Here is a 41,824-nt window from a genome sequence, read left to right on the forward strand (position 1 = left end):
GCAACAGATGCGGATGGCGATGGTATTTGTGATACGATAGATCCCGATCCAAATAATCCATGTAATCCAGATAGTGCAGATGAAGATGGTGATGGTTATTGCGATGCAATAGATCCAAACCCAACAGATCCATGTATTCCAGATGCAACAGATGCCGATGGTGATGGTATTTGTGATACGATAGATCCTGATCCAAATAGTCCATGTGATCCAAATGCATTAGACACCGATGGCGATGGCGTATGCGATACAGTAGATCCTGACCCAACAGATCCGTGTAGTCCAAATGGAGCAGATACCGATGGTGATGGCGTATGTGATGCGATCGATCCAAATCCAACGGATCCATGTATACCAAATGGAACAGATGTAGATGGAGATGGTATTTGTGATACGGTAGATCCAGATATAACAGATCCATGTCCAATAGGAGCACCAGATGCGGATGGCGATGGTATTTGCGATGCCGTAGATCCCGATCCAGCAGATCCATGTGTTCCAAATGGAACGGATAGTGATGGCGATGGTGTTTGTGATAGTGTTGATCCTGATCCAAATGATCCATGTAGCCCAGATAATACAGATGCAGATGGCGATGGCGTATGTGATACTATAGATCCCGATCCAGCGGATCCATGTAACCCAAATAGTAGTGATGAAGATAATGATGGTGTTTGTGATACGGTAGATCCAGATCCAACAGACCCATGTAATCCAGATAGTGCAGATGCAGATGGCGATGGTATTTGTGATACAGTAGATCCCGATCCAGCGGATCCATGTAATCCAAATAGTAATGACGAGGATAATGATGGCGTTTGTGATACTGTTGATCCCGATCCAACGGATCCATGTGTACCAAACAATACAGATGCAGATGGCGATGGTATTTGTGATACGGTAGACCCTGATCCAGCAGACCCATGTAATCCAAATAGTAATGATGAGGATAACGATGGTGTATGTGATACCGTAGATCCCGATCCAACAGATCCATGTATACCAAATAACACAGATGCAGATGGCGATGGCGTTTGTGATACAGTAGACCCCGATCCAGCAGATCCATGTAATCCAAATAGTAATGATGAGGATGGTGATGGTGTATGTGATACAGTCGATCCAGATGTAACAGATCCATGTAGCCCAGATAGCGCTGATGCAGATGGTGATGGAATCTGTGATACGATAGACCCCGATCCAGCAGACCCATGTAATCCAAATAGTAATGATGAAGACGGTGATGGCGTTTGTGATACCATAGACCCAGCACCAAGTGATCCATGTATACCGGATAACACGGATGCAGATGGCGATGGTGTATGTGATACGGTAGACCCCGATCCAACGGATCCATGTATACCTAATGCAACAGATATAGATAATGATGGCGTTTGTGATACAATAGATCCCGATCCAACCGACCCATGTAATCCAAATGTAACGGATAGTGATGGTGATGGCGTATGTGATGTGATTGATCCAAATCCAGCAGATCCATGTATCCCAAATCCATTTGCAATAGCCACAGGGGATTGTGATGGTGATGGAATAAGCAATGGTTCAGAATACGATGCAGACGGAGATGGAAACGGACCAGACGACTCAGATGGAGATGGTATTCCAGATGTCTTAGATACTGATGATGATGGCGATGGAATTCCAACCAGCGAAGAGGTTGGTACTGATCCAACGAGTCCAACCGATACCGATGGAGATGGAACACCAGATTATTTAGATACCGATAGTGATAATGACGGAGTATCCGACCTTATAGAAGGCGGAGGCGATCCTAGTCTAGATGCTGATAATGACGGTGTGATTGATGATCAAACTGATACCGATGGTGATGGACTGGCAGATTCAGTAGATCCAGATAATGGAGGAACTTCATCAACAGGACCAGATAGTGACGGCGATGGACTTCCAGATTACCAAGACTTAGATAGTGATGGCGATGGTATCAATGATGTAGATGAAGCAGGAGGAACAGATACCGACGGAGATGGTCAAATAGACACAGGAGACTTGGTAGATGGAAACAATCTACCAGACACTGATGGCGATGGAACCCCAGATGTTGAAGAGCCAAACAATCCAGATTTGCCAGGTAACTTAGATTTAGATGGCGATGGCGTAATTGATGATCAAACAGATAGTGACGGTGATGGTATTGCAGATTCAGTAGATGGCTTAGTTGGCTTTGGAGATGCAGAACAAACCGATACAGATGGCGATGGTATTGCAGATATCCATGATTTAGATTCTGATAATGATGGAATCTTAGATAGCGTGGAGCAAGATGGTGATCCAAATAGAGATACCGATGGCGATGGTATTCCAGATCATTTAGATTTAGATAGTGATGGCGACGGAATCTTAGACATTGTAGAAAGTGGCCAAGATGCAGCGACACTTGATGCAGATGGAGATGGAATGTTAGATAGCACAGTAGATGCTGATAACGATGGTATTGTAGATACGGCTGATAATGATGATAATGACATCAATGCAGGTGGAAGTACTACACCAACGGATAGTGACGGCGATGGAATGCCAGACTTCCAAGATACCGATAGTGATAATGACGGCGTATCCGACCTTATAGAAGGCGGAGGCGATCCTAGTTTAGATACTGATAATGATGGTGTGATTGATGATCAAACCGATACCGATGGCGATGGACTGGCTGATTCAGTAGATCCAGATAATGGAGGAACTGCATCAACAGGATCAGATAGTGACGGCGATGGACTTCCAGATTATCAAGACTTAGATAGTGATGGCGATGGTATCAATGATGTAGATGAAGCAGGAGGAACAGATACCGACGGAGATGGTCAAATAGACACAGGAGATTTGGTAGATGGAAACAATTTACCAGACACTGATGGAGATGGAACCTCAGATGTTGAAGAGCCAAACAATCCAGACTTGCCAGGTAACTTGGATTTAGATGGCGATGGCGTAATTGATGATCAAACAGATAGTGATGGTGATGGTATTGCAGATTCAGTAGATGGTTTAGATGGTTTTGGAGATGCAGAGCAAACCGATACAGATGGCGATGGTATTGCAGATATTCATGATTTAGATTCTGATAATGATGGAATCTTAGATAGCGTGGAGCAAGATGGTGATCCAAATAGAGATACCGATGGCGATGGTATTCCAGATCATTTAGATTTAGATAGTGATGGCGACGGAATCTTAGACATTGTAGAAAGTGGACAAGATGCAGCGACACTTGATGCCGATGGAGATGGAATGTTAGATAGCACAGTAGATGCTGATAACGATGGTATTGTAGATACAGCTGATAATGATGATAATGACATCAATGCAGGCGGAAGTACTACACCAACGGATAGTGACGGCGATGGAATGCCAGACTTCCAAGATACCGATAGTGACAATGACGGAGTATCCGATCTTATAGAAGGCGGAGGCGATCCTAGTCTAGATGCTGATAATGACGGTGTGATTGATGATCAGACCGATACCGATGGCGATGGACTGGCAGACTCAGTAGATCCAGATAATGGAGGAACTGCATCAACAGGACCAGATACTGATGGAGATGGACTTCCAGATTACCAAGACTTAGATAGTGATGGCGATGGTATCAATGATGTAGATGAAGCAGGAGGAACAGATACGGACGGAGATGGTCAAATAGATACAGGAGATTTAGTAGATGGAAACAATCTACCAGACACAGATGGAGATGGAACTCCAGATGTAGAAGAACCAAACAATCCAGACTTGCCAGGTAACTTAGATTTAGATGGCGATGGCGTAATTGATGATCAAACAGATAGTGACGGTGATGGTATTGCAGATTCAGTAGATGGCTTAGTTGGCTTTGGAGATACAGAACAAACCGATACTGATGGCGATGGTATTGCAGATATCCATGACTTAGATTCTGATAATGATGGAATCTTAGATAGCGTGGAGCAAGATGGCGATCCAAATAGAGATACCGATGGCGATGGTATTCCAGATCATTTGGATTTAGATAGTGATGGCGATGGAATCTTAGACATTGTAGAAAGTGGCCAAGATGCAGCAACACTTGATGCCGATGGTGATGGAATGTTAGATAGCACAGTAGATGCCGATAACGATGGTATTGTAGATACGGCTGATAATGATGATAATGACATCAATGCAGGCGGAAGTACTACGCCAACGGATAGTGACGGCGATGGAATGCCAGACTTCCAAGATACCGATAGTGATAATGACGGAGTATCCGACCTTATAGAAGGCGGAGGCGATCCTAGTTTAGATACTGATAATGATGGTGTGATTGATGATCAGACCGATACCGATGGCGATGGACTGGCTGATTCAGTAGATCCAGATAATGGAGGAACTGCATCAACAGGACCAGATACCGATGGCGACGGACTTCCAGATTACCAAGACTTAGATAGTGATGGCGATGGTATCAATGATGTAGATGAAGCAGGAGGAACAGATACCGACGGAGATGGTCAAATAGACACAGGAGATTTAGTAGATGGAAATAATCTGCCAGATGAAGATGGCGATGGAACTCCAGATGTAATAGAACCAAATAATGATGCCTTACCAGGAAGTTTAGATGCCGATGGCGATGGCGTTATTGATGATCAAACGGATAGTGACGGTGATGGTATTGCAGATTCTGTTGATGGTTTAGAAGGTTTCGGAGATGCCTTGACTACCGATACCGATGGAGATGGTATCGAAGATTTATATGATCTAGATTCTGATAATGATGGAATCTTAGATAGTGTAGAACAAGCGGGAGATCCAAATAGAGATACCGATGGCGATGGTATTCCAGATCATTTAGATTTAGATAGTGATGGCGATGGTATTTCTGATCTAATAGAGAGTGGCCAAGATGCAGCGACACTTGATGCCGACGGCGATGGAGTACTTGATAGCACAATAGATGCCGATAACGATGGTATTGTAGATACAGCTGATAATGATGATAATGATGTAGCTGCAGGCGGAAGCACTGATCCAGTAGATACCGATGGCGATAGTAATCCAGATTTCCAAGATTTGGATAGTGATAATGATGGTATTTCGGATTTAGTAGAAAGCGGTTCAGATCCTAATTTAGATATTGATAATGATGGTAAAATAGATAGTACCACGGATAGTGACGGTGACGGTATGGTAGATTCAGTAGATCCAGATGATGGAGGAAGTTCTCCTGATGTCACAGATACTGATGGCGATGGTACTCCAGATTATCAAGATTTAGATAGTGATAACGATGGTATTAGCGATCTTCAAGAAGGAGGAAGTGATACGTCATTAGATAGCGATGGTGATGGTATGATTGATGATGTTACCGATACCGATGGCGATGGTATGGTAGATTCAGTGGACCCAGATAATGGAGGCGATGTACCTGATACGCCAGATTTAGATGGTGATGGAACAGCAGATTACCAAGATATAGATGATGATGGCGATGGTATCTTAACCTTAGAAGAGGATGTTGATGGCGATGGAGATCCAAATAATGATGATACCGATGAAGATGGTATTCCAGATTATTTAGATACCGATGATGATGGTGATGGTATTGATACGGTTGACGAAAATGCAGACAATAATGGCGATGGTACTCCTGATGATGCCTTAGATACCGATGAGGATGGAACCCCAGATTATTTAGATCCAGATACATTGCCATGTTTAACTGTTTACAATGAGTTTACACCAAATGGAGATGGTCAGAATGATACGTTTGTCATTTCATGTATTGGAGAAGAGATGTATAAGAACAACCGCTTAGAAGTTTATAACCGTTGGGGGAATCTAGTATATAGTAAAAATAGGTATGACAATAGCTGGACAGGAGAATCTAATGGACGTTTAAATGTTCAGGTAGATGAGCAGTTACCATCAGGAACTTATTATTATGTAATAGATTTAGGCAATGGTGCTAAACCAAGAACAGGTTGGATTTATATTAATAGAAACTAATCCCGTTTTGTATCAAAGAAAGATGTTTAAAAAAGAAATAAAAACAAATTATTAACTTATATGCTCAAAAGTGATTTTAGAAATGTTCGGTTTCTAGGGTGCTTTTGAGCTTAAGAGTATAGAAAAAGAAATAAAGGAAGGTAGTGAAAGAGTGCTCTATTAGACGAAGCAACAAGTTGTTTTATCGAAGGATATTTGGATATTACCGCCTTTGATAAGAATTATACTAGGTAAAAAATTACTTTAGTCCATAAGGGAACTATCGATTTTAAAGAGAATTTTTAGGAATGAAGTATTGAAAAAGAGATGTTTAGTATGATGTTTAGACAACGATTAAGATAAGATCAAAAGTATAAAAAGATGAATAAGATAGTACAGAATCTGTTAATACTAAGTTTAGTAATAAGTAGTATTACCCTTTACGGTCAACAAGATCCTCATTTTACACAGTACATGTTTAATACGATGAGTGTGAATCCTGCATATGTTGGATCTAAGGGGCATGGAGTAATTAATTTATTAGGTCGCGCACAATGGGTAGGAGTTGAAGGAGCACCTCAAACGCAAACCTTGAGTTATGATACACCAATAGGTTATAGTGGTGTTGGATTAGGAATTAATTTAGTAAATGATGTCATAGGACCATCACGAGAGACTTACTTAGATGCTAATGTATCTTATACGGTTCGTACTACCGATGAAGCTAATTTAGCCTTTGGGATGAAATTAGGAGGACGTTTTTTCAATATTGATTGGACTAAGGGAATCTATCGCGATAAAGATGATTTACAATTGGCCTCACCGATTAATAGGTTTTTACCGACCATAGGAGCAGGAGTTTATTATTACACCAACAATTGGTATGTAGGATTGGCTGTACCCAATATTTTACGTACCGAGCATTATGATGATGTAAGTGGAGGCGGAAGTGTTGCAGTAGAACGTATGCACTACTTTTTTATAGCAGGATATGTATTTGATTTAAGTGAAAGTATAAAGTTTAAGCCAGCTTTACTAACTAAAGTTGTAAGTGGCGCACCATTATCCTTAGATGTTTCGGCAAACTTTTTATTTAATGAGAAGTTTCGAGCAGGAGTTGCTTGGCGTTGGGATGATTCTATTAGTGCTTTGTTAGGATTTCAGGTAAGTAGATCATTACAAATCGGCTATGCATATGATTTAACAACATCGAATTATAGCAATTACAATTCAGGGACACACGAGGTTTTATTACGATATGAAATGTTTAGACCTCAAACAGTGAAATCACCAAGATTTTTTTAATAGAAGATAAGGAAACAAAAACAGGAGAATATGAAACGCATCATTGTTATACTGTTATTATTAGGAGTTTGTTTTACCAGTTATGGTCAACGTCGTTATGCGGCTGATCGTTACTTTAAAGAATTTGCCTATAGTAAATCAGCAGAGTTATACCAGCAGCTATATGATAAAGGAGATCAGTCTTACCAGGTTATCAGTAGGTTGGCAGACTCTTATTATTTTACATCCACTTATACAAAGGCCGAAGATTCATATAAGAAACTTATGGAGCAGTATGAAGGAGTAGCTTCACCAGAACATTTCTTTCGATATGCTCAGGTATTAAAGAGTAATGGGAATGTACCAGAGTCAGACAAATGGCTACTTAAATTAAAGAGTTTAAAAGGAGATGATAGCAGGGTGTTGGCTTTAGAGGCCAATAAGCAATACTTTTCAGAATATACTAACAGACCCAAAACCTATGTAAATATTCATAATTTGGCAATCAACACAAAATATTCAGATTTTGGAAGTTTTGTTGATGGAGGCTACTTATATTTTTCATCAACCAGAGCAGATTCAGAGAATAAGAAATTATACAAATGGAATAATCAACCATATTTAAATATCTATAAATCTGAAGAACAACGGTTACAAGAAGGAGGGAGTTTGGATGTAGGCGCTTCGGAAAAAATAGAATCGTTAAGTAGCAAGTTCCATGAATCGAATGCTATTATTAGCAAGGATGGAACTACATTGTACTTTACTCGAGATAATGCTTCAGGAAATATAGAGAAGACAGCTAAATTAAAGATTTATCGAGCCAAAAAGCAATATGATGATACTTGGGGAGCAATAGAAGAGTTACCTTTTAATAGTGATGATTATTCATCAGGTCACCCTTCATTGAGTGCTGATGAGGGAGCACTTTATTTTGTATCAGACATGCCTGGTGGTTATGGAGCAACGGATTTATACCAAGTATCGATATCAGAAGATGGAACTTTTGGAGAACCGGAGAATTTAGGAAAAACCATTAATACAGAAGGAAGAGAGATGTTTCCATATATTGGATCGAACAATCGCTTATATTTTGCCTCTGATGGACATTTAGGATTAGGAGCTTTAGACATTTTTGAAAGTAAGTTGGAAGGATTAGGTTATGGAGAACCTGTAAATTTAGGAGCACCGATCAATGGTCCTTTAGATGATTTTAGTTTTATTATAGACAAAGACCGAAAGGCGGGCTATTTTTCATCGAATAGAGAAGGAGGAAAGGGAGATGATGATATTTATAGTTTTAGAATTTACCAATGTAAAGAGGCTATTAGCGGAGTTGTTAGTGAAAACAAAACAGGCACTCCAATCTCAGGAGTATCAGTACGATTAATCGATGATAAAGGAGAACCGATTTCGGAACAAATTACAAGTTCAGATGGAGGATATAGCTTTACAGAAATAGATTGTGAGCGCAAGTATATTGTGGTAGCATCCAAACCTGAATATCTTCAGAATCAGTTAGAACAAACTACTTTAGATATTGATAAGAAACAATTACAAGCAAACATTGCTTTAGAATCATTAATAGTGGAAGATCAAATCGTAATCAATCCCATATATTTTGATTTCAATTTAGAGAGTATAAGAGCAGATGCGGAATATGAATTAGAACATATTGTAAGTGTAATGAAATCCTATCCAGAAATGATCATTCGAATAGAATCACATACAGATAGCAGAGGAACTTCAGCATATAATAAAAGTTTATCACAAAGAAGAGCAAATTCAACAAGAGACTATATTGTATCAAGAGGAATTTCCTTAAATAGAATAGAAAGCGCTGTTGGCTATGGAGAACGTCAGTTATTAAACAACTGCGGGGAAGATTGCACAGAAGAAGAGCATGAACAAAACAGGCGATCTTACTTTTTTATAGTCAAGGGAGCTGATAACGTTAAATCGAGTAATTAATAGAACTCGTAATTAGTCTTATCTTAATTCGTAGAGTCATATTAGAAATAATATGGCTTTTTTGTTGCAATCTTTTGATTTATAGAGGAATATATTGTTTTTTAATTGTGAGGTTATATTGAAATTTACTATATTAGTGGTTATATAATTAAAGGTGAAATGAAAGAATCATATTATCCTTAATTAGTTAACCGAATACCTACTACATAATTTAAGATAAAACGATATCCCATACCCCAATGGGAGTGATTAATCAGGACAACTATCAAATAATGAAACGTAAAAATTACCCCCAAAACTACGCAAATTATTCATCCATTTATCGACATTTATTCACTACGGAAACATAGATAAATACAAACATTTATTTCTCAAATAACTAGAAGAACTAGAGATAGTCTATTGGCTTAATGTGGCCTTTTTTGAAGTGTTGTTTTTATGTTAAACTGTATGTATTCAGCAGTTTATCGTTACATTTTGTTCTTTCAACTAAGAAAGCTACGATTTACCGCATTATTATCTAGTTTAATGAACTGGTAGTCCCTACCAAGAATGAAAAAATCATAATTAAAAATTACAATATGCTATTATTCCCCCAAAAGATACTAGCTCAAAGAAGTGGTGTTATCTTCTTTACTATATTACTTATATCAACTATTACAAGTTTTAAGGTTTACCCTCATGAAACTGAGATGTATGACCAAAACAATTCACTATGTAAACAGGATCTCTGTCAGTATAATTTTAATACTGAGTCTTTTCCAAAATCTGTAGTATTTATTGAACCTAAATTAGAAGGTAAATTGGAGATCGAGAAATCGATTATGGAAATCGATGCCCTTTATTCTCTCAAAAAAACGTCAACTCCAGAAGAGTTGCAAGTATTTACACATGCCAAAGAAGGTGAGATTTATGTTAATGGAAAATGGCTCGGTCAAAAAGAAATCGTTGACTGGATTAATCAGTTGAATATAAATAGGTCAAGGTTGAAATCTATTAGCTTTTATGGTTGCAATTTTGCCAAAGGAGAAAGAGGAGAGGAAACAGTTGCATTTTTAGAGAAGCATTTGGGAGTTTCTATTGCGGCGTCAACCAATATTACAGGGAGAAATGGTGATTGGAACTTAGAAATAGGAAAAGGATTATATCCTCGAGAAATAAGAAATTATAAATATTCATTGCAAACCGATACTGACGGAGATGGGGTTAATGATTTAACTGATATTGACGATGATAATGACGGAGTTCTTGATACAATGGAAAGAGATTGTTCTTTATCTTTTGCAACGAGAACTTTGGTAGATTTATCTTTGGTAGCTTCAGGTTCGGAATTAAGTAATCAATTGGAAGGTTCATACGGAATGACTTTCTATTCATTAAGTGGTTATCCTGCAGTTATTAGAACAACTCATGGAGGTTTTGTTAATAGCCTTGCTATTGGAGGGACAAATACTTCAGGAAGTTTGAACTGGTCAGGAGTTGGAATGACATTCGCGAATAATGTCAACTATGTGGAAATGCATGGAGATCCATCAGGAAATGGAGGAACTCTTTATTTTAATGTATATGACAGCGACGATAATCTTTTGTACTCAAATACTGCTCCTGATGGAGGAACTGTATTTAGTTATCAATCAGGAAGTGACAATATTGCAAAAGTAGAAATGTATGAGAATAGTCCTGCTTCTGCACAAGATGTTGCTTTTGGAGATATTTATGTAAAAAGAAATTATTGTATTGATCAAGATACCGACGGAGATACGATTCCAGATCATTTAGATTTAGATAGTGATGCTGATGGTTGTTCTGATAGTGTTGAATCTGGGAATACCGCAAATACAAGCAATGATATTGTTAATTATAATACAGGTGCCGATGCTAATTCAAATGGATTATTAGATCAGTTTGAAGACGGTACTACAGGAAACATTAATTATAATTCAACGTTTAATCAATATGCGCTTAGCAATCATTTAAATTTATGTGCTGATACTGATGGAGATGGTGTTAATGATTTAACAGATATCGATGATGATAATGATGGGATTCTTGATGCAACTGAATCGCCTAACTGTTATTATACAGAATCAGAAGCAGAAATACCTTCTGATGTAACAACAGAATTAACTACAAGATCAGGAGAAGGTATTGAAAGGAGCTTCGATAATGATACAGCGACCTATTCTTCATTCGACCCAACACAAAATATTGTTAACGTTACTCTTTTCGAAATAACTCCAGTAGCACCTATTGCAATTAATGCTATTAATTTTGAAATGGTGAACTGGTATATGACAACTAACGTAAGCTCTACAGTGAAGCTCCAGGGATACGACGGTAGTAGCTGGGTCGATTTATCAATCCCAGTGGCTCATAATACTGTGGCTAATGGAATTGATACTTTTTTGAATACTATTAACCCAACTGTTGTTTACGAAAAATATAGAATTTATGGCGTTGCAGGAACGAATTACTATAGTGGTGTTAAAGAGATAATATTCGATATCAATAATTTTATTCCAGAGTTATTGCCTAGATCAAGTTGTACTGCTGATAAAGATGGTGATACAGTTTACAATCATTTAGATTTAGATAGTGATGCCGATGGGTGCTCTGATAGCATTGAAGCTGGTAATACTGCCCCTTCAAGTAATGATATTGTAAATTATAACACAGGAACAGATGCGAATAATAATGGATTACTAGATCAATTTGAAGATGGAACAACAGGTAATATCAATTATACTTCAACATATGCTCAATATGCTTTATTGGATTATCTCAATGCATGTGCTGATACGGATGGAGATGGTGTATATGATTTAGTTGATCTCGATGATGATAATGACGGGGCACTTGATACTACTGAGTTAGGGTGCGGAAGTGGTGAAGCTGCTGTAACAAATTCTGTGTTAACCGCAGGGAGTCAGCAAATAGAAGGAAGCTTTACCAATGAAGCTGGAGTAGCGAATTATGATGTACAATTTGCCAATTTGAGTGCAGCGATGGTTGCAGCCAATATTGTACCTTATACAGAAGGATTACATTATGTGGTTGATGATACCAATTTAGGAGACTATGAAACTACAATTACAGTAACTCCGCAAACAGATGCTTTATTAGAAAGTGTTGAATGGGGCCCTTCTTTATTAGGAAACCTAGATACCGAAAACAACAATGATGAACAAACCATTACCTTAACCTGGAGTCCAGCTGTTACGGCTACGGTTGTCGATCCAGATAATCAATTAGATATTACTGATGGTACAATAATAAATTCAGGTCAGGCTATTGTTCAAGGAGCAGAATATGAATATACAAGTCAGCCAACTTGGAAAATAATTTTCAATACAAATCTATTACCATCTCAATTTGAATTCAATGCTTCACATGTTGCTTTGGCAGGCGTAGCTGATTTAAGAGATGAAGGTTATAGTTTGATAGCAAACGTGTGTAATTCGGTAAATACAGATGGAGATTCTTTAGTGAATAGCATCGACTTAGATAGTGATGGGGATGGTTGTGCTGATGGAGTGGAAGCTGCCAATACCAACATTGCCAATAATGATATTGTAAATTATAATACAGGAGCTGATTCAAATAATAATGGATTGTTGGATCAGTTTGAGGATGGAACTACAGGGAATATAAATTATACTTCTGCCTATGATAACTATGCAATAGTAAATGCAATTAGTGCATGTGCCGATACTGATGGTGATGGCATCGGAGATGTGATTGATATTGATGATGACAATGATGGTATTTTAGATTTTGTAGAAAGAGAATGTTCCACAACACCAAATTATGATAGCGCGTGGGATATTAATGTATATCAAGGAGGAAGTGGGCCAAACTGTGGCGATAATTTAGGGATTGCAGCCGCAACTTTAATTGCTTCAGGAACTATGAATGAATTTCCAGGACAGTTAAAAATAGATTGGTACAATGGAGGAGCATCTACGTTGTTATCAACTTTAAATTCAAATGGAGGGTCTGTAACGGGTAGTAACCCAACGGGTTCTTATTGGATTGTTGAGCATATCCATACGTTTACAGATTCTGAACAAGGATTCTACGATATTTTACCTTCCTCAGGAACACACGATAGTAAAATGGCTATCAAAGAAGATAAAAATGGTATTGAAACTGTTTTGTTTTGTGAACCAGATTGGACGGTTGCTAGCCCAGGAATGAATAATGTTTTCTTTGAAGAAGGCGATAAGTTAAAATTATATGTAAATGAATATGCAGGAGCTAATCAGGGATTAACTATTGATATAGGTGCAGCGAATTCTCAATTATTCTGTTCAGACCTTGATACAGACAACGATACTATCCCAAATCATTTAGATTTGGATTCAGATGGAGATGGATGTAGTGATAGTGTTGAATCAGGAAACACACTTATAGGAAATAATGATATAACGAATTATAATACAGGTGCAGATGTAAATCAAAATGGATTATTGGATCAGTTTGAAAACGGTACCTCGGGAACGATAAATTATCCGTCTTACTATGGTTTGTATGCAAATTCAGCAGCACTGAATAGTTGCACTGATACTGACGGAGACGGTATTAGTGATTTGGTAGATTTAGATGATGATAATGATGGAGTTTTAGATGAGTCCGAATCTCCAGATTGCTTCTATACAGAAGAAGAAATTCAAGTGATTTCGAAAGTTACTTCTGCTTTAACAAGTCCTGATGATAATCAACTTGATGGAGATCTTGAATTGCTTCATGATGAAGCGACAACATATACCTTCAATTTTGATGCAGGACAAGCAATTGCAGGGGCAGAGTTATTCTTAATCGAATACCCTTCTTTAGTCCAATTGTTACAAGTAACCCTTGTGAATAATACTACTTGGGGAACTGGAGTGACAGCCAAATTACAAGGATCGATTGATGCAATTACTTGGATAGACGCGAGTGCTGATATCGATATGGCGACAACAGTAAATAAAGTATTTACAAATTCAAACTCGAATGAATATAAGTATTATAGAGTTTTAGGTGTAAATGGGGGTAATACAGTGGCCTCAACTACCATAGGAGAAATAACATCAACAATAGCTAATGGTTATGTTGCTAGTTTGCATCCAAAAAGCTTATGTAACACAGATACCGATACTGATACTACCTATAATCATCAAGATTTAGATTCTGATGGAGACGGTTGTAGTGATAGCGTTGAAGCTGGAAATACTTTAGCAGCGAATAATGATATTGTAAATTTCAATACAGGAGCAGATGCTAATACGAATGGATTATTAGATGTGTTTGAAGATGGAACTACAGGAAATATTAACTATACTTCTACCTATTATTATGCACTGAGCACCATTACAAATGCTTGTGCTGATACCGACGGAGATGGAGTAAATGATTTAATAGATATTGATGATGATAACGATGGAGCCTTAGATATAGTAGAATTGGATTGTGGTGTTGGAGAAGCTAGTGTGAGTAATACAGTTTTAACAGTAGGTAGTCAGCAAGTGCAAGGAGAGTTCACAAATGGGACTTCGGTTGCTGATTTTGATATTCAGTTTACAAACTTAAGTGCAGCATTGGTTGCAGCCAATATTGTTCCAGTAGTTGGTGGAATTCATTATGTAGTGGATGATACGAATTTAGGAGACTATGAGGCAACCCTTACGGTAACTCCTCAAACAGGTGGATTATTAGGGAGTGTTGAATGGGGCCCAAATTTACTTGGAAATACAGATGCAGAAAATGATAATGATGAACAAACAATAACCTTAACTTGGAGTCCAGCTGTTACTGCTATTGTTATAGATCCAGATAATCAGTTGGATATTGCAGATGGTACAATTATTAGTCCCGGTCAGGCAATTTTCCAAGGAGCTGAATATGAAAATGCCGCTCCACCTACATGGAAAATTATTTTCAATACGAATTTATTGTCATCAACTTTCCAGCTTAATACGTCTCATGTAGCATTAGCAGGTATAGCCGATTTAAGAGACGAAGGGTTTTCATTGGTGGCAAATATTTGTTATTCAGAAAACATAGATGGAGATGCTACCGTCAATAGTTTAGATTTAGATAGTGATGGAGATGGTTGTAGTGACGGTGTAGAAGCAGGAAATACATTGGTAGCTAATAATGATATTATTACCTATAATACGGGTACTGACGCCAATTCAAACGGATTATTAGATCAATTTGAAAATGGAACTAGCGGAGAAATTAATTACGCAGATACTTATAAAATTTATGCCAATTCAAATAATTTAAGCTTTTGTGCCGATACTGATGGAGACGGAGTTGGAGATTTAACCGATTTAGATGATGATAATGATGGTATTTTAGATGAAGATGAATCACCAGATTGTTTTTATACAGAAACTGAAATTGGAGAAATTGTTAAAATAACTTCGGGATTAATAAGTCCTGATGACGATCAATCTGATGGGGATATTCAAATATTACATGATGAAGCTACAACGTATACCTTTAATTTTAATGCAGGGCAAAATATTGTTGGAGCTGAATTTTTTAGAATAGAATACCCTTCATTGGTTCAATTAGCAGATATAACATTAATAAGTAACACTACTTGGGGAGCGGGAGCTACCACAAAGCTTCAAGGTTCTTTAGATGGAGTAAATTGGATAGATGTTAGCGCAGCTACGGACATGGCAACCACAGTCAATAAGGTGTTTACTGTTACAGATACTAATAAGTACAAGTATTACAGAGTTGTTGGAGAAACAGGAACAACCACAGTAACTTCGGCAACTATTGGTGAGATTACATCCAATGTTGCTGCAGGTTATGTTAAAGGATTGCATCCAAAAGAAGAATGTACTACAGATAGCGATGGCGATGGAAGTTATAACCATATTGACTTAGATAGTGATGGAGATGGCTGTAGCGATGGTGTGGAATCTGGAAATACGTTGATTTCAGATAATGATACTACTAATTTCAATACAGGAACTGATGCAAATTCAAATGGATTATTAGATGATTTTGAGGATGGTACTACTGGAAATATAAATTATACTTCAACATACAGATACGCTATTAACAGTGAAAGAACGAACTGCGTGGATACGGATGGAGATAATATTGGAGACTTAACTGATATAGATGACGATAATGATGGTATTTTGGATGTAGATGAGTCTATAGCGGGTCCCTCTGGTTGTACACCTATAGTTTCTTCATATTCTGATTTTACTCTTACAGGAAATAAGTTTGCTGGAAGGTTAAATGTGGATGGTACATATGTTGCTGATGTAGAGTTTGATATACCTTTAGGACAAAACCCCTCGAATGCTGTGCAAGCGAGCACGACCCAAATGCAAAATTCAAGCAAGGTAACTTACTCAACTTCACAATCAACAGCAAATGACTCATTACAGGTTTCAATAACTTTAAAGCCGTTGCCAGGGCAAAGTATTAAAGCTATTTTTAGAATTTTTATCCCAGGAACTTCAGGTTGGACTAATCATCCTGGAGCTCATAGAATGTGGTTGCCAGCACTTCCAAATGGGGATCCAAATGTTGCATCATTTACTGAGTTGAACGAGTTTGTTACTGAGTTTGATGGTACTTCCGATTATCATAGTGGAGATTTAATGACTAATCCGTCTAATGCACCTGCAAATGCAGGGTATTTAGATATTTATGTGGAAGCAGATGAAAATAATCCATATACCTTCTACTATACACAATATGATATTTATGCGACTACATATGCTAATGAGTCTATCGATATTGATTTACCAGTATGTAGTCCAGTTCAAATACCTCCAACAGATATAGATACAGATGGAGATACGATACCAGATAGAGTTGATTTGGATAGTGACGGAGATGGATGTGCCGACAGCGTAGAAGCAGGAAACATAGCCTTAGGAAGTAATGATGTCATTAATTATCCAACAGGAACTGATGCAAATAACAACGGTTTATTGGATATATATGAAAATGGAACATCTGGAAGTATTAACTATGAGTCTACATATGATTTGTATGCAATGACTGAAAATATTGATGCTTGTGAAGATACAGATGGTGATGGAATAGTGAACTTAGTAGATTTAGATGATGATAATGATGGGGTATTAGATGAAATGGAATCTTCAGATTGTTTTTATACCATTACTGAAATAAATCAAATCGACAAAATAACTTCAAGTTTGGTGAGTCCTGACGATGATCAATCGGATGGAGATATTCAACTGTTGCATGATGATGCCACAACATATACCTTTAACTTTAATGCTGGACAGAATATTTCAGGAGAAGAGCTTTTCAAAATTGAATATCCATCATTAGTTCAATTGGCAGATGTTACTTTAGTGAATAACACAACTTGGGGAGCTGGTGTTACTGCAAAACTTCAGGGGTCAATTGATGGAAATACATGGGTTGATGCGAGTGCAGTTGTAGATTTAGCTACGACCACAGACAAAATTTTTACGAGTACAAATACGAACGAATATAGATATTATAGAATTTTAGGGGAAACAGGAACATTAACTGTGGCTTCAACAACAATAGGAGAAATTACCTCAACTGTAGCTTTAGGATATGTAAGAGGTTTGCATCCAAAACCAACATGTACCTCTGATACGGATGGTGATACGATATTAAATCATTTAGACTTAGATAGTGATAGCGATGGTTGTAGTGATGGGGTTGAAGTGGGTAATACAGCGGTAGCTAATAATGATACTACAAATTATAACACTGGAACTGATGTGAATTCGAACGGATTGTTAGATCAATTCGAAGATGGTACTACAGGAACATTAAATTATGTAGCACCATATTTTTATGCAACTTCTTCAGTTTTAAATGCGTGTTTAGATACTGATAGTGATGGAGTAAATGACTTAGTAGATATTGATGATGATAACGATGGAGCTTTAGATACTGTAGAGTTAGCATGCGGAGTAGGAGCGGTTTCGGTAAGTAATACAGTGTTAACAGCAGGTAGTCAACAAGTTCAAGGAACTTTTACAAGCGGATCAGGTATTGCCGATTTCGATATTCAGTTTACAAATTTAAGTGCAGCATTGGTTGCAGCCAATATTGTTCCTGGTTCTAGTGGAATTCATTATGTAGTAGACGATACGAATTTAGGAGATTACGAAACAACGCTTCTAATAACTCCTCAAACAGGAGGTTTATTAGGAAGTGTAGAATGGGGACCAAACCTTTTAGGAAATACTGATGCTGAAAACAATAATGATGAACAAACGATAACACTGACTTGGGAACCTGCAGTAACTGCAAGAGTTATTGATCCAGATAATCAATTAGATATTGCGGATGGAGCTATTATTAGTCCTGGACAGGCAATTTTTCAAGGAGCAGAATACGAAAATGGAGCTCAACCTACCTGGAAAATAGTTTTTGATACAAATTTATTACCGATTGCTTTCCAAATTAATACATCTCATGTTGCACTAGCAGGTGTAGCGGATTTAAGAGATGAAGGATTCTCATTGGTAGCAAATGTGTGTTATTTAGAAAATACAGATGGAGATGCTACGATTAATAGTTTGGATTTAGATAGTGATGGAGATGGTTGTGGCGATGGTGTTGAAGTTGGAAATACCTTAGTGCCAAATGATGATATTGTAAACTATAATACAGGAAGTGATTTAAACAATAATGGTTTATTAGATCAGTTTGAAGATGGAACGACAGGAAATATAAATTATAATTCAACGTATGAATATGTTACAAATAACTTGTTAAATGTTTGCGCGGATACTGATGGAGATGGTGTAGGTGATTTAATTGATATTGATGATGATAATGATGGAGTTTTAGATACTGACGAAGGTTCAAATTGTAATACAGCCGTCGATTTAGGTGTTGATGGAACTTTTGAAGATTTAGCAGGTGTTGCAAGTACAGATGCTTACAACAGTAATGTTACAGCGGGTGGATGGAATAATGGAAGCGGAAGCGCCGATTCATGGCAATCTCCAATGCCAACAACAGGCTCAGGAACTTGGGGAGGAATGTGTGATGGTATGCCATCGTCACCAGATGGAGGTGTATTTGTTGGTGGTTATACAAATGATGCCTCGAGAGCAGAGTCTTTTTATACCGATGTAACTGACTTATCGATTGGGCAAGAATATACAATTGTATTTTATCAAGCTCATGGTGGAGTTGAAGGGACTACACAACTCAATGATAATGCACGTTACGAAGTAGTTTTCGGTAGTGAAATCAAATTTAGTAATGAGCAGCCCTATTTAGGTGAAGGAAATCAGGTTTGGGAAGAACAACGAATATTATTTACAGCCACGGCAACAACTCAAAGATTAGAATTCTTTACAAATTCAGGAACAGATAACCATACCGGAGGATCTACGGCATATAACTATCCAGTAATTGATGGAGTAAGAATTCTTGAAGGAGACCAAGTGGTGCCTGTTGTCGGAGGATGTATTAGTATTGATACTGATGGTGATACAGTTCCTGATCACTTAGATTTAGATAGTGATGGTGATGGTTGTGCTGATAGTGTTGAAGCAGGAAATACAGCAATAGCTAGTAACGATATAACAAATTACAATACTGGAGCTGATGCTAACCAAAATGGGTTGTTAGATCAGTTTGAAGATGGAACTACAGGAAATATCAATTATACATCTACTTATGCACAATACGGATTAAGTGATTTCTTAAGTGTGTGTGCTGATACAGATGGTGATGGAATTAATGATCTAACAGATTTAGATGACGATAATGATGGAGTATTAGATGCTGTTGAATCTCCATCGTGTTATTATTTAGAAAATGAAGTAGCCTTTAATAATGCAACAACAACACTAACAAACTATAGCACAAATGCAGCTTATCAGTTTTCTGAGTTATATGACGGGGTAACCAATGATATGGCTGCCTATGGAGCCTTAAATACTGATATAACAGGAGAAACCGTATATGAATTAGATTTAGAGTTTCCTGTTGAGCTTTCTGAAATTGATGTTATATTTAATTATAGTATTTTCAGAACAACAGCTACTTTTAAATGGCAAGGTTATAACGGAAGTAATTGGGTTGATGTAACTGGAGTTTTAAGTGAAACAGAAACAACTAACAATACATATACTTATACATTAACACCAACAGGGCAGGTATATACGAAATATCGTGTGCTTGGAATTTCGGGTACCACTTATTACAACCGTATATATGAAATTGTTCCAAAAGTTGATGATAGTACATATAAACCGTCATTATACCCTAAGTACAATTGCTCTGTCGATACGGATACCGATTCTACTTACAACCATTTAGATTTAGATAGTGATGGTGACGGGTGTTCTGATAGTGTTGAAGCAGGAAATACACTAGTTCCAAATAATAATACTTCAACATTTAATACAGGAACTGATACAAATAATAATGGATTATTAGATCAGTTTGAAGACGGTACCACAGGAAATATCAATTTCACATCAACCTATGCGCAATACGCTCTTAGCGATTTCTTAAACTTTTGTGCTGATACTGATGGTGATGGTATTAATGATCTTACTGATATTGATGATGACAACGATGGAGTGCTAGATGCTACCGAGTCACCAGAATGTTATTATAATGAGTCGGAATTAGTAATACCTTCTGATGTTACTACAGAATTAACAACAAGATCGAATGAAGGAATTGAAAGAAGTTTTGATAACGATTCAGCTACGTATTCTTCATTCAATCCAACACAAAATATTGTCAATATTACTCTTTTTGAAATAACGCCAGCAGCACCTGTCGCAATCAATGCAGTCAATTTTGAAATGGTAAACTGGTACATGACAACCAATGCTAGTTCTACGGTAAAACTTCAAGGATATGATGGAAGCGCATGGGTGGATTTATCCGTGGCAGTAGCACATAACACAGTAGCAAATGGTAACGATACCTTTATAAATACTATTAATCCTAATACTGTTTATCAGAAATATAGAATTTATGGAGTTGCAGGAACAAATTATTATAGTGGTGTTAGAGAAATAACATTTGATATAAATAATTTCGTTTCAGAATTATTCCCAAAACCAAGTTGTTCAGTTGATAATGATGGAGATACAATTTACAATCATCTAGATCTCGATAGTGATGGCGACGGATGTAGTGATAGCGTCGAAGCAGGAAATACAGCAATAGCGAGTAACGATATTGTAAACTTTAACACTGGAACAGATGCGAATAACAACGGTTTATTAGATCAGTTTGAAGATGGAACTACAGGAAATATTAACTATACATCAACCTATCATTATGCAACAACCGATTTGTCGAATGCTTGTGCCGATACTGACGGAGACGGTATCAATGACTTAGCCGATATTGATGACGATAATGATGGAGTGTTGGATACTGAAGAATTAGCTTGTGGTATAGGTGCAGCAGCAGTAACGAATACTGTTTTAACAGCGGGAAGTCAACAAATTGAAGGAACGTTTACCAAAGGTTCTGGAATTGCAGATTTTAATATCCAATTTAACAATCTAAGTGCAGCTTTGGTGGCCGCAAATATAGTTCCAGTAACTGGAGGAATCCATTATGTTATTGATGATACGAACTTAGGAGATTATGAAGTAACCATGACAATCAATCCGCAGACAGGAGGAATTCTAGAGTCTGTTGAATGGGGACCAAACCTGTTAGGAAATGCTGATGCAGAAAATGACAATGATGAGCAGACAATAACACTTACATGGACACCAACGATAACAGCTACTGTTGTCGATCCAGATAACCAATTAGATATTGCTGATGGTACTATTATCAATTCAGGACAAGCAATATTCCAAGCAGCAGAGTATGAAAATGCAACACCGCCAACATGGAAAATTATATTCAATACAAACTTATTACCAACTGAATTTAGTTTAACTACTTCTCATGTAGCTCTGGCAGGAGTAGCCGATCTTCGTGATGAAGGATTTAGTCTTGTTACGAATGTATGTTATTCACAAAATACAGATGGAGATAGTTTAATTAATAGTTTAGATCTTGACTCTGATGGAGATGGTTGTAGCGATGGTGTTGAAGCAGGAAATACCTTAGTGCCTAACAACGATATTGTAACCTTTAATACTGGAGCCGATGCGAACAATAACGGATTATTAGATCAGTTTGAAGATGGAAGCACAGGAAACATTAATTATAGCTCAACTTATCAATTTGCAGTTAACAATTCACTAAGTGTTTGTATTGATACCGACGGTGATGGTATTGGTGATTTAAGAGATATTGATGACGATAATGACGGAGTGCTTGATGTTGTAGAATGCCCAACACTACAAGGAACGAATATCTACGGTTCCTTTGATGAGTTCTCTGAACAGACATGGGCTTCTTTAGTCCCTTCTGATGGCTCAGCAACTTGGGAAAATCATTCGACTTCAGCCACCACTACTTTTGAAATAATTGAAGGAATAGATGGTTATTCGAATAATTATGCAATGAATTTATTGTCTCCTCAAGGAGGTAATTATGCTGGATTTGCACATACAGAAGCAATTCAAACAACCATGAGTAATCTGGTTGCAGGAGATACATATCAGGTTACTTTTTATTGGGCAAATGCAGGAAGAGCTGCCAGTGAAAGAAACGATACAGCGGTAACAGTATATCTTCCAGATGGAGATCAAGTCACTGCAGTTCAAACGTATGATCAAGATACATGGCATACGGAAACATTTACTTTTGTTGCAACACAAACAACTGAAATTATAGGGTTTAAACTTACAGCCCCAACTGCTGCGGGGATAGGTATTGATGGGATTTCAGTAACTGCCACAGGGAATAATTCTGGAGGAACTTATTGTGATAATGATAGTAATGGAACTTCGAATCATTTAGATTTAGATTCTGATGGTGACGGATGTAGTGATAGTGTTGAAGCAGGAAATACCCTACTTGCAAATAATGATACTACAAATTACAATACTGGAGTTGATGCCAATTTAAATGGATTATTAGACCAATTTGAAACGGGAACAACAGGAACAATAAATTATACCTCGACATATACACAATATGGATTAAGTGATTTCTTAAGTGTTTGTACTGATACCGATGGTGATGGAATTAACGATTTATCAGATTTAGATGATGACAACGATGGAATTCTAGATGCAGAGGAATCTCCTTCTTGCTATTATACTTCTGATGAGGTAGTCATTACAAATGTTAGCACAACACTTACAAATTATAGCACAAATGCCGCTTATCAATTCTCTGAATTATACGATGGAGTAATGAACAATGTTGCTTCATATGGAGCCTTAAATACAAATATTGCAGGTGAAACTGTATATGAGTTGGAAATGGCATTTCCAGTAGAATTAACTGAAATAGATGTTGTTTTCAATTATAGTGTTTTCAGAACATCGGCAACATTCAAGTGGCAAGGTTATGATGGAAGTACTTGGACAGATGTTACGGGAGTATTGAATGAAACTGAAACGACCAATAATACTTATACATATAACTTAACTCAAACAGGTCAAAAGTATACAAGGTATAGAGTGCTAGGAGTTTCTGGAACAACGTATTACAACCGTATTTATGAAATCGTTCCAAAAGTAGGAACTACGTTCAAACCAAGTTTACATCCTAAAACCAATTGTTCTGTTGACAATGATTTAGATACAGTTTACAATCACTTAGATTTAGATTCTGATGGTGATGGATGTAGTGATAGTGTTGAATCAGGAAATACCTTAGTGGCAAATAACGATACCACTAACTATAACACGGGTGCCGACGCAAATAATAATGGTTTATTAGATCAGTTTGAAGATGGAACTACAGGAAATATAAATTATACTTCTACCTATAGTCAATATAGTCTTGACAATGCACAGAATTTATGTACAGATACAGATGGTGATGGAGTTGGAGATATAGTTGATGTAGATGATGATAATGATGGTATTTATGATATAGATGAGCAAAATTGTAATGTAATTGAAATCACAAATCCAGGTGATATGACCTGGCATGGAACGGCAACTGCAAATGTATCGGCTCCAATTACAACAACATTACAAGTAACTGGTGCGGCTTGGTCTACAGCATACTCAGATCAAACATTTACATTACCACTTGTGATGGAAGGAACGGTGACAAGTGTTGGTAATGGAATGATAGGATTCTTCCCTGTAAGTGGAACTGAAATAACAGGAGCGACTTGGAATGATGGTGGATATAAATTCCAGTTCAATAATGCTAATGGAATGTATGTTCGTCATGGAGCGACCAACAGCGGATGGCATGCACCTTCAATTGTAGGAACTACCTTTAGACTGGAAGTAGACGCCGCTGGAAATATGAATTACATCCATAATGGATCAACGGTCTATACGGGTACAGTCCCAGTGGAAGATTACAAAATAACGCTATCAACAGGTGCATTTACCATCACAAACTTTACAGTATCTGGAAAAGGTGGTGCTTGTTTAGATATCGATAGCGATGGTGATACCATTCCTGATCATTTAGAATTAGATAGTGATGATGACGGGTGTTCTGATGCAAATGAGGCCTATGGAAGTTATGATACCGATGGAGGTGATGGAGGACAATATGGAACAGGAGATCCTCTTACGGTGTCTGGAGGTGAGATAAATCCAGATGGATCTGTAATTGCCGCCGCCTATGACACGGGTGTCGTTGCAGCGGTTACAGATGATACGATTTCTACTGTTTGTCCGGATGATACAGATAGGGATGGAATTCCTGACACAGTCGATTTAGATGATGATAATGATGGTATTTTAGATGATAATGAATGTGGATTGGTTACGTTAAACATAAATTGGGCAGATTTAGGGTTAACAGATGCAGGGATAAGTCAAGCATCAGGGCAAACAATACCTGATATGGGCGCGGTTTTAGGGATACCAGAATTGAATGGAATAGGAGTAACGGTAAAGTTTAGTTCTACTGGTTCTTCGACTCCAACATCAAATTTAATTGGATCCGCAGGAAGCCCTTGGCTTACCGTTGCTAATGCTATTGGAGGTACGAGGAAAGTTGAAGTGTCTTTCACCCAATCATTTGAAGCAATTTCATTAATGTATGATGGTCAATTTAATGATGGAGAGTATGTTAGCTTTAATCCATCAGGTGGTGCTTTATTGCAGCCAACTCCACCTGTTACTGGTTTAGATATAGTTTCTCAAGGTGTAACTAACCCTGCAGGAGGTGCGGGAAATACAACTACTGATTTTCCAAGATATGAAATTTTAGGAGGAGATAATATTGAATTGACCTCCGGTATATTATCAGGAGGTGCAGCTACTAGTTCTCAAAATGGAGTATTATTACGAATTAAATATAGAATTTGTGATAGTGATAATGATGGAATCTATGATCATTTAGATGTAGATTCTGATAGTGATGGATGTTACGATGCGTTAGAAGCTTCAGGTACATTTGATCATACACAATTAACTGATGGAGCGTTTACAGGTGGTGTCGATGCGAATGGAGTACCAACAGTTACTTCTGGAGGACAAGCAACAGCAGCTGCCGTAACTGATAGTTCTGATAATACAGTTTGCTGTGATCCTTCAGTTTCTGGATTTACAGATACAGATGCTGATGGAATTATTGATACATGTGATTTAGATGATGATAACGATGGAATTTTAGATAGCACTGAGTGTGCATGGGTGAGATTATCACCATCAGATTTAGCATCTCCTCCAGGATCAAATGCTTCGAATTATAGTGTTACGAATGAAGATGTAAGTAGTCTTTTTGGTTTGCCAACTGGAAGCCTTTTCGTAACTATTACTAATGGAGCGACAAATGCAGCAGGATTAGCATGGAAAACAAACGCAACTGAAGGAAATGCGATTTTTGAATTTACAGGACCTTATGCTGATTTAGCATATGTGACTTTTGCACATGATGGTTCCTTAGCTCAAGGAATTCAAGAAGGTTTTATATCTCTAGAAGGAATTGGATTCAATTTTAACTCATCATTAGCAGATGATTTTGTAGTCGTTCAATCTGGAAATTCTTATTATGTAGAGAATCCTGTTGGAGGAACAGATACAGCAAATGGAATTAGATTTGAGTGGGAAGCAAGAGAAGTAGGGGCGAAGAGAATTGAAGTTTTTGCTTCTGGAGCAACAGGAAATAATCAATACTTTATAGAATTAAGAATTTGTGATACGGACGGAGATCATATTCTTAATCATTTAGATTTAGATAGTGATAATGATGGTTGTAATGACGTAACTGAATCGGGAGGAACTGATGGAGATAGTAATGGTGTATTAGATGGTACAGGGTTTGATAGTAACGGTCAAGTCACTGGAGGAACAGGTGGTTATGATGGAGTGAATGGGAATGAAATAGAAGCTACCATGCTTCAAATGGATACACAGCCAACAGATGCTACAATTTGTCCAGACGCAAATACTACTTTTACGGGAGTAGCTTCTTCATTAAGTACAACGGTCTTTACGGGTACGGCTCCTGCAACAACTCCAGATTACAGTGGAAGTACGCCAGCTACTGGAGACTTGGTGTATCAATGGCAAGAACAAGTAGGTGGAGCGGGAGCATGGAATGATATCACCGATGGAGGTATATATAGTAATGCGACTACGGCAAGCTTAACATTAACGAGTGTGCCAGTATCAGCTTCAACAAATAAATATAGATTGATAACTACTAGTACAAAAAATGTTTGTGCTAGTATAACAAGTTCTGAAGTTACATTAACATTGAATTCTAAGCCAGTTAATACAACTCCACCAACGGATACTGTTTGTAGTGATGTTGCTTTAAATCATGATTTAATAGGAGATGTATCATTAACAGGAAATACCTTTAGTTGGAGTGCAGCGGATAATGCCAATATAACTGGAGAAACCATTATAGCTTCAACAGCTACAAGTATAACAGATGCCTTAACGAATACAAGCGGATCTGTTCAAACTGTTGTATATACGATTACCCCAACAAGTTCAGATGGTTGTGCAGGAGATTCATATACCTACACAGTAACGATAAATCCAGAACCATTTGTAACAGCGGCACCAACAGATACGGTTTGTAGTGATGTAGCATTGAACCACGATTTAACAGGTGATGTAAACTTAGCAGGAGCAACATTCAGTTGGAGTGCAGCAGATAACGCCAATGTAACGGGAGAAACAACGAGTACTTCAACAGCTACAAGTATAACAGATACCTTAACGAATACAAGCGGATCTGTTCAAACAGTGGTATATACGATTACCCCAACAAGTTCAGGTGGATGTGCAGGAGATTCATATACCTATACGGTAACGATAAATCCAGAACCATTTGTAACAGCGGCACCAACAGATACTGTTTGTAGTGATATCGCCTTGAACCACGATTTAACAGGTGATGTAAACTTAGCAGGAGCAACATTCAGTTGGAGTGCAGCAGACAATGCGAATGTAGCAGGAGAAACCACGAGTTCTTCTACTACAACGAGTATTACCGATGCGCTAACCAATACAAGTGGCTCGGATCAAACGGTTGTATATACGATTACACCAACAAGTTCAGATGGTTGTATTGGAAATTCATATAGCTATACGGTAACTGTAAATCCAGAACCATTTGTAGCGACAGCACCAACAGATACGGTTTGTAGTGATATCGCCTTGAACCACGATTTAACAGGTGATGTAAACTTAGTAGGAGCAACATTCAGTTGGAGTGCAGCAGACAATGCGAATGTGACGGGAGAAACAACGAGTTCTTCAACAACAACGAGTATTACTGATACGCTAACCAATACTAGTGGCTCTGTTCAAACAGTGGTTTATACGATTACCCCAACAAGTTCAGATGGTTGTGCAGGAGATTCATATAGCTATACAGTAACGATAAATCCAGAACCATTTGTAGCAACGGCACCAACAGATACGGTTTGTAGTGATGTGGCTTTGAACCATGATTTAACAGGTGATGTAAACTTAGTAGGAGCAACATTCAGTTGGAGTGCAGCAGACAATGCGAATGTGACGGGAGAAACAACGAGTTCTTCAACAACAACGAGTGTTACTGATACCTTAACGAATACAAGTGGTTCAGTTCAGACGGTAGTATATACGATTACACCGACAAGTTCGGATGGTTGTGTAGGAAACTCATATAGCTATACAGTAACGATAAATCCAGAACCATTTGTAGCCACAGCACCAACGGATACCGTTTGTAGTGATATCGCCTTGAACCACGATTTAACAGGTGATGTAAACTTAGTAGGAGCAACATTTAGTTGGAGTGCAGCAGACAATGCGAATGTAACAGGAGAGACTACGAGTATTTCTACAGCAATGAGTATTACCGATACTTTAACCAATACAAGTGGTTCAGTTGAAACAGTAACTTATACGGTTACTCCAACAAGTTCAGATGGTTGTGCAGGAGATTCTTATACGTATACGGTAACGATAAATCCAGAACCATTTGTAGCGACAGCACCAACAGATACGGTTTGTAGTGATGTGGCTTTGAACCATGATTTAACAGGTGATGTAAACTTAGTAGGAGCAACATTCGGTTGGAGTGCAGCAGATAACGCCAATATAACAGGAGAAACAACAAGTACTTCTACAGCAACGAGTATTACCGATACGCTAACCAATACAAGTGGATCAGTTCAAACCGTTGTATATACGATTACACCAACAAGTTCAGATGGTTGTGCAGGAGATTCATATAGCTATACAGTAACGATAAATCCAGAACCATTTGTAGCGACTGCTCCGACAGAAACAGTTTGTAGTGATGTGGCTTTGAACCACGATTTAACAGGTGATGTAAATTTAGCAGGAGCAACATTTAGTTGGAGTGCAACAGATAACGCCAATATAACAGGAGAAACAACGAGTACTTCTACAACAACAAGTATTACCGATACGCTAACGAATACAAGCGGATCTGTTCAAACGGTGGTATATACAATTACCCCAACAAGTTCAGATGGTTGTGTAGGAAATTCATATACCTATACGGTAATTATAAATTCAGAACCATTTGTAGCGACGGCACCAACAGATACGGTTTGTAGTGATATCGCTTTGAATCACGATTTAACAGGTGATGTAAACTTAGTAGGAGCAACATTTAGCTGGAGTGCAGCAGATAACGCCAATATAACAGGAGAAACAACGAGTTCTTCAACAACAACGAGTATTACCGATACCTTAACCAATACTAGTGGATCTGTTCAAACAGTAACTTATACGATTACACCAACAAGTTCAGATGGTTGTGCAGGAGATTCTTATACGTATACGGTAACGATAAATCCAGAACCATTTGTAGCGACAGCACCAACAGATACAGTTTGTAGTGATATCGCCTTGAATCACGATTTAACAGGTGATGTAAACTTAGTAGGAGCAACATTCGGTTGGAGTGCAGCAGATAACGCCAATATAACAGGAGAAACAACGAGTACTTCTACAGCAACAAGTATTACCGATACTTTAACGAACACAAGTGGCTCAGTTCAAACAGTAGTGTATACAATCACGCCTATAAGTTCAGATGGTTGTGCAGGAGATTCATATAGCTATACAGTAACGATAAATCCAGAACCATTTGTAGCGACTGCTCCGACAGAAACAGTTTGTAGTGATGTGGCTTTGAACCACGATTTAACAGGTGATGTAAATTTAGCAGGAGCAACATTTAGTTGGAGTGCGGCAGATAATGCAAATGTTACAGGAGAAACCACAAGTGCTTCAACAACAACGAATATTACCGATACTTTAACCAATACAAGTGGCACGGATCAAACGGTTGTATATACGATTACCCCAACAAGTTCAAATGGTTGTGTAGGAAATTCATATACCTATACGGTAACTATAAATTCAGAACCATTTGTAGCGACGGCACCAACAGATACGGTTTGTAGTGATATCGCTTTGAATCACGATTTAACAGGTGATGTAAACTTAGTAGGAGCAACCTTTAGCTGGAGTGCAGCAGATAACGCCAATATAACAGGAGAAACAACGAGTTCTTCAACAACAACGAGTATTACTGATACGTTAACCAATACAAGTGGCACGGATCAAACGGTGGTATATACGATTACCCCAACAAGTTCAGATGGTTGTATAGGAAATTCATATACGTATACGGTAACTATAAATCCAGAACCATTTGTAGCGACGGCACCAACAGATACGGTTTGTAGTGATGTAGCTTTGAATCACGATTTAACAGGTGATGTAAACTTAGTAGGAGCAACATTTAGTTGGAGTGCAGCAGATAACGCCAATATAACAGGAGAAACAACGAGTATTTCTACAGCAACAAGTATTACCGATACTTTAACGAACACAAGTGGCTCAGTTCAAACAGTAGTGTATACAATCACGCCTATAAGTTCAGGAGGTTGTGCAGGAAACTCATATACGTATACAGTAACTATAAATCCAGAACCATTTGTAGCAACTGCTCCAACAAATACCGTTTGTAGCGATATAGCCTTGAATCATGATTTAACGGGTGATGTAAACTTAGTAGGAGCAACATTTAGTTGGAGTGCAGCGACGAATGCGAATGTCACAGGAGAAACAACGACAGCATCGACTGCGACAAGTATTACCGATACTTTAACCAATACAAGTGGCACGGATCAAACGGTTGTATATACGATTACCCCAACAAGTTCAAATGGTTGTGTAGGAGATTCATATACTTATACAGTAACTATAAATCCAGAACCATTTGTAGCGACTGCTCCAACAGATACGGTTTGTAGTGATGTAGCCTTGAATCACGATTTAACAGGTGATGTAAACTTAGTAGGAGCAATATTTAGCTGGAGTGCAGCAGATAATGCCAATATAACAGGAGAAACAACGAGTATTTCTACAGGAACGAGTATTACTGATACTTTAACGAATACAAGTGGCTCGGATCAAACGGTTGTATATACGATTACCCCAACAAGTTCAGATGGTTGTGCAGGAGACTCATATACGTATACAGTAACTATAAATTCAGAACCATTTGTAGCAACAGCTCCAACAGATACAGTTTGTAGTGATGTAGCCTTGAACCACGATTTAACAGGTGATGTAAACTTAGTAGGAGCAACATTCAGTTGGAGTGCAACAGATAACGCCAATATAACAGGAGAAACGACTAGTTCTTCTACAGCAACGAGTATTACCGATACATTAACGAATACAAGTGGCTCAGTTCAAACCGTAGTGTATACAATCACGCCTATAAGTTCAGGAGGTTGTGCAGGAAACCCATATACGTATACAGTAACTATAAATCCGGAACCATTTGTAGCAACTACTCCAACGGATACGGTTTGTAGTGACGTAGCCTTGAACCACGATTTAACAGGTGATGTAAACTTAGTAGGAGCAACATTTAGTTGGAGTGCAGCGACGAATGCGAATGTCATAGGAGAAACAACGACAGCATCGACTGCGACAAGTATTACAGATACCTTAACGAATACAAGTGGCTCAGTTCAGACCGTTGTATATACGATTACCCCTACAAGTTCAAATGGCTGTGTTGGTAATTCATATACGTACACGGTAACTATAAATCCAGAACCATTTGTAGCGACGGCACCAACAGATACGGTTTGTAGTGATGTAGCTTTGAACCACGATTTGACAGGTGATGTAAACTTAGTAGGAGCAACATTTAGTTGGAGTGCAGGAGATAATGCGAATGTAACAGGAGAGACTACGAGTGCTTCTATAGCAACGAGTATTACAGATACGTTAACCAATACAAGTGGATCTGTTCAAACAGTAACTTATACGATTACACCAACAAGTTCAGATGGTTGTGCAGGAGATTCATATATCTATACCGTAACAATAAACCCTGAATCATTTGCTTCGAGTTCTCCAACAGATACAGTTTGTAGTGACGTAGCCTTGAATCATGATTTAACAGGAGATGTAAATTTAGTTGGAGGAACCTTTAGTTGGAGTGCAGCAGACAATGCTAATATTACAGGAGAGTCTCTTACAGCACAATCGAGTTCAACAATAAATGATACCTTAACCAATATTAGTGGTACGGTACAAACGGTTGTTTATACGATCATACCAACAAGTCCAAGTGGTTGTGTAGGAGATGCATTTACTTATACAGTAACGGTGAACCCAGAACCTCATGCAGCTTCTATGGCTACAGATACGGTTTGTAGTGATGTAGCGCTTACTCATGATTTAACAGGAGATGTTAATTTAGCAGGCGTAACCTTTAGTTGGAGTGCGGCAGATAATGCAAACGTAACAGGAGAGACCACAACAGCTTCCACAGCAACAAGTATTACTGATACTTTAAACAATATTAGCGGTAATATTCAAACGGTAGTATATACCATTACCCCAATGAGTTCAGATGGATGTGTAGGAGATTCATACACCTATACAGTTACTTTAAATCCAGAACCACATGTACCAGCAGCACCAACATCAAGTACTATTTGTAATAATCAAGTATTGAATTATGATTTAACTACTGATGTAAATATGACAGGAGTTGTGTTTACTTGGGCGGCTTCTGATAATCCAAATGTCACAGGAGAGACCTTAACAGCTCAAACAAGTCCGCTAATATCAGATACCTTAAATAATACATCAAGTGTTTTTCAATCAGTAGATTATACAATTACTGTTATGAGTGCTGATGGCTGTGCGGGAGATTCTTATATTCATACAGTGAATGTCGATCCAGGACCTCAAATAGCAAGTGCTACACCTCCTGCAACAGTTATTTGTAGTGATGGTGTTTTAAACCATAATTTAGAAGATGATTTCTCAGTGTCAGGAGTTACTTTTGAATGGTATGCTACAGATAATCCAAATGTCACAGGAGAAACGACATCTAATTCAACAACGAATTTAATTACCGATATACTAAATAATATTAGTGGTTCAGTTCAGGTTGTTTATTATAATGTAACGCCAACTGGATCAACAGGCTGTGTTGGAGGAAGCTATACCTATGCGGTGACGGTAAATCCAGAACCATATGTAGCAACAGCACCAACAGAAACGGTGTGTAGCAATGTAGCTTTGAATCATGATTTGACAAGTGATGTTAATTTAACAGGCGTAACCTTTAGTTGGAGTGCGGCAGATAATGCCAACGTAACAGGAGAAACCACAAGTGCATCTACAGCAGCCAGTATCACAGATACTTTAATCAATACAAGTGGATCTGCTCAAACGGTAGTGTATACAATTACTCCAACGAGTTCAGATGGATGTGTAGGAAATTCATATACCTACACTGTAACGGTGAACCCTGTACCAGAGAATAGCACACCACCAACAGTCACAGTTTGTAGTGATGTAGCATTAAATCACGATTTAGCAAGTGATGTAACCTTAACAGGAAATACGTTTAGTTGGAGTGCAGCAGATAATGCGAATATAACAGGAGAAACAACAAGTACTTCTACAGCAACGAGTATTACAGACACGTTAACCAATACAAGTGGATCAGTTCAAACAGTAACTTATACGATTACACCAACAAGTTCAGATGGGTGTGCAGGAGATTCATATAGTTATACAGTAACGATAAATCCAGAACCATTTGTAGCGACTGCTCCGACAGAAACAGTTTGTAGTGATGTGGCTTTGAACCACGATTTAACAGGTGATGTAAATTTAACAGGAGTAACGTTTACTTGGAGTGCAGCAGATAACGCCAATGTAACAGGAGAAACAACGAGTACTTCTACAGCAACGAGTATTACCGATACGCTAACCAATACAAGTGGATCAGTTCAGACGGTGGTATATACGATTACCCCAACAAGTTCGGATGGTTGTGTAGGAAATTCATATAGTTATACAGTAACGATAAATCCGGAACCATTTGTAGCGACAGCACCAACAGATACAGTTTGTAGTGATATCGCCTTGAATCACGATTTAACAAGTGATGTAAACTTAGTAGGAGCAACATTTAGTTGGACTGCAGCAGATAATCCAAATGTAACAGGAGAAACAACGAGTACTTCTACAGCAACAAGTATTACAGACACTTTAACGAATACAAGTGGATCCGTTCAAACAGTAACTTATACGATTACCCCAACAAGTTCAGATGGTTGTGCGGGAGATTCATATAGCTATACAGTAACGATAAATCCAGAACCATTTGTAGCGACAGCACCAACAGATACAGTTTGTAGTGATATCGCCTTGAACCACGATTTAACAGGTGATGTAAACTTAGCAGGAGCAACATTTAGTTGGAGTGCAGCAGATAACGCCAATGTAACAGGAGAAACAACGAGTACTTCTACAACAACAAGTATTACCGATACGCTAACCAATACAAGTGGATCAGTTCAAACGGTGGTATATACAATTACCCCAACAAGTTCAGGTGGATGTGTGGGAGACTCATATACGTATACGGTAACTATAAATCCAGAACCATTTGTAGCGACTGCTCCGACAGAAACAGTTTGTAGTGATGTGGCTTTGAACCACGATTTAACAGGTGATGTAAGTTTAGCAGGAGCAACATTTAGTTGGAGTGCAGCAGATAACGCTAATGTAACGGGAGAAACGACGAGTACTTCAACAACAACAAGTATTACCGATACGCTAAGTAATACAAGTGGATCTGTTCAAACGGTGGTATATACGATTACCCCAACAAGTTCGGATGGTTGTGTAGGAAATTCATATAGTTATACAGTAACGATAAATCCGGAACCATTTGTAGCGACAGCACCAACAGATACAGTTTGTAGTGATATCGCCTTGAATCACGATTTAACAAGTGATGTAAACTTAGTAGGAGCAACATTTAGTTGGACTGCAGCAGATAATCCAAATGTAACAGGAGAAACAACGAGTACTTCTACAGCAACAAGTATTACAGACACTTTAACGAATACAAGTGGATCCGTTCAAACAGTAACTTATACGATTACCCCAACAAGTTCAGATGGTTGTGCGGGAGATTCATATAGCTATACAGTAACGATAAATCCAGAACCATTTGTAGCGACAGCACCAACAGATACTGTTTGTAGTGATATCGCCTTGAACCACGATTTAACAGGTGATGTAAACTTAGCAGGAGCAACATTCAGTTGGAGTGCAGCAGATAACGCCAATGTAACAGGAGAAACAACGAGTACTTCTACAGCAACAAGTATTACCGATACTTTAACGAATACAAGTGGATCTGTTCAAACAGTAACTTATACGATTACACCAACAAGTTCAGATGGTTGTGCAGGAGATTCATATACCTATACGGTAACTATAAATCCAGAACCGTTTGTAGCGACAGCACCAACAGATACAGTTTGTAGTGATGTAGCCTTGAACCACGATTTAACAAGTGATGTAAACTTAGTAGGAGGAACATTCAGTTGGAGTGCAGCAGATAACGCCAATATAACAGGAGAAACAACGAGTACTTCTGCAGGAACGAGTATTACGGATACGTTAACCAATACAAGTGGATCTGTTGAAACAGTGGTGTATACGATTACCCCAACAAGTTCAGATGGTTGTGCAGGAAACTCATATACGTATACAGTAACTATAAATTCAGAACCATTTGTAGCGACAGCACCAACAGATACCGTTTGTAGTGATATCGCCTTGAACCACGATTTAACAGGTGATGTAAACTTAGTAGGAGCAACATTCAGTTGGAGTGCAGCAGATAATGCGAATGTAACAGGAGAAACAACGAGTACTTCTACAGCAACGAGTATTACCGATACATTAACGAATACAAGTGGCTCGATACAAACGGTAATCTATACAATTACACCAACCAGCGTTAATGGCTGTATTGGTGATGTGTTTACGTACACAGTAACAGTCAATCCAGAACCATTTGCAGCAACAGCACCAACAGATATGGTTTGTAGTGATGTAGTTTTGAATCACGATTTAACAGGTGATGTAAATTTAGCAGGAGCAACATTCAGTTGGAGTGCAGCAGATAACGCCAATATAACAGGAGAAACAACGAGTACTTCTGCAGGAACGAGTATTACGGATACGTTAACCAATACAAGTGGATCTGTTCAAACAGTGGTGTATACGATTACCCCAACAAGTTCAGATGGTTGTGCAGGAAACTCATATACGTATACAGTAACTATAAATTCAGAACCATTTGTAGCGACAGCACCAACAGATACCGTTTGTAGTGATATCGCCTTGAACCACGATTTAACAGGTGATGTAAACTTAGTAGGAGCAACATTCAGTTGGAGTGCAGCGGACAATGCGAATGTAACAGGAGAAACAACGAGTACTTCTACAGCAACGAGTATTACAGATACGTTAACCAATACAAGTGGCTCGATACAAACGGTAATCTATACAATTACACCAACCAGCGTTAATGGCTGTATTGGTGATGTGTTTACGTATACGGTAACTATAAATCCAGAACCATTTGTAGCGATAGCACCAACAGATACAGTTTGTAGTGATGTAGCTTTGAATCACGATTTAACAGGTGATGTAAATTTAGCAGGAGCAACATTCAGTTGGAGTGCAGCAGACAATGCGAATATAACAGGAGAAACGACAACAGCTTCAACGGCAACAAGTATCACCGATACTTTAACCAATACGAGCGGAAGTGTTCAAACAGTAACGTATACAATTACACCAACGAGTGCTGATGGTTGTGTAGGAGACTCTTATACGTACACAGTAACTATAAATCCAGAACCGTTTGTAGCGACAGCACCGATAGAAACAGTTTGTAGCGATGTAGCCTTGAGTCACGATTTAACAGGTGATGTAAACTTAGCAGGAGCAACATTCAGTTGGAGTGCAGCAGATAACGCCAATATAACAGGAGAAACAACGAGTACTTCTACAGGAACTAGTATTACCGATACTTTAACGAATACAAGTGGCTCAGTTCAAACCGTTGTATATACAATTATCCCAACAAGTTCAGGAAGTTGTGCAGGAGATTCTTATACGTATACAGTAACTATAAATCCAGAACCGTTTGTGGCGACAGCACCAACAGATACCGTTTGTAGTGATATCGCCTTGAACCATGATTTAACTTCAGATACAAATCTGGCGGGAGCAATATTCAGTTGGAGTGCAGCAGATAACGCCAGTATAACAGGAGAAACAACAACAGCTTCAACGGCAACAAATATTACTGATACCTTAACCAATACAAGTGGTTCAGTTCAGACGGTTGTATATACGATTACCCCAACAAGTTCAGATGGTTGTGTAGGAAATTCATATACGTATACGGTAACTATAAATCCAGAGCCATTTGTAGCGACAGCACCGATAGAAACAGTTTGTAGCGATGTAGCCTTGAGTCACGATTTAACAGGTGATGTAAACTTAGCAGGAGCAACATTCAGTTGGAGTGCAGCAGATAATGCAAATGTAACAGGAGAAACGACGAGTACTTCTACAGCAACAAGTATTACAGACACTTTAACGAATACAAGTGGTTCAGTTGAAACGGTGGTATATACGATTATCCCAACAAGTTCAGATGGATGTATTGGAAATTCATATACCTACACGGTAACAATAAATCCTGAATCATTCGTAGCTACGTCACCAACAGAAACTATTTGTAGCGATATCGCCTTGAATCATGATTTAACGGGTGATGTAAATTTAATTGGAGGGACTTTTAGTTGGAGTGCAGCAGACAATGCGAATGTAACAGGAGAAACAACGAGTACTTCAACAACGACAAGCATTACTGATACATTAACCAATACAAGTGGCTCGATACAAACGGTAATCTATACAATTACACCAACCAGCGTTAATGGCTGTATTGGTGATGTGTTTACGTATACGGTAACTATAAATCCAGAACCATTTGTAGCGACAGCACCAACAGATACAGTTTGTAGTGATGTAGCTTTGAATCACGATTTAACAGGTGATGTAAACTTAGCAGGAGCAACATTCAGTTGGAGTGCAGCAGATAACGTCAATGTAACGGGAGAAACGACGAGTACTTCTACAACAACGAGTATTACAGATATGCTAACCAATACTAGTGGCTCCGTTCAAACAGTGGTGTATACAATTATATCAACAAGTTCAGATGGTTGTGTAGGAAACTCATATGCTTACACAGTTACTGTAAATCCAGAACCATTTGTAGCGACAGCACCAACAGATACAGTTTGTAGTGATGTAGCCTTGAACCACGATTTAACAGGTGATGTAAATTTAGCAGGAGCAACATTTAGTTGGAGTGCAGCGGATAACGCCAATATAACAGGAGAAACGACGACAGCATCGACTGCGACAAGTATTACCGATACCTTAACCAATACAAGTGGCACAGATCAAACGGTTATATATACGATTACACCAACAAGTTCAGATGGTTGTGTAGGAAACTCATATACCTACACAATAACGATAAATCCAGAACCATTTGTAGCGACAGCACCAACAGATACAGTTTGTAGTGATGTAGCCTTGAACCACGATTTAACAGGTGATGTAAACTTAGTAGGAGCAACATTTAGTTGGAGTGCAGGAGATAATGCGAATGTAACAGGAGAGACTACGAGTGCTTCTACAGCAACGAGTATTACAGATACGTTAACCAATACAAGTGGATCTGTTCAAACAGTAACGTATACGATTACACCAACAAGTTCAGATGGATGTGCAGGAGATTCATATAGCTATACAGTAACTATAAATCCAGAACCATTTGCAGCAACAGCACCAACGGATACGGTTTGTAGCGATATAGCCTTGAATCATGATTTAACGGGTGATGTAAACTTAGTAGGAGCAACATTTAGTTGGAGTGCAACAGATAACACCAATATAACAGGAGAAACAACGACAGCATCGACTGCAACAAGTATCACCGATACTTTAACCAATACAAGCGGAAGTGTTCAAACAGTGGTGTATACAATTATATCAACAAGTTCAGATGGTTGTGTAGGAGATTCTTATACCTACACAGTAACAGTCAATCCGGAACCATTTGTAGCGACAGCACCAACAGATACCGTTTGTAGTGATGTAGCCTTGAACCACGATTTAACAGGTGATGTAAACTTAGTAGGAGCAACATTTAGTTGGAGTGCAGCGGATAACGCTAATATAACAGGAGAAACAACGAGTACTTCTACAGCAACAAGTATTACTGATACGTTAACCAATACAAGTGGCACAGATCAAACGATTGTATATACGATTACCCCAACAAGTTCAGATGGTTGTGCAGGAGATTCATATACGTATACGGTAACGATAAATCCAGAACCATTTGTAGCGACAGCACCAATAGATACAGTTTGTAGTGATATCGCCTTGAATCACGATTTAACAGGTGATGTAAACTTAGTAGGAGCAACATTCAGCTGGAGTGCAGCAGATAACGTCAATATAACAGGAGAAACTACGAGTACTTTAACGGCAACTAGTATTACCGATACATTAACCAATACCAGTGGTTCAGTTCAAACCGTTGTATATACGATTACACCAACGAGTTCAGATGGTTGTGAAGGAGATTCATATAGCTATACAGTAACTATAAATCCAGAACCATTTGTAGCGGTAGCACCAACAGATACAATTTGTAGTGATATTGCCTTGAATCACGATTTAACAGGTGATGTAAACTTAGTAGGAGCAACATTTAGTTGGAGTGCAACAGATAACACCAATATAACAGGAGAAACAACGAGTACTTCTACAGCAACGAGTATTACTGATACGTTAACCAATACAAGCGGAAGTGTTCAAACAGTAACGTATACAATTACACCAACGAGTTCAGATGGCTGTATTGGAAACTCATATGCTTACACAGTTACTGTAAATCCGGAACCATTTGTAGCGACAGCACCAACAGATACCGTTTGTAGTGATGTAGCCTTGAACCACGATTTAACTTCGGATGTAGATTTAACAGGAGTAACTTTCAGTTGGAGTGCAGCGGATAATCCAAATGTAATAGGAGAGACAACAAGTAGTTCAATAGCACCGAGTATTACTGACACTTTAACAAATACAAGTGGCTCAGTTCAAATAGTAGTATATACGGTAACATTAACGAGTATTGATGGTTGTGGTGGAGATACATATACGTATACCGTAACAGTGAATCCAGAACCATTTGTAGCAACTGCTCCAACAGATACCGTTTGTAGTGATATCGCCTTGAATCATGATTTAACAGGTGATGTAAACGTAGTGGGAGCAACATTTAGTTGGAGTGCAGCGGATAATCCAAATGTAACAGGAGAAACGACAAGTGCTTCCACAGGAACAAGTATAACCGATATTTTGACGAATACCAGTGGCTCAGTTCAAACGGTAGTGTATACAATTATACCAACAAGTACTGATAGTTGTATAGGAGATTCATATACCTATACAGTAACAGTAAATCCAGAACCATTTGTAACAGCAGCACCGACGGAAACAATTTGTAGTGATGGAGTATTGAATCACGATTTAACTTTGGATGTAAATCTATTAGGTGTTAGTTATAGTTGGCAGGCTGTAGATAATCCAAATGTAACTGGAGAGACTATAAGTACTTCGACCTTAACTAGTATTACAGATACGTTAGTGAATACGAGTAATGTGGATCAAACAGTTACTTATACAGTTACACCAACAAGTTCGGATGGTTGCGTAGGAAATTCTTATACATATACGGTTATTGTGAATCCTGTACCTACTATTAGTATTGATGATATTACCGTTATTGAAGGCGCAGTAGCTAACTTTACAGTGACTTTGAGTCAAGCAATTACTTGTGATGTAAGTTTCCAAGTTAGTTCAACAGATAATACAGCGTTAAATGGAACAGATTATGTTGGGCAATCAGGTGTTAGTTATACGATATCATCAGGAGACACTACAGTAACGATTCCGATAACGACGATAGATAATAATGTATATGAGGTAGACGAGATATTTACGGTAAGCTTAAGTAATATTCAAACTGCTTTAGGAAGAACCATAACCACTACTGATTTACAAGGAGAGGGAACGATTACAGATAATGATGTGAATGATCCATGTTTACCAGATGCAACGGATAGTGATGGTGATGGCGTATGTGATGCGATAGATCCCGATCCAAGTGATCCATGTAATCCAGATAATACAGATGCAGATGGTGATGGGGTATGTGATACGATTGATCCAGACCCAGCAGATCCATGTAATCCAAACAATGTAGATTCAGATAATGATGGTGTATGTGATACGGTAGATCCTGATCCAACGGATCCATGTGTACCAGATAATACAGATGCAGATGGCGATGGTGTATGTGATACCGTAGATCCTGATCCAGCGGATCCATGTAGCCCAAATAGTGTAGATTCAGATAATGATGGCGTATGTGATACGGTAGATCCGGATCCAACGGATCCATGTGTACCAGATAATACAGATGCAGATGGTGATGGCGTTTGTGATACTGTAGATCCAAATCCAACGGATCCATGTATACCAGATAATACCGATGCAGATGGCGATGGTGTATGTGACACAATAGATCC

4 protein-coding genes are annotated in these 41,824 nt (G+C 38.3%); all 4 read left to right on the forward strand.

Annotated elements, in window-relative coordinates:
• On the forward strand, positions 1-6,000 hold a 6,000-nt coding region (locus BLW23_RS11075), incomplete at its 5' end, for a T9SS type B sorting domain-containing protein (RefSeq protein WP_143032151.1).
• A gap of 360 nt (positions 6,001-6,360) precedes the next feature.
• The gene (locus BLW23_RS11080) at positions 6,361-7,284 is read left to right on the forward strand and encodes a PorP/SprF family type IX secretion system membrane protein (protein ID WP_093668386.1); all 924 of its coding nucleotides are present in this window, start codon (positions 6,361-6,363) and stop codon (positions 7,282-7,284) included.
• Positions 7,285-7,314: 30 nt separating this feature from the next.
• The gene (locus BLW23_RS11085; RefSeq protein WP_093669818.1) at positions 7,315-9,234 is read left to right on the forward strand and encodes an OmpA family protein; all 1,920 of its coding nucleotides are present in this window, start codon (positions 7,315-7,317) and stop codon (positions 9,232-9,234) included.
• A gap of 581 nt (positions 9,235-9,815) precedes the next feature.
• On the forward strand, positions 9,816-41,824 hold a 32,009-nt coding region (locus BLW23_RS11090; protein WP_143032152.1), incomplete at its 3' end, for a PKD-like domain-containing protein.

Origin of the sequence: Tenacibaculum sp. MAR_2009_124 (assembly GCF_900105455.1) — a bacterium.
In the GTDB taxonomy this organism is placed as follows: domain Bacteria; phylum Bacteroidota; class Bacteroidia; order Flavobacteriales; family Flavobacteriaceae; genus Polaribacter.

Excerpts from the sequence above, each read along its gene's own strand:
- BLW23_RS11080 (WP_093668386.1), top strand. The coding sequence starts at position 6,361 with ATGAATAAGATAGTACAGAATCTGTTAATACTAAGTTTAGTAATAAGT.
- BLW23_RS11085 (WP_093669818.1), top strand. The coding sequence starts at position 7,315 with ATGAAACGCATCATTGTTATACTGTTATTATTAGGAGTTTGTTTTACC.